Source organism: Mesorhizobium sp. M0615 (genome assembly GCF_040320805.1).
Classification (GTDB): Bacteria; Pseudomonadota; Alphaproteobacteria; order Rhizobiales; family Rhizobiaceae; genus Mesorhizobium.
The window spans coordinates 114107-169249 of record NZ_JAMYQI010000011.1 but is presented as its reverse complement, the minus strand read 5'-3'; the positions used below and the strand labels follow the sequence as shown (position 1 = coordinate 169249).

The window sequence follows — 55143 nt, the reverse complement described above, 5'->3', positions numbered from 1 at the left end:
GCGGCTCGATGCCGAAATCGATGGCCCGCGAGCGGACATAAGAGGCCGCCGCCGAGATCGATTCCTTCATCACGTCGCGCAGATTGCCGGTCACCGTCATGCGGCCCTTGCCGGGCATCATGACGCCTTCGACCGTCAGCAGCTCGCCGCCGACTTCCGTCCAGGCAAGACCGGTGACGACACCGACCTGATCGTCAGCCTCGACCTGGCCGAAGCGGAAGCGCGGAACACCGAGGTAATCGGCGAGGTTCGCCGCCGTGATGCTCACCGTCTTCTTCTTCGTCTTCAGGATCTCGGTCACCGCCTTGCGCCCGAGCTTCATCAGCTCGCGCTCCAGGCTTCTGACGCCCGCTTCACGGGTGTAGGTCTGGATGATGCCGCGGATCGCGTCCTCGCCGACGGAGAATTCCTTCGGCTGCAGGGCATGATCGCGGATCACCTTGGGCATCAGGTGACGCTTGGCGATCTCGATCTTCTCGTCCTCGGTGTAGCCGGCGATACGGATGATCTCCATGCGGTCCATCAGGGGCGCAGGGATGTTCAGTGTGTTCGCCGTCGTCACGAACATCACGCTCGATAGGTCGTATTCGACCTCGAGGTAATGGTCCATGAACGTCGAGTTCTGCTCGGGATCGAGCACCTCGAGCAAAGCCGATGACGGATCGCCACGGAAGTCCTGGCCCATCTTGTCGATCTCGTCGAGCAGGAAGAGCGGGTTGGACTTCTTGGCCTTCTTCATCGACTGGATGACCTTGCCGGGCATCGAGCCGATATAGGTGCGGCGGTGGCCACGGATCTCGGCCTCGTCACGCACGCCGCCAAGCGCCATGCGGATGAACTCGCGGCCGGTCGCCTTGGCGATCGACTTGCCGAGCGAGGTCTTGCCGACGCCGGGAGGGCCGACGAGGCACAGGATCGGCCCCTTCAGCTTCTTCTGGCGGCTTTGCACGGCGAGATACTCGACGATGCGGTCCTTGACCTTGTCGAGGCCGAAATGATCGGTGTCGAGCACGTTCTGCGCAAACGCCAGGTCCTGCTTGACCTTGGAGTTCTTGCCCCACGGGATCGACAGGATCCAGTCGAGGTAGTTGCGCACGACGGTCGATTCCGCCGACATCGGCGACATCGTCCGCAGCTTCTTCAACTCGGCTTCCGCCTTTTCGCGGGCCTCCTTGGAGAGCTTGGTCTTCTTGATGCGCGCCTCGATCTCGGCGGCCTCGTCGCGGCCGTCCTCGCCTTCGCCGAGCTCCTTCTGGATCGCCTTCATCTGCTCGTTGAGGTAATATTCGCGCTGCGTCTTCTCCATCTGGCGCTTGACGCGCGAGCGGATGCGCTTCTCCACCTGCAGGACGGAGATTTCGGCTTCCATGAAGCCCATCGCCTTTTCCAGCCGTTCCTTGACGGACAGCGTGGCCAGCATCTCCTGCTTCTCGGGGATCTTGATGGCGAGGTGCGAAGCAACCGTATCGGCGAGCTTGGAATAGTCGTCGATCTGGCTGGCGGCGCCCACCACTTCAGGCGAGATCTTCTTGTTCAGCTTGACGTAGTTTTCGAAGTCGGTGACGACCGAACGGGCGAGCGCCTCGACCTCGACCTCTTCCTCCTCCGGCTCGACCAGCGCCGTGGCGGTAGCTTCGTGGAAGTCCGGACGGTCGGTGAACGAGACGATCTTGGCACGCGACGCGCCTTCGACCAGCACCTTGACGGTGCCGTCGGGCAGCTTCAGCAATTGCAGCACATTGGCGAGCGTGCCGATGTCGAAGATCGCATCGGGCTCGGGATCGTCATCGGCGGCATTCATCTGGGTGGCAAGCAGGATCTGCTTTTCCTGACCCATAACCTCTTCCAGCGCCTTGATCGACTTTTCACGCCCGACAAAGAGCGGAACGATCATGTGCGGGAACACCACGATGTCGCGCAGTGGGAGGACTGCGAAGACGCCGTCGCTGGGAGCCTTGGATATTTTGGCCATTGTCCAACCTTTCATGTCGCGGCCGCTAATCGAGCCAACCGCGAATCTCATATTAACGACCGAGGATCGTTCCGCCTACCACCGTTTGTGACGGGAGTTTTACAGCACAGAATTCGGCACCACGGCCTTCCGATGTTAGTTGGATGCACGAGGGGCAAAGATCAAGGGTCGACACGTTCGTTCATCCACTCCGTCACAAGGATCGGTACCTCACCACAGCAAAACGGCGCCCCGCGGGCGCCGTTCCATAAAAAGGTTAGGCCAGATGCCAGATCAGGCGCTGACGTTGCCCTTCTTTTCCTTCTGCTCGGAATAGATGTAGAGCGGCCGGGCGCTGCCGGTCACCACTTCTTCCGAAATCACCACTTCGCGCACGCCTTCCAGGGCGGGCAGTTCGAACATGGTGTCGAGCAGGATCGCTTCCATGATCGAGCGGAGGCCACGGGCGCCGGTCTTGCGCTCGATGGCGCGCTTGGCGATCGCCGACAGCGCATTCTCATGGAAGGTCAGGTCGACACTCTCCATCTCGAACAGCCGCTGATACTGCTTGACCAGCGCGTTTTTCGGCTCGGTCAGGATCTGGATCAGCGCCGGCTCGTCGAGGTCTTCCAGCGTCGCCAGGACCGGCAGACGGCCGACAAACTCGGGGATGAGGCCGAACTTCAAGAGATCCTCGGGCTCGACCAGGCGGAACACGTCACCGGTGCGGCGATCCTCGGGCGAAGCGACGATGGCGCCGAAGCCGATGGAAGTCTTCCTGCCGCGATCCGAGATGATCTTGTCCAGCCCGGCGAAGGCGCCGCCGCAGATGAACAGGATGTTGGCGGTGTCGACCTGCAGGAACTCCTGCTGCGGATGCTTGCGGCCGCCCTGCGGCGGCACGGAGGCAACGGTGCCTTCCATGATCTTCAGAAGCGCCTGCTGCACACCCTCGCCCGACACGTCGCGGGTGATCGATGGGTTGTCGGACTTGCGCGAAATCTTGTCGATTTCATCGATGTAGACGATGCCGCGCTGGGCGCGCTCGACATTGTAGTCGGCCGACTGCAGCAGCTTCAGGATGATGTTTTCGACGTCCTCGCCGACGTAACCGGCTTCGGTCAGCGTCGTCGCGTCGGCCATGGTGAAGGGCACGTCGATGATGCGGGCCAGCGTCTGGGCAAGCAGCGTCTTGCCGCAGCCGGTCGGGCCGATCAGCAGGATGTTGGACTTCGCCAATTCGACGTCGTTGTTCTTGCCGGCATGCGCCAGGCGCTTGTAGTGGTTGTGGACAGCCACCGACAGCACGCGCTTGGCGTAGGGCTGGCCGATGACATAGTCGTCGAGAACCTTCAGGATCTCCTGCGGGGTCGGCACGCCCTCGCGCGACTTCACCATCGAGGTCTTGTTCTCCTCGCGGATGATGTCCATGCACAGCTCTACGCACTCGTCGCAGATGAACACCGTTGGGCCGGCGATCAGCTTGCGCACCTCGTGCTGGCTTTTGCCGCAAAACGAGCAATAAAGCGTGTTCTTCGAATCACCGCTGTTGTTGCCGACTTTGCTCATTTTCCTGTCCTTTCATGGCCGCCCGCCGATGGTCTGGCTGAAAGGGCGCATATTCTATCTATCGCGGGAATTCGCCGCCGCCAGTGTCCCGGCTCCCGCAACGCATTCCGTACGAAACACAAATCAGAAAACGTCGCAATGATTCGCGCCAACCCTGCACAAAGCTAAGCCGTCGAAAATCAACATAGCCTTAACGTAGGCAATCCCATCCACCGAGGGAACAGCCAATTGTGGCCGAAATGCCGCAAATCCCAGCAAAAGCGCGTTATCCACCCACGCAACTGCCATGCAGCGCTTATGCCGCAGCGCCTTCGACCGGCTCGCGCGACGAAATGACCTTGTCGATGAGGCCGAAATCCTTGGCTTCGTCGGCTGTCATGAAATGGTCGCGGTCAAGCGTCTTTTCAATGTCTTCGTAGCTCTTACCGGTGTGTTTGACGTAGACCTCGTTGAGGCGGCGCTTCAGCTTGATGATGTCCTGCGCGTGCCGCTCGATGTCGGAGGCCTGGCCCTGGAAACCGCCGGAAGGCTGGTGAACCATGATGCGGGCGTTCGGCGTGGCAAAACGCATGTCCTTGTGGCCGGCGGTCAGAAGCAGCGAGCCCATCGACGCCGCCTGGCCGATGCACAGCGTCGACACTGCCGGCTTGATGAACTGCATGGTGTCGTAGATCGCCATGCCCGAGGTCACCACGCCGCCCGGCGAGTTGATGTAGAGATTGATCTCTTTCTTCGGGTTCTCGGCCTCGAGGAACAAAAGCTGTGCACAAACCAGCGTCGCCATACCGTCTTCGACCGGGCCGGTGATGAAAATGATGCGCTCTTTCAGCAGGCGCGAGAAAATGTCGTAGGCCCGCTCGCCGCGATTGGTCTGCTCGACCACCATCGGAACGAGGTTCATGTAGGTTTCGACGGGGTTCTTCATGGACTACCCTTTTTGGAGATGGGGATTCCGGCGCCGGAACATCGGGCAGAATCGGTTCTTGACGGTTAGAATGTAAATAGGATGCCGGCTCACCCTAGCGCAAGGCCGCCTCCTCCTAGCCATCTGGTTAAGTCGAATCAAGGTTTCCGCGCAAGGGAAAGTCCGAACGCGGCCAGCGGCGTTTTTGCGGTGTAGCAATTCCTTAACCGCGTCGCTTAACGAAATGCGGCGAAACCGCTTTCCCCCGGAGAACCTTCCCCTACAATTCAACATTGAACCTCACGTTTCGGGTTCAAACAGGGGGAGTGCCATGATCAGGAAAACTGCTTGCCTCGCCATCTCCGGCCTTGCCGGTCTCGGCATGGTGTCCGATGCGGTTGCCGGCGGCCGGGCCGCCGAATGCTATGAGCCGGTGCACAGGCCGGCGCTCTATGACACCGTCTATGAAGACGTCATGGTCAGTCCCGGCGGGCAGTTGGTCGACTATGATCCGCCGATCTATGGCACCATGGAGCGCGTCGAGCAGATCGCGCCGCCCCGAGTCACCTATGACATCGTACCGGCGAGAACCCGCACCGTTTACCGCACGGTCCAGGTCGACGATGGCGGCTATGCCTGGGAATGGCGCGTCATCCACGGCCGCAAGGTGCTGTGCAAGGTGTGGCGCAAGGCCCGCTACGCGCGTGTGGCCGAAACAGTGGTGGTTGAACCGGAGCGCACCCGCCGGGTTGTGCTGCCGGCCGAATATGAGAGCGTCGCCCATGAAGTGCTGGTGCGGCCCGAGCGGCGGCACGTCACCCAGATAGCGCCGTCATACCAGAGGATGGCGCGCCGGGTGGTGGTGCAGGAAGGCTCGACCAGCTGGCGCCGCGTGCATATTGCCAGGCATTGCGAGGATTAGACTTCGGTACTTCGCCGAGGTCCGCCTCGGTTGGCTCAATCCATAGGGCCGTCGGGTGCCAACATCCGGTCTGGCACCAAGCCGGCAAGCCGCGGTAATGGTCTGGCATGACCACATCCATGCCGCCCTACCTCGCCTTTGATCCAGCCACGCGCCGCCTGCGGCTCGATCCGCACGAACCGGCGTTTTTCCAGAACCCCTACGACGCCTATGCCGTCCTGCATGGCGCATCGAATGCCTTCTTCTGGGAGGAATTCGGCTTTTGGTGCTTTGGCGGCTTCGACGACGTCAACCGGCTGTTGCGCGACCGCCGCTTCGGTCGCCAGAACCCGGCCGGCATTCCCGACAGCCGCGGCATCGGCGAGGATCGCTCGCATTTGGCCGCTTTCGACGGCATCGAGAGCAATTCGATGCTGGAGCTGGAGCCGCCGGTGCACACCAGGCTCAGAACCCTGGTCAACCGCGCCTTCGTCTCGCGCCAGGTCGAGCGGCTGCGGCCGCGCGTGGAGGCGCTGGCCAATGAGCTGATCGACCGTTTCGAACCGCGCCAGGTCGATCTATTGCCCAGCTTCGCCGCACCTTTGCCGATCACCATCATTGCCGAAATGCTCGGTGTGCCGGTCGAAATGGGGCCGCAACTGCTCGACTGGTCGCACCGGATGGTGGCCATGTACATGCATGGCCGGACGCGCGAGACCGAGGAAGCGGCCAATCGCGCCGCGCACGATTTTTCCGACTTTTTGCGCGGCTATGTCACCGAGCGGCGGAAGAAGCCTGGCGACGACCTGCTATCGCTGCTGATCGCGGCACAAGAGGATGGCCAGAAGCTGTCGGAAGACGAGTTGGTCTCGTCTGCCATCCTGTTGCTCAATGCAGGCCACGAGGCGACCGTCCATCAAACCGGCAACGCCGTGCGCACGTTGCTGGCGCAAGGCGGCGACCCCGGCCGTTTCTTCACCTCGCCGGAAGCAACCGCTGCAACGGTCGAGGAGTGCCTGCGCTTCGACGCGCCGCTGCACATGTTCACCCGCTACGCCTATCAGGAGGTCGAGGTGACATCGGGGGTTGTCGTACAACCGGGCGAGACGGTCGGCCTGCTGCTCGGCATGGCCAATCATGATCCGCTTGCCTTTGCCGAACCTGGCGCCTTCCGGCCCGGCCGACTAGACCAGAAGAATGTCTCGTTCGGCGCCGGTATCCATTTCTGTATTGGTGCGCCGCTGGCGCGGCTGGAATTGCAGGTGTCGCTGAAAACCCTGTTCGAGCGGCAGCCGCAACTCCATCTTGCGGAGCAGCCGCGCTTCCGCGACACCTATCATTTTCATGGGCTGGAAAAGCTCGCCGTCGGGTTCTGACGCGAGGATGGGGGTTCTACGCAGGCGGCAACCAGCCCCTTGGCTCAATCCTCGCCGGGAAGCTCAAGCGTACGCCCTGCGTAGAGAATCCGCAGTATGATCACCGTGTCACCGGTGACTTCAAATGCAATGGCAGCGCGACGGCGCCAGCCAACGGTGCGCAAGCCAGGAGCAATCTCGTCATGAGCCCGCTCGGGAAATGTCTCGAAGTTCAGGCAATAATCAACAATCCGTCCGACAAAGTTCAGCGCCGCATCGACGCCCGCCCTTGGCGCAACTCGGCAATGTCTTGCTGTGCCGCGGCGTGAAACCTCACCCGATATTTCATGCACCGGTGCGCGGCCTGGCAGTGACTTTTCGAGCGTAGTCCGAAAGGTTCTTGCGTACCTCTTCGGCCGTCAAAAGGCGCTCGGGATGCGCGCGAGCATCCTCAAGGGTCGGCACCACTTCCTCCAGTAGCCAACGCTGCATGGCCGAATCGCGCGCTACCAGGGTGCGCAAGCCATCGCGGATAACTTCGCTTTCGCTGGCGTATTTGCCTGGGAAACCTTATCCTTCACCATCTGCGCGAGGTCGTGCGGCAGGGTGATGGTCAGCGGTTGGGTCGTTCGCATGGTCGCATCCTTCCGATCCCCACACTATAGCATAGTGTATGACTTAGTCATACACTATGTCGAGATCGGATCGCTGGGCCAGAACCCTTGCACCGCGAAATCAGAGCTTGATCACATACTCCTTGCGGGTCGTTTCAAGCACTTCCCAGCTGCCCCTGAAGCCTGGCCTGAGCACGAAGCTGTCGCCGGCCCGGACCGTGCGCGCCTCGCCGCCATCCTCGGCAACCACCGAGACGCCGGACAGGATGTGGCAGAACTCCCATTCGTCATATTCGATGCGCCATTTGCCCGGCGTCGCTTCCCAGATGCCGGCATAGAGCCCGCCGTCGCGCTCCTCGACATTCCAGGTGCGGAACTTCGGATCGCCCGCAATCAGACGATCCGGCGCCGGGGCGCCAATCTCGGCGTCGACGCTGTCGGTCAATATGGCCAGGTAATGCGCGGACAGGATTTGCCTCCAACAGGTTAGTGAGTAGTGAGTAGTGCAGTGAGTAGTGACTAGTGAGTAGTGAGCGGAAAGCGCTCCCTCGAGCGGGTGGCTGATCACTAATCACCGCTAACTACTGAATACCGACTACTACTCACTACTCACTACTCACTACTCACTACTCACTACTCACTACTCACTCAAAAAATCAAACCTTGGCCAAAGCCTGTTCCAGATCGGCGACGATGTCGTTGACATCCTCGATGCCGACGGAAAGCCGGACCGTGTCCGGTCCCGCACCCGCCTTGACCTTCTGCTCGTCGGAAAGCTGGCGATGCGTGGTCGATGCCGGATGGATGACCAGCGACTTGGTGTCGCCGACATTGGCGAGGTGCGAGAACAGTTCGAGCGCCTCGACGAACTTGATGCCGGCCTCGTAGCCGCCCTTCAGGCCGAAGGTGAAGACAGCACCGGCGCCTTGCGGCGAGTATTTCTTCTGCAGCGCGTTGTTCTTGTCGCTGGGCAGGCCGGGATAGTTGACCCAGGCGACCTTGGGGTGGTTGGACAGCCAGCCGGCTACGGTGATCGCATTGTCGCAATGGCGTTGCATCCTGAGCGGCAAGGTCTCCAGCCCGGTCAGGATCAGGAAGGCATTGAACGGCGAAATCGCCGGGCCGATGTCACGCAGGCCAAGCACGCGCGCGGCGATGGCGAAGGCGAAATTGCCGAAGGTTTCGTGCAGGACAAGGCCGCCATATTCGGGGCGCGGCTCCGACAGCATCGGATATTTGCCGGATTTCGACCAGTCGAACGTGCCGCCATCGACGATGGCGCCGCCGATCGAATTGCCGTGGCCGCCGATGAACTTGGTCAGCGAATGGACGACGATGTCGGCGCCATGCTCGATCGGCCGCACCAGATAGGGCGAGGCCAGCGTGTTGTCGACGATGAGCGGCAAGCCGTGCTTGCGGGCGATGTCGCCGATTTTCTCTATGTCGACGAAGGTGCCGCCGGGATTGGCCAGGCTCTCGATGAAGATCGCCTTGGTCTTGTCGTCTATCTGGCTTTCGAAGGTGGAGACGTCGTTGGTGTCGGCCCAACGCACCTCCCAGCCGAAATTCTTGAAGGCATGGCCGAACTGATTGATCGAACCACCGTAAAGCCTCGTGGCGGCGACGAAATTATCGCCAGGCCGCATGAGATTGTGGAACACGATCACCTGTGCGGCATGGCCGGAAGCAACGGCAAGTGCAGCCGTGCCGCCTTCGAGCGCCGCGATCCGCTCTTCCAGCACCGCCTGGGTCGGGTTCATGATGCGGGTGTAGATGTTGCCGAAGGCCTTCAGCCCGAACAGCGAGGCGGCATGGTCGGCATCGTCGAACACAAAGGAGGTCGTCTGGTAGATCGGCGTGGCGCGTGCGCCCGTCGCCGGGTCGGGCTTGGCGCCGGCATGGACGGCGAGCGTGTTGAAACCGGGCGTGCGGGTCATCGAAAACCTCTCTGAGCGGTAAACGTGTGAATGATGAAATGGTCAATGGTGAGCGATGAATGGTGGTCGCAAAGTCGGCCAGTCCCACCTTGATTGCAAGCCGCTCATATGCGGCTTTACCCGGCTTCCAGGAAAATCCTTCTATTCACCATTCACCATTCACTGCCTTACTTCTGGCGCACACCGAAACTCTGGAATCCCGACCGCATCAGCGGCTTCTTCGACGAAAGCACACCGGAGTTGACGCCGGTCCAGCCGATCTCGCCCGACAGCTTGCCATATTCGATCTTCGGGCAGCGGTTCATCACCACCTTGATACCGGCCGCCTCGGCACGCGCGGCCGCCTCGTCGTCGCGCACGCCAAGCTGCATCCAGATCACCTTCGGCAAGGGGTCGAGCTTCAGCACCTCATCGACAATGCCGGGCACCGATGCAGAGGCGCGAAAGATGTCGACCATGTCGACCGGCTCCGGCAGATCGGCAAGGCTGGCATAGGTCATGCGGCCGAGGATTTCCTTGCCGGCCTGCCCAGGATTGATCGGAAACACCGAAAAGCCCTTGGCCAGCAGATATTTCAGCACGAAAAAGCTCGGCCTGACATCGTTGGCCGACGCGCCGACCATGGCGATGGTCTTCACAGAATTGAGGATGCCGCCGATATAGGCATTGTCGTAGCTATCGTGATTCACTCGTCGGTCTCCCTCAGTGCTTCCTCCATAAAGGACTGCGGGTCCGTGCAGAAGTCGCGCATCATGCGAAAATGATCGGTATCGGTGAAATCGGTCGGATCGAGGCCGAAACGGCTGATTCGGAAGAGCCGCGCGCCGGGACAAGCCATCAGCAGCGGCGAATGCGTCGCCATGATCACTTGCGCCGTGCCTGACTGGTCCATGCGCCGCAGCATCTTCAACAATTCGATCTGCCGCGACGGCGACAGCGCGCTTTCGGGCTCGTCGAGGATGTAGATGCCTTGCCGGCGGCAGCGCTCCTCGAAAAAGCGAATGAACCCTTCGCCATGCGACCACGATAGAAAGTCCGGCGGCGGCGGTCCGAACGGGTCTTCGAGTGCCGCCTGGTCGAGATAGCGCGCGACCGAGTAAAAAGATTCGGCACGAAAGAACCAGCCGGCGGTGACTTTTGGCAGCCAGTGGCCGCGGAATGTATTCGCCAGTGCCGCACCGCTCTTGTCGATGGCGATGGAATGATCGACCGGACGATAGCCCTTGCCGCCGCCGGCCTCGTCGTAACCGGCCAGCGCGCCGATGGCTTCCAGCAGTGTCGATTTGCCGGTGCCGTTTTCACCGACAATGATGGTGATCGGCGTGGTGAATTCGAGCTCGAATTCACGGCCGCGAAACAGCGGCAGGTTCCATGGATATTTTTCCCAATCTTCCACGCGCTCGGGGTCAATCAGGATGCGTTTGAGATAAGGCGCCTTAAGCCGGGTCAGTTGCTTGCGATAGCCCATGCGGACGCTCAGTCCGGCAGCGAGATGGTGCCGTCATCCGCGATCGGGAAGGCCGGATTGTGTGCGACTTCCCAGACATGGCCGTCGGCATCGGCGAAATATCCATACCAGCCGCCCCAGAAGGCGCGGCCTGCCGGCTTGACGATCCTGCCGCCGGCCTTCTCGGCGGCCGCCAGCACGTCGTCGACTTCGGCATCGGAGCGGGTGTTGTAGGCGAGGTAGACCGCCGACGGTGCTGCGGCGAAGGCAATGCCTGAATCCTCCTCGGCGCTTGGCCTCGGGAACAGGCCGAGAATGGCGCCGCCCATCTGGAAGAAGGCGACGCCATCGGTGATGCCGGCGTGGCGCTTCAAGCCCATGCCTTCGTAAAAGCGCACGGCGCGCTCGAGATCGTCGGTGGCGATGGTGATGATGGAGATGCGGGGTTCCATGGATCGAAAACCTATTCGTCCGTCCATTCCGGTTTGCGCTTGCCGATGAAGGCGCCGATGCCTTCCTCGGCGTCGCGGGCCAGCATGTTCTCGACCATGACGCGGCCGGTATAGGCATACGCGTCCGCCAACCCCATCTCGGCCTGCGTGTAAAAGGCTTCCTTGCCGGTCTTGACCACCAGAGATGATTTGGAGGCAATGGTTTGCGCGTATTTGGTGACGATCTGATTCAGGTATTCGCGCGGCACGACGCGGTTGACCAGGCCGAATTCCTTGGCGGTTGCGGCATCGATGGTCTCGCCGGTGAGCAGCATTTCCATGGCGTGCTTGTGAGACACGTTGCGTGACAGCGCCACCATCGGCGTCGAACAAAACAGGCCGATATTGACGCCCGGCGTGCAGAAGGTCGCTTCATGCGAGGCAATGGCGAGGTCGCAACTGCCAACCAGTTGCAGCCCCGCAGCGGTGGCTAGGCCATCGACTTCGGCGATGATCGGGAGCGGATGGCGCACGATCTGCTGCATCAACGCCGCGCAAGCCGAAAATGTCTGCTCGAAAAACCCCTTGCCCTTGTCGGCGTCGGCGCGGCGCGCGGTCATTTCCTTGAGATCGTGACCGGCGCAGAAGACTTTCCCGGCGGCCGCCAAGACGATGACGCGGACCGATTTGTTGGCCTTGGCACGGTCGAGCTCGGCGCTCAATGCCGCCATGACGGAAAGCGACAAGGCATTGGCGGGCGGATTGGCGAGCGTCAGGCGCAGCACGCCCTTGTCCAGCCCGGCGATGACCGGCCCGTCTATGGCAACAGGTTTGATCGAAAGGATTTCGGCCATGACAAGGGTCTCCGCGATTCCGCCGGGCGCCGCCAGACTATCTAATATCGGATCGAGTTTCATCAACACCCATCGCTTGCGCCAGAGGTGTTGCCAGAAGCGCATCATTGCGTTCATACAGGCCCGGCATAGAACGAGAGACCGACATGCCCGCCCAGGACAATCTCAAGCCGGTGCTGACGGCGGCTGAAGTCAATGCGCTGATGGCCAGCGTCTACCCGCAGCTCAACGACGAGTTCACGTCGTATGAGGCGCTCGATGTGTTTCCGGGCGGCTGCACGGTGCGGCTCAATGCCGACGAGCGGCATTTGCGGCCCGGCGGCACGGTGTCCGGGCCCTCGCTGTTCACGCTGGCCGACATTGGCGGCTATGTCTGCGTGCTCAGCCACGCAGGACCGGATGCGCTTTCGGTTACGGTCAACCTCAACATCAATTTCGTCCGCAAGGCCGAAGCCGGCCCGATCGACGGCCATTGCCGCATCCTGAAGCTGGGCAAGAGCCTGATGGTGTTCGATATCGACATCGTCGCCGGACCGAAGGGACACACGGTAGCGCATGCGACCGGCACCTATTCGATCCCGCCGAAGCGCGCCGCCGATGTGGTAAAATAATACCTTTTGATCAAACCTTTGTTTTTATTACACTTTACGAGCAGACGTGCTTTTCCCGCGCCTTGACGTGCACCACCCCCTCGCCTATAAGCCGTCACGAAGCAGCGGCCCGCAAAGGCCGCCGTTTTGTTATTGGCGGCGGGCAAGTGCCTTGTCGCCAATCCAAGCAACAAGAAACGCCTTCTTCGGAAGGTCAAAATCGAAAGCAGAAAATCCATGGCAACCTTTTCGCAGAAGCCTGCGGATGTGGTGAAGAAGTGGGTGCTGATCGACGCCGAGGGTCTCGTCGTCGGCCGTCTCGCCACTGTCATCGCCAATCATCTTCGCGGCAAGCACAAGCCCACCTTCACCCCGCATGTCGACGACGGCGATAACGTCATTGTCATCAATGCCGACAAGGTGGTGTTCACCGGCAAGAAGTTCACCGACAAGGTCTATTACTGGCACACCGGTCACCCCGGCGGCATCAAGGAGCGCACCGCGCGCCAGCTGCTCGAGGGCCGTTTCCCCGAGCGTGTCGTCGAGAAGGCCGTCGAACGCATGATCCCGCGCGGGCCGCTCGGCCGTCGTCAGATGAAGAACCTCCGCGTCTATGCAGGCACGGAACATCCGCATGTCGCCCAGCAGCCCGTCACCCTCGACGTCGGCGCGCTGAACGCCAAGAACAAGAAGGTTGCATAAGATGGCTGAGCTTTCCTCGCTCGCAGAATTGGGCGCCGCCACCGGCAACACCAACACCCAGCCGGCAGCACCCGTCCATGTCCAGAAGCTCGACAAGTCGGGCCGCGCCTATGCCACCGGCAAGCGCAAGAACGCCATCGCCCGCGTCTGGGTGAAGCCGGGTTCGGGCAAGATCGTCGTCAACGACAAGGAATTCGCGACCTATTTCGCGCGTCCGGTCCTGCAGATGATCCTCAACCAGCCGATCATCGCTTCCAACCGCGCCGGCCAGTACGACATCGTCGCCACCGTCATCGGCGGCGGCCTGTCCGGCCAGGCCGGTGCCGTTCGTCACGGCATCTCCAAGGCGCTGACCTACTATGAGCCGGCACTGCGCGCCGTGCTCAAGAAGGGCGGCTTCCTGACCCGCGACAGCCGCGTCGTCGAGCGCAAGAAGTACGGCAAGGCGAAGGCCCGTCGTTCCTTCCAGTTCTCGAAGCGCTAAGCGCTGCGACGTTCCAGACATCGAAAGGCCGCCTCCGGGCGGCCTTTTCTTTTGGGTCTCGGCAGTCACCCCACCCGGCGCTGCGCGCCGACCTCCCCATCGAGGGGAGGTAGGAGGTCGCGGCAGTTTTGCCGCCCGGACAATCCACGATGGTCCAGCGGCTAGCAAACCAGTTCGACCATAAAAACGCGGCACCCTACCTCCCCTCGATGGGGAGGTCGGCGCGAAGCGCCGGGTGGGGTGATGGCGCCGGCCTCGGTTCAAGTCTCAGAACTTGCCGGCCTTGATGTAATCGATAAACGCCCGTAGCGGCGCTGGAACCAGACGCCGTCCGGGATAGTACAGAAATGGTCCGGGAAAACTCTGCCACCACGGTTCGAGCACGGGCTCCAGGGCGCCGCTTTCGAAGTGAGGGCGAAGCCAGCCCTCGAAGAGAGCGACGATGCCGCTGCCGGCAATGGCCGCATGGACGGCAAGATCGCTCGCCCCGCCGATCCGCACGATCAACGGCCCCGTCGTGTCGACACGCACCACCTCGCCGTCGCGCTCGAATTCCCACGGCAGCATCGCACCGCTGGCAAAACGACCGCGCAGACAAGCATGGCCAAGCAGGTCGCTCGGGTGCTGCGGCCGCCCATGGCGCTCGAGATAGGCGGGGCTGGCGCCAGTGGCGAAGCGCTGGACGCGCGGTCCGATCGGCACCGCGATCATGTCCTGCTCCAGTCGCTCGTCATAGCGGATGCCGGCGTCGCAGCCCGCCGCCAGCACGTCGACGAAGTTCTCATCGGCGATGACCTCCAGCCGAATGCCGGGATAGGCGGCGAGGAAGCCCGGAACGATGTCGGGCAATATCAGCCGCGCGGCGCTGACCGGGACGTTGAGGCGCAGCGAACCAGCCGGCCTGTCGCGAAAGCCATTGACCACGTCGAGGGCCGCCTCCACCTCCGACAGCGCCGGGCCAAGCCGTCCGAGCAGGCTGAGACCTGCGTCGGTCGGAACGACGCTGCGTGTCGTGCGGTTGAACAGCCTGACGCCGAGCTGCGTCTCCAGGCGGCGCACCGCTTCGCTCAGGCCCGACGCGCTGCCGCCGCCGGCGCGAGCCCCTTCGCGAAAGCCGCCGGCACGCGCCACCGTCACGAAAGCGTTCAGGTCGCCAAGGTCCATCATTGTTCGCCATTCCGCACAAGCTGTACGGATTGTACCTTATTATCCCGAGGTTGAGCAGCGTCTATCTTCGCCTCCTCAAAGGAGACCGACCATGTCCACCATCCAAAAATCCGGCACATTCACCCTCGGCAGCCACACCGTGAAACGGCTCGGCTACGGCGCCATGCAACTTGCCGGCCCGCACGTTTTCGGTCCGCCGAAGAATCATGACGCGGCCATTGCAGTGCTGCGCGAAGCGGTGGCCTCCGGGGTCAACCACATCGACACCAGCGACTATTATGGCCCGCATGTCACCAACCAGCTGATCCGCGAAGCGCTGGCGCCCTATCCGCAAGACCTCGTCATCGTCACAAAGATCGGGGCGCGGCGCGGCAGCGACGGCTCATGGCTGCCTGCCTATTCCGCCAAGGAACTTGAGCAGGCCGTGCACGATAATCTCAGGAATCTCGGTCTTGAGGTGCTGGATGTCGTCAATCTGCGCATCATGTTCGGGGTGATGGGTCCCGCCGAGGGCTCGATCGAGACGCAGTTGACGGCGCTTGCCGAACTGCAGCGGAAGGGCCTGGTGCGCCATATCGGCCTGAGCAACGTCACCCCTGCGCAGGTCGAGGAAGGCCGTGGGATCGCCGAGATCGTCTGCGTGCAGAACCAGTACAATCTGGCGCATCGCGACGACGACGCGTTGATCGATGAACTGGCGCGCGCCGGCATCGCCTACACGCCGTTCTTCCCGCTCGGCGGCTTCAGCCCGCTGCAGTCGTCGACCTTGTCGGATGTGGCCACGCGGCTCGGCGCCACACCCTTGCAGGTTGCGCTCGCCTGGCTGCTGCGCCGCTCGCCGAACATCCTGCTGATCCCGGGGACGTCGTCGATCGGGCATTTGAGAGAGAACCTGGCGGCGGCGGAACTGGAGCTGTCGGCCGATGTGCTAAGGGAATTGGATGGGGTGGCGAAAGCGGCGTGAAGATTTTGCGGGCGGCGCTGTCACCCCACCCGCGCCTTCGGCGCGACCTCCCCATCGAGGGGAGGTAGGAGGTCGCGGCAGCTTTGCATGCCTCGCAATCGCTACGACTGTCGGAATCTAAAGCGCCAACGCCCTACCTCCCCTCGATGGGGAGGTCGGCGCGCAGCGCCGGGTGGGGTGATGGCGCCGACGTACGATTTCTAATTGATACTCGCCGTATTCGCGGCTCGGCCGGCTTCGCCTCATCCACATAAGGCACCCTAAACCCGTTGGCCCCCAGCCAGCCAATGGCAGCCTTCGGTTCGTCGGTCTGGATGATGGTGGCGCCGCGTTCGGCCCAGAAACCGTGGTCTCGGCCGGCATGCCGGCCCGCACCGCCAGTTCATCGCCGCGGCCGCCGGAGAGGATGCCGCCGGGCCTTGCACCTTGGCGATACAAGTCCTTCGCCAAGCTGTGACTGGCATCTTGCGTGCCGGTTCTGTAGTTGTGGCAGCCCGATGAACAAAGAAGGACCCGTAATGGCGAACCAGACCATCGATAACGCCTTCACCGCCCGCTCCAAGACGGGGCCTTCCTTCGAGCCGACCTATGCCGGCGCGCTGTCGTTCATGCGGCGCAAATACACCAAGGATGCAAAGGGCGCGGACGCCGTCGTGTGGGGCATTCCGTTCGATGCCGCCGTCACCAACCGGCCGGGCGCGCGCTTTGGGCCGCAGGCGATCCGCCGCGCCTCGGCGATCCTCGACAACGACCCGCAATATCCGTTCTCGCGCGACCTGTTCGAGCATCTCGCCGTCATCGACTATGGCGATTGCCTGCTCGATTCGGGCAATCACCAGAAGACGCCAGGCACGATCGAGCGCGAGGCGGCGAAAATCCTGAAATCGGGCGCCTTCCTGTTGTCGCTCGGCGGCGACCATTTCGTCACCTGGCCGCTGCTCAAGGCACATGCCGCCATCCACGGGCCGCTGGCGCTGGTGCAGTTCGATGCGCACCAGGACACCTGGCCTGACGATGGCAAGCGCATCGACCATGGTTCGTTCGTCGGCCGCGCCGTCAATGAAGGCATCATCGACCCTGACCGCTCGATCCAGATCGGCATCCGCACGCATGCCCCCGATACGTTCGGCATCAAGATCCTTTACGGTCACGAGATCGAGGAGATGCGGGCTTCCGACATCGCCTATGCGATCGTCGACCGCACCGGCGGCAGGAAGACCTATCTCACCTTCGACATCGACTGCCTCGACCCGGCCTTTGCGCCCGGCACCGGCACGCCGGTTGCCGGCGGACCGTCCTCGGCGAAAATCCTGTCGACGCTGCGCCAGCTCGGCCAGGTCGATATTGTCGGCGCCGACGTCGTCGAGGTTGCGCCGGCCTATGATCACGCCGATATAACGGCGATCGCCGGCTCGATGGTGGCCATGCACTATCTCGGCCTGGTGGCCGAGCGAAAAGCGCGGGCGGAAGAGCTGAACAGCGGCAACCATGGCGCGGCAAACCATGGCCAGGGCATATAGGCCTGAATTAGCAGGGAATTGACGAGCACATGAAACCGAAAATCTTCATCGATGGCGAACACGGCACCACCGGCCTGCAGATCCGGGCGCTGCTGGCCGAGCGCGGCGACCTCGAGATCATCTCGATCCCGGCCGAGCGCCGCAAGGAAACGGCGGCGCGCGCCGAGTTCCTCAATGCAGCCGATGTCGCCATCCTGTGCCTGCCGGATACGGCTGCCAAGGAAAGCGTATCGCTGATTGCCAACGACACCACCAAGGTGATCGACGCCTCCACGGCGCATCGCGTCGCCGAGGGCTGGGAATATGGCTTTGCCGAGATGGAAAAGGGCCAGGCCAAGATCATCGCCAATGCAAAACGCGTCGCCAATCCCGGCTGCTGGCCGCAAGGACCGATCGCGACACTGCGGCCGCTGGTCGCCGCCGGCCTGCTGCCGGCGGATTTCCCGATCACCGTCAATGGCATTTCGGGCTATTCGGGCGGCGGCCGGCCGATGATCGAGGACTATGTCGCCAAGGGCGAGGATGCCTCTGAATTCCAGGTCTATGGGCTGACCCTGCAGCACAAGCATGTGCCGGAGCTGCGCACCTATGCGAAGCTGTCGCACGATCCGATCATGCAGCCGGCGGTCGGCAATTTCGCCCAAGGCATGATCACGGTGGTGCCGCTGCAGCTCGGCGGGCTTGACCATGTGCCGGCCGGCGCCGAACTGCACGCGGCAATCGCCGACCATTTTGCCGCCATCAAGGGCGGCGTGGTCGAGGTAGCTCCTTACGAGCACGTGGAGCGCCTGCCCGAGATCAATCCCGAGGTCTATAACGGCACCAATCGGATGAAGGTCTATGTCTTTGCCAATGACGACAGGGCGCAGGCGCTGCTGATTGCGGTCTATGACAATCTCGGAAAGGGCGCCTCGGGTGCTGCCGTTCAGAACATGGATCTGATGCTCGGCCTTTAATTCAGTTGGAGAGAGCATGTTGCCCGAAAACCGCTTAACACTTTTCGGCATCACGCTCTGAATGGACGCGCCTGCATTTCCAAAGCGCTGGAAGATCAGCGCGCCCGAGCTCATTGCGGAGACGTTTTCGAGCCGCATCTGGAAGGTGCGGCGTGAGGACGGCTCGCCGGCCATCGTCAAGGCGCTCAAACCATTCGACGATGTCGAGGACGAGTTGCGCGGCGAGCACTATCTCGCATGGCGGCGCGGCGAAGGCGCGGTGCGGCTGCTTGGCCGGGACGGCCACCGCATGCTGCTCGAATATGCCGGCGACACCCTGCTTTCCGACGTTCTGGCCAAGGAAGGCGACAACCCCGCGACCGCAATCGCGGCCGAGTTGATGGGGAGACTGTTCTCGCCCACAAGACACCCTGACCCGCCGGACCTGCAGCCGCTGCGGACACGGTTTGCCAGCCTGTTCAAAAAGGCCGGAGCCGATCGCGACGCCGGAGAGCACAGCCTCTATATCGAGGCCGCCGAAATCGCGGACCGGCTGCTCGATGCCCCGCATGCGGTCAAGCCGCTGCATGGCGACCTGCATCACGACAACATTTTGCACGGTGCGCGCGGCTGGCTGGCGATCGACCCGAAGGGCGTGCTCGGCGATCCCGGCTTCGACGCCGCCAATCTGTTCTACAACCCACTGGGGCGCGACGACCTCTGCCTCGATCCCGAGCGCATCGCGCATATGGCCGAGATCTTCGCCAGGACACTCGGCCAGACGCCGGCTGCCACTCTCGACCATGCCATCGCCTATGGCTGCCTGTCGGCCGCATGGCATCATGAGGACGAGAATGCGGTCGACGAGAACCGCGAGCTGTCGGTTGCGGGAGTGATCCGAAAGGTGCGGCTCAGCTTCTGACCGGCGCAGCCTCGCGCGTTAGACGTAGCGAGGCAGTTCGTTCGCGAAATAGATTATTGCGACGGCCAAGACACCGTAGACGATGTACCTGCGTTCATGGGCGGCCGCGTTGGCAGTGGATAGGCGCCCTTGTTGCCGCGCCAGTGGGCGGCGGCAAATCCCAGCAGGACAAGCGCGAAGGCCTGATGGGTCAGCGCCATGTGCAGCGGCACCTGCATCAGCAGCGTGCCGATGCCGATCGAGGCCTGGACCAGCACCAGCAGAAACAGCAGCGTCGCGCGGCGTGCGTGTGTCGTGCCTGGTAAACGCCGGCGTGTCGCGATCATGTGCCAGAGCGCGACGGCAAAGACCGTGTAGGCGCCCAGTCGGTGGACGAACTGCACCGTCTTCGGGTTCTCGAACAAGTTGCGCCAGGCCGGCTCGAGCAGAAGCAAATCTGACGGGATCACCTTGCCGTCCATCAGCGGCCAGGTGTTGTAGCTCAGGCCGGCGTCGAGCCCTGCGACCAGGCCGCCGAGATAGATCTGGACCAGCACCAGCAGCACGATGAAGCCGGCCAGCCTTTGTGTCGGCCGGTCGGCGGCAGGCTCCGAATGCGGCGCCAGCCCGCGCGCGACCACCATGGTGGCGGTGAAGATCAGGGCGGCAAGCGTCAAATGCGTGGCCAGGCGGTACTGGCTGACGGAGATCCGGTCGATCAGGCCGGAGGCCACCATCCACCAGCCGATGGCGCCTTGAAGGCCACCAAGCAGCAGAATACCGACCAGCTTTGGCCCAAGGCCGCGCTCGATGCGGCGCGTCGCCCACAAGACCAGCAGCGGCAGGCCGAAGACCAGGCCGACACTGCGCGCCAGGATACGGTGCGCCCACTCCCACCAGAAGATCGATTTGAAGGCGTCCAGGCTCATGCCCTTGTTGAGCTCGGCATATTGCGGAATCTTCTGGTAGAGCTGGAACTCCTCCTGCCACTCGGCGTCGTTGAGCGGCGGTATCACGCCGTGGATCGGCTTCCACTGCGTGATCGACAGGCCGGAATTGGTGAGCCTGGTGGCGCCGCCGACCAGCACCAGCGCAAACAGCACCAGAAGCACGACATAAAGCCAGCCGCGCAGCAGAGCCCGGTTTTGCAGATCGCGATCGCGGTCAATGTAAGGCGCGGCGGCTGATATGGCGGCCATGGGTTGGTCCCGGCAGGTTGACGTGGCGGATTGGTGAACCATCGCAACCCGGCTGACAAGACCGGACGGCGCGGCACGCCGTCGCGCCGCAAGTCACGGGTTGCACGCGCCCCCGGTTGGGCCTAAGCGGAGGCGATCAACGAGAACGCTCATGCCCATCCGCCTGAAAAAGCTGATCGGAACCTTCCTGCTGGTGGCGCTGGTCATCATCTATGCGCTGGTCGCGTCGATCATAGCGGTCGCGCAGCTGTCGCAATCCAGCCCGCTGGTGCATTTCCTGTTCTTCCTGTTCAGCGGCCTGTTCTGGGTGCTGCCTGCGATGGGCATCATCAAATGGCTGATCCTGGAGCCGCCGCCGAAAGGCTGAAGCGCCCGACCCAGGTCAGATGGTGACGACCATTTTGCCGGCATTGGCCAGCGGCGTCGTCACGCCCGACAACATGGTGCGGATATGGGCGACACTCTGGTAGCGGCCGTTGATCGAAATGCGCGGCAGCGCGTGCAGGAAGCCGGCATGTTCGGCGTGCAGCACGCCGTGGCGAGTGGTCACCGCCGAGGCGTAGCCGGCGTCGCGGGCAAAGCCCACTTCGCGGCAGCCGACAGCGCTGGCGTAACCATAGGGGTAAGCGAGATGACGGGGGTCTTCGCCGAGCTGCGCCTGCAGCTGGCGCCTGACGTCGACGATTTCATGGCGCGCATCGGCTTCGTCGAGCCGCTTCAGATTGCGGTGGTTGACCGTATGCGCGCCGATCGTCACCAGCCTGTGCCCGGCCACGGCGCGGATATCGTCCCAAGTCATTAGCGTGCTTGGGCGCAAGCCATCGAGGTCGATGCCGTTCGAGCGCGCCAGATCGCGCAGCACAGCGCGCTGATCCTCCTCGCGCACCTCGAGCGTCAGATAGGCATGCAGACGCGCATTGGCGTGGAGTTTCTTGCCGTGGGTCGAGCAGTCGATGGTCACCGGCCCCTTCGGCGTCGCCAGCGTCAAACGCTCCCGCGCGTTGACGATATCCTCGACCACGTCCCACCATAAATCGGCGCTGCCGTCGATCAGACCCGGCGCGACATAGATGGTGATCGGCGCGTCGTGCTTTTCCAGCACTGGCAGCGCTTCGGTCATGTTGTCGCGATAGGCGTCGTCGGCGGTGATGGTGGCGAACTGGCCGTCCTTGCCGCCGGCCTTGATGCGCTCGATCGCCTCGTCGAGGGTGACGAAGGCATAGCCCCTCGCCTTCATGTCGGCGACGAGAGCGTCGAGGAATCGCGGGGCGATGTTGAGGTGGCGGTTGACGCCGTCCGGCTTCTCCGGCGTGGCGGTGACCCGATGCAACATGAGGATTGCGCCAATGCCGCCGACGAACGGCTTGGCCAGCGGTGCAAGGCCGGTAAAGCGGGCGATATTAAGCGCCAGTTTCCGAACTGCCTCACCACCGTCGATCATTCATTCACCTTTTGCGCCTAGGCTCGATCCAAGCACGGAACGCGCCGACGCGAACTCCTGATCGCGACGAATACGCCTTAAGGATTGAGGTATGGTTGACGCCACCGCGTCATTTGACGGCAATCGGCTCGCCGCAAGCAAGGCGTCTGCGCGTGCGCCGGCTGCCGACCAGACCAGTCTGTCGGTGTCGATCGCAGATGCTGCCGCGCTCGCCTCTTACGGCGAATTCTGCCGTTCGGCGCTGTTTGCGCCGGCGCAAAGCGCGGCCTGGGTTCATGCCTGGACGGCGCAGGCCAATCCCGATGCGGTCGTCGCCACGCTGACAATCGAGGACAGGCCGGTCTTTGCACTGGCACTGGAAATCACGCGAACTGGTCCATTCCGCGTCGCCCGCTTCATGGGCGGGCGCCATGCCAACGGCAATTTCGCCGCCGCCGATCCGGCATGGCTGGCAAAGGCCGATGCCGGGGGGATCCGCAGGCTGGTGACGGCGATCGGCAAGGCGCGCCCCGACATCGATCTCGTTGCCTTGGAAAGGCTGCTCCCCGACCTCGATGGCGTTGCCAATCCGCTGGCGGCGTTCTCCAACTTTCCGAGCCCAAACCTGTCGCTCGCCGTCAATCTCGACGGTGGTTTCGATGTGCTGCTGTCGCGTGTGGGCGGCAAGCGCAAGCGCAAGAAGCACCGTTCGCAGACACGCAAGTTCGAGGCGGTCGGCGTTCATCGCCGCATCGAGGCGCAGACACCGGAAGACGTGAACCGGCTGCTCGACGCTTTCTTCGAGATGAAGGAGTTCCGCTTCGCCAAGATGGGCATCGCCAATGTCTTCGGCGAGCCGGAGGTGCGGGCTTTCTTCCGTGCCCTCTTCGCCGGCGCGCTGGCCGAGGAGAAACCGGCCTTTGTGCTGCATGGGCTCGAAGTGGCCGGCAAGCTGCGCGCAATCACCGGCTCGAGCCGCTCGGGCAAACGCCTGATCTGCGAATTCGGCGCCATCGCCGAGGACGATCTCGGCCACACCAGCCCCGGCGATTTCCTTTTCTTCGACATCATCGAGGAAGCCTGCCAAACAGGCTTCGATGTCTATGATTTCTCGGTCGGCGACGAGCCCTACAAGCGGCTCTGGTGCGATATCGAGACCCAGCATTTCGAGGTGCTGGCGCCCCTGACGCTGAAGGGACGCGCCCTGGCGTCGGCGCTGCGGCAGGGCGCACGGGCGAAAGCCTTCATCAAGAACAACCCGACGGTCTGGAAACTGACCAAGATGCTGCGCCGCAAGGCCGCCGGACAGGCAGCGCCCGCTCCCACGGACGACGAAAACTAGCGTTCAGAAATTCAGCGCTTCGCGGAGCGCCGGGCCGGCCCTGACCCGCAGGTCGAGATCCGCCTCGATGTGGTCGATATGGTGCAGCATCAGCCGGCTCACCAACCCGCAATCGCCGCTCTCCAGCGCGCCGACCATTTCCGTGTGCTCACTGTGCCCGCAGGCCGACACCCCGGATCGTCCGTAAAGGGCGATCACCAGCGACGAACGCGCCACCAGCTCCTCCATGAAGCGCTGCAGGATGGCATTGCCGGCGACGGAGGCGAGCAGCAGATGGAAATCGCCCGACGCCTTGATTTCGGAGCGCCGCGCGGTTGGGCCGCGCTCGGCGATGAAGCGGCCTTCCTCGTCGAGCTGCGCGCGGAACGCAGCGATATCGGTGGCTGTGACCCGCCCACAGGCGGCAATGGCTATGCCCGGCTCGATCAGCCGGCGCGATGCGAACACCTGGCGCGCTTCCTCGGGCGAAGGGTTGGCGACGAAGGCGCCACGGTTGCGCTCGGTACGCACCAGCCCCTCGAAGGACAGCATCTGCAGCGCCGCGCGCGCGACGGTGCGCGAGACGTCGAACAGCGTGCCGACCTCGCCTTCCGACAGCTTGGTGCCGGGCGTCAGCCGACGGTCGACGATGGCGTCCCGCAGATTGTCGCGAATCGCCTGGGCGCGATCCTGGTTGGCGCTGTCGGCGGAATGGATCTGATCGGCAATGTTCATGGCGATGATGGTTCCCAGCCTCTTCTAGCGCAACTCGTCGCCTGCGCACGAGAGGCAAAGTGGACACGAAGCCAAAAAGATTGCATACGATTCTTGTGCAGATCGCGCACAATCGCCCATAATTTGTGCAATGCACAAGATAGCCTACCGGCTAGGCAGTGGGCAAGAACCCCGATTTTTCTGTCGATTCAAACGCTTGGGCCGGTTGCCGCCGATTGGCACGCATAATGCATTGGGTAATGCGACCAAACGGGGAAGCCTGAATGTCCAAAGCCGCCGAGATCGACATCGTGTCCGTTTCGAAAGTGTACGGAACGACGACTGCCGTCGAGGCCATCAGCCTGAAAATACCGGCAGGCACCTATTGCTGCTTGCTTGGCCCCTCCGGCTGCGGCAAGACCTCGACGCTGCGCATGATCGCCGGCCACGAAAGCATTTCGTCGGGCGATGTCCGCCTCGGCAACATTGTCGTCACCGACCTGCCGCCGGCAAAGCGTGGCACGGCGATGATGTTCCAGTCCTATGCGCTGTTTCCGCATCTCGACCTTGTCGACAATGTCGCCTTCAGCCTGAAGATGAAGGGCGTCGACAAGGAGCAGCGCCGTGCCAAGGCGCTCGACATGCTCAAGCTGATGCAGATGGAGGCCTATGCGACGCGCCGGCCGGCGCAGCTTTCCGGTGGCCAGCAGCAGCGTGTTGCACTCGCCCGCGCTCTGATCACCGATCCCGAGGCGCTGCTGCTCGACGAGCCGCTGTCGGCACTCGACCCGTTCCTGAAGATACGCATGCGCGCCGAGCTGAAGAAATTGCAGACCTCGCTCGGCATCACCTTTGTCCACGTCACCCACAGTCAGGAGGAGGCCATGGCATTGGCGGACCTGATCGTGGTGATGAATGACGGCCGCATCGAACAGGCTGCGCCGCCACGAGATGTGTTCGAAAGGCCGGCCACCGCCTTCGTCGCGCGCTTCATGGGCGACCACAATGTCATCTCCGGCCGGGTCACCGGCGCGCGCGACGGCATGGTCGTCTTCGACGTCAATGGTGGCGCCTCGCTCGCCGCCCGCGGGCAAGGCCGGGAGGCGGGCCAGGAGGTGGGCACGCCGATCGACATCGCCATCCGCACCGACCATGTGCGCATCGGCGAAGCACCCTCTCCCGGCCTCGGCTTCACCGGCATCGTCTCCAACATCGAGTATCGCGGCGCCACGGTGAAGCTGTCGGTCACCGATGCCGGCATCGACGATTTCACGGTCATCATCGACGATTCCGACTTCTTCGCCAAACCCGTCGCCCTTGGCGGCGCCGTACCGCTCGCCTGGGATTCCGAGGACGCCATCGTCCTCGGGCGCCTTCATTCATGAGTTCGCAAAACAAAACAGGGGAATAGGAATGACAAAAACAGTAGAAACAAAGACCGGAATTTCGCGCCGTTCGTTGCTCAAGACAGGTGCGGCCGCCGTCGGCCTCGCCGCAGGCTCGGGCGCCATTACAGGCTTCCCGACCATCTGGGCGCAGTCCAACATCACGCTGCGCCAGTTCGGCACCGGCGTGTCGAACCTGAACGCGATCGCCGACAAGTGCAAGGCCGACCTCGGCATCACGCTGGAAATGACGGCGACCGATTCGGACGCGGCCGCCCAGCGCGCCGTGACCCAGCCCGACAGCTATGACATCGCCGACATCGAATACTGGATCTGCAAGAAGGTGTTCCCGAGCGGCGTGCTGCAGCCGATGGATGTCAGTAAGCTGAAATACTACGACGAGCTGGTGCCGTTGTTCAAAACCGGCAAGCTGACGCCCGACAGCATCATTGCCCAGGGCACCGCGCCGCACACGGTCGGCTATGTCGAAGCGCAGGACTCAAAGACCTTCGCCAAGGCGCCGACCAAGTGGTTCACCATGGTGCCGACGATCTACAACGCCGATACGCTAGGCATCCGGCCCGACCTCGTCGGCCGCGACATCACCACCTGGGCCGACATCATGGACCCGGCCTTCAAGGGCAAGACCGCGATCCTCAACATCCCGTCCATCGGTATCATGGATGCGGCCATGATCATGGAGGCCACAGGCAGCATCAAATATGCCGACAAGGGCAACATGACCAAGGAAGAGATCGACAAGACGATCGACTTCCTCATCAAGGCCAAGCAGGCCGGCCAGTTCCGCGCCTTCTGGAAGTCGTTCGACGAGAGCGTCAACCTGATGGCATCGGGCGAAGTGGTCATCCAGTCGATGTGGTCGCCGGCCGTCGCCGCCGTCCGCTCCAAAGGCATCGCCTGCCGCTTCCAGCCGCTCAAGGAGGGCTACCGCTCATGGGGCGGCGGCCTTGGCCTTGCCGCCCATCTCAAGGGCGCCGAACTCGACGCGGCCTACGAATACATCAACTGGTATACGTCGGGCTGGGTCGGCGGCTATCTCAACCGCCAGGGCTACTATTCCGCCAATATGGTCTCGGCCAAGAAGTTCATGTCCGACGACGAATGGGGCTACTGGATCGAAGGCAAGCCGGCCAAGGGCGAGATCAAGGCGCCGGACGGCACCGTCATGGAAAAGGCCGGCGCCGTGCGCGACGGCGGCTCGTTCGAAGAGCGCATGGGCAAGGTCGCCTGCTGGAACTCGGTCATGGACGAGGACCGCTACATGGTGAAGCGCTGGAACGAGTTCATCGCGGCGTAGAGCGGACGCGTTCACTGTGATGTTGCGATCCTTCGCGCCCCCCTCTGTCCTGCCGGACATCTCCCCCACTTGGGGGGAGATTGGCAGCGTCATGGCCGGCTCTTCGTTAGCAACGTTGGAGTTTGGCGAAGGCCGTTATGAGAGTTCGATCTCCCCCCTCGTGGGGGAGATGTCCGGCAGGACAGAGGGGGGCGCGAAGGATCGCAAGTCATCGCGATCACGCGGAGGATTTTCCCAATGACAGTCGCGCTCGAACGCCCCGCCATCGCAGCAGCCAAGCCCGCCAGACGCCGGCGCTTCTCCATCAGTGCCGTCACGCCCTACCTCCAATCGGCGCCGCTGGCGCTCATCCTCGGTGCGTTCCTGCTCTTGCCAATCATCATGATCGTCGTCGTCTCCTTCTGGGATTATGACTTCGCCGCCATGTATCCGGATTTCCTGACGACGAACTATTTCGACGTGCTGGGATCATGGGTCACCTGGAAGACCTATCTCAACACCATCAAATTCGCTGCCATCGTCTGGGCCCTGACCTTGTTCATCGGCTTCTGGGTGGCCTATTTCCTCGCCTTCCATATCCGCACCACCGCCATGCAGATGGTGCTGTTCCTTGTCTGCACGGTGCCGTTCCTGACCTCCAACATCATCCGCATGATCTCGTGGATCCCGGTGCTTGGCCGCAACGGGTTGATCAACTCGGCGCTGGTGCAGTTGGGGCTGGTGCCAAAACCCATCGAATGGCTGCTCTATTCGGAATTCGCCGTGGTGCTGGCCATGGTGCATCTCTACACGCTGTTCATGGTAACGCCGATCTTCAACACGTTGATGCGCATCGACCGCTCGCTGGTCGAGGCCGCGCGCGATGCCGGCGCGTCCGGCTGGCAGGTCTTGTGGAACGTCGTCATCCCGCTGGCCAAGCCCGGCATGGCGATCGGCACCATCTTCGTCGTCACGCTGGTGATGGCCGATTTCTCCACTGTGCAGGTGATGTCGGGCGGCCAGAGCGCGTCGGTCGCACTGATGATGAAGAACCAGATGTCGCTGCTGCAGTATCCCGCAGCCGCCGCCAATGCCGTAGTGTTGCTGGTGTTGGTACTGTTGATGGTCGCGGGCATCCTGCGCATCGTCGACATCCGCAAGGAGCTTTGAGGTGAGCCACGAAAAACGCACCCTCGAATTCTATGTGCTTGCGGTCTTCTTCACTCTGTTCGTGCTGTTCCTCTACGGCCCGCTGTCGGCGATCCTGATCCTTTCTTTCCAAGGCGAGACCGGCGGCCTCACCTTCCCGCTCAATGGCGTGTCGCTGCACTGGTTCGCCAATCTGTTCGAGCGCCAGGCGGTCGGCGATTTCGGCGGCAGCTTCAAGCGCTCGCTCGTGCTCGGCCTTATGGTGATGATCGTCACCGTCGTCGTGGCGCTGCTGGCAGGGCTCGCTTTCCGGCAAAAATTTCGTGGCGCCACCGCTTTGTTCTACCTGGCGGTCGCCAGCCTCGTAGTACCCTCGATCATCATTTCGCTCGGCGTCGGCGTCGTCTTCCAGCAGGTCGGCTTCCGCCCAGCCTGGTACACATCGGCCTTCGGCGCGCACCTGACCTGGACCTTGCCCTTCGGCGTGCTCATCATGTTCGCCGTCTTCAACCGCTTCTCGCCCGCCTATGAGGAAGCCGCGCGTGACCTGGGCGCCAACTCCTGGCAGACCTTCGCCCATGTCGTGCTGCCGATGATCGCGCCGAGCCTGATCGGCGTCGGCCTGTTCGGCTTCACGCTGTCCTATGACGAGTTCGCCCGCACGCTGATGACGTCGGGCACCTTCAACACGCTGCCGCTCGAGATCTACGGCATGACCACCAATGTCACGACGCCGGTGCTCTACGCGCTGGGCACGGTGACCACCGTGTTCTCCTTCCTGGTGATCCTGGCCACACTGGGCGCCATCCTCTATGTTGGCCGCAGGCGGGCCAGGGTTTGATTGTGCAGATACTGGTGGTGAACCCCAACACGACGGCGAGCATGACCGAGACGATCGCGGCGGCGGCGCGCGGCGTTGCCGGCGCCGGGACCGAGGTGATCGCGGTCACCTCCTCGATGGGCCCGACCTCGATCGAGGGCTATTATGACGAGGCATTGGCCGTGCCCGGCCTTTTGATGGAGATCGCCGCCGGCGAACGTGCCGGGGCTCAGGCCGCCATCATCGCCTGCTTCGACGATACCGGCCTGGATGCGGCACGCGCCATGGCCTCCATTCCGGTCATCGGCATCTGCGAGGCCGCACTCGGTGTCGCCTCCTACATTGCCCAGCGATTCACAGTGGTGACGACCACCGAACGCTCGCGTGTCCCTGTCGAGGGGCTGGTGCAGCGCTATGGCATGGCCGGGCGTGCCCGCGTGCGCGCCGCCGACATTCCCGTACTCTCGCTTGAAGACGCTGCTTCCGGCGCTGTCGAGAAACTGCGCGCCGAGATCGCCCGCGCCATAGCGGAAGACCGCGCCGAGGCCATCGTGCTCGGCTGCGCCGGCATGGCCGACCTGGCACACCGGTTGCAGCAAGAGTTCGACCTGCCCGTCATCGACGGCGTCGGCGCCGCCCTCAAACAGGCCGAGGCGCTGATCGCATTGGGCCTGTCGACCTCGAAGCGCGGCTCCTATGCCAGTCCGCTGGCCAAGCCCTATCGCGGCGTGCTGAAATCCTTCTCGCCGGGGGTGGTCGCCGCGGAGTGAACGCTATGAAGCCTACCGTCCGCGCATTGTCTCCGCCGGAACTGACCGTTCTCATCGACTGGGCGGCGGCTGAAGGCTGGAACCCTGGCCTTGACGATGCCGCGGCGTTCCGGCCAACCGATCCTGAAGGGTTCATCGGCGCTTTTGTCGACAACGAGATGACCGCCGCCATCTCGGCTGTCGCCTATGGCGGCAACTTCGGTTTCATCGGTCTCTACATCTGCCGACCAGACATGCGCGGCAAAGGCCATGGCAAAGCAGTCTGGAATGCGGGCATGGCCAGGCTGGCCGGCCGAACGGTCGGCCTCGACGGGGTCGCCGCGCAGCTGGCGAATTATCGCCGCACGGGATTCAGCTCGGCGTACGAAACCATCCGCTTCAGCGGCCGTATCGCGACCCCGCCCGTCCGAAGCGAAGGGGTGCGCATGATAACCACGCAACTCGTGCCCGACATCATCGTCTATGACGCCCGCTGTTTCCCCGCGCCTCGACGAGCCTTCCTGCACCGCTGGGCGCAGCCGCCGCATTGCGGGTTCGCCGCGATCAGTTCACTCGGCACCATAGGCTACGCCGTGGCTCGTCCCTGCCGTTCGGGTTACAAGATCGGCCCGCTGTTTGCCGACGACACCGAGACGGCGATGCAGCTCATGGGCAGTCTGGCTGCCGCATGCGAAGGTGGCGACCTGCATATCGACGTTCCTGCCGAAAATTTCGATTTCACCACGGCGCTTTCAGCAATTGGTTTCAGGCCGACCTTCACCACCACGCGCATGTACAAGGGCCCGCCTCCGAAGGTCGACTCGCGCCGAATATTTGGCGTGACGACCCTGGAGTTGGGGTAGATCCCGGCGCCGACTGACAGGCTTGGTTTTTCGGGAGCCGGCGGGCGATGGACGAGCCGATCCGTAGTAGCGCCGCCTAAGTCGAATTGTCTGCTGTCTCAGGCGGCGCTACGTCGTCCCGGCACGGGGTTACCCGGCGTCTCGTGGCCGATCGGCGTCACCAGAGTGAGGTCGGGATAGCCGCTTTCGATCAGCTCGACGGCGGCCTGCGCCACCTCATCGTCCGCCTGCAGCATGGACATGAAGACCTCGGTGCTGTCGCCGACCAGTCGGCTGATGCCTTGCGCATCGGCCGGTCCGCATTCGACGATGACCAGATCATAGGCGGTGGTCAGCGACTGCATGATGATCGGCAGCCGGTCGGCGGCGCGCATGGCGCGAACCGGATCGGCGGTGCCGACGGGAACGACATGGCAGTCCGAATAGAGGTCGGCGTGGATGACGTCGCTGAACTGCGCTTCCGAAGCCAGCAGATTGGTGATGCCGGGGAAAAGTCCGCTGTCCAGCATCGGCCGCGAGGCGGCACCTGACGCCGTGAGATCGAGCAGCAGCACGCGCAGGCCAGCGTCGGAGACTTCGCGCGCTACCAGCACTGCCGATGCAGCCGCCTCATCGCCTTCGGGCGACACGAAGATGGCGCGCGCAGCACCGCTGGCGATCAGCTTTTCCGCCGCCTTCTCGACATCGATCTCGCCAAGGCTGGAGCGGACAGGTTCGGCTTGCGGTTCGGAACCGGCAGCCGCTGCTCCTTCCAGCACTGAAGGAGCCGGCTCGGGCTCTGGCACCAGTTCAGACTCCACGGTCGTCGGCTGATCGTCCACTTCCACGACCTCAGGAGCCGGTTCCGGGTGGACGACCGGCGCCGACATTGCCGACATCGCAACCTGCTCGATACGCTCGAAGCGCGCCCCTGGGGCCGGACGCATGGCGCGGCCGGAAAACAGCTCCTGCAGCAGCGTGATGACCGACATCAGCAGCAGCGAGCCGACTAAGGCGGCGCCGACGATCGGCACGAGCTTGGGGAAATAGGGTTCCGACGGCACGCGCGCCTCGGAAAACACGCTGGCATCGACCGGCAGGTAATTCTTGCGCGAGGACACTTCGCGGAAGCTCGCCATATAGGATTCAAGCTGCTGGCGCCGGACGTTCGCCTCGCGCTGCAGCGCATCCAGCTGGACCTGCTCCTCGCCGGCCCGCGACGACGCCGCTTTCAGCTTGTTGACGTCCGATATCAGCTGGTTTTCGCGCGCCTGGGCGGTCTGCGCCTGCGTCAGCAACCCGCGCATGATTTTTTGCGCTTCGTTGCGGATCTGGCCGTCGAGATCGGCAAGCTGCGACCTCATCGCCCGCAGGCGGGGATGGTTGTCGAGCAAGGTGGTGGAAAGATCGGCGATGTTGGTTCTGAGCTCGATCTGACGCTCACGCAGCCGCTGGATCAGATCGGAAGACAGCACTTCGGGTACAGCGTCCAGCGAACCGCCATTCTGCAAAGCCTGGCGCACCCTTTCGGCCGTCGCCTCGGCCGAAGCGCGGCTGGCGCGCACACGCGACAGTTCGGTCGATAGCTCGGACAATTGCTGTGTCGCCAGCACCGAATTGTTGCCGCCCATCAACAGGTCCGACTGGGCGGAACGGAAGGCCGCGACCTTGGCCTCTGCATCCCTGACCTGCTTCTGCAGATCGTCGATTTCCGGCCCGAGGAAGGCGGTCGCGGCGGCGTTCGACTTGGTCTTGGCGTCCGCCTGATAGGCCAGGTAGGCCTTGGCGATGGCGTTCGGAATGTCAGCGGCAAGCTGGGGATCTTCAGAGGAAAATTCGACGGCGATGACGCGGGTCTTTTCCACGCCATAAACATTGAGCTTGTCGCGCATCTTCGTCAGCACGCGCTCTTCGAGCGGAATTTCTTCCGGATCGCTCTTCAGCCCGGCAATGACCAGGAGCCGGGTGACCGGCGACATGCCGAGCGCATAGTTGAACTCGGGCTTGTCGCCCAGCTTAAGGTCGGCAGCCACCTGCTTGAGAATGTCGGACGAGGAAATGACCTGAACCTCGGTTGCTACACCTTCCGCATCGAGCACAGGTTTGTCGTCTTCATTGGTGCCGGCAGGCCGCGTATAGGCCGATTCGCTCAACTGGATTTTCAGCTGCGTCGTGGCCTTATAATGTGGCGTGGCAAGCCACGCGAACGCGAAGGCGAGACCAGTGACGAGAAGCGTGATCACAAGAACGCGCAGCCAGTTCCGCGCCAGGCTGGCGAAGAGCTGTCTCAGGTCGACATCGACATCTGCGGCCGCGGACTGGTCGGACATGCATTCCTGCTCCGGACATGAGGCTAGATGGTAGCGTAAACAACTATGGTAACTCAGCCGTTAAGATCGCGGTAAGCAGCTGTTAGGGTTTGCTGACATCCGGTAAACAAAGCCAGCAAAACTATACGGCTTTTTGTCGATTGCCGCCAAATCGGCCGCGTCCCTTTACCGGCCATTAACCCTAACAGGATGATAACGAACCCAGATCCTTAAGGTTTGCCGCCGTGTCCTGGCGGCCATAGCGACGAAGGTGTGTGTCCGATCATGAAAAGCGCTGCTGGTCTGTTTCGCGCTCTGCTGGCCGTGTCGATGCTCGCCGGCTGCTCCAGCTACCGGCCGACGCCGGCGGCCTTCCACGAGGTACTCGACCAGCCCTATCGGCTCGGCGCCGGCGACCGTGTCCGCGTCACCGTGTTCGAACAGGACGGTCTGACCAACACCTACAGTGTCGATCAGTCCGGCTACATGTCCTTCCCGCTGGTCGGCGCGGTGCCGGCGCGCGGCCACACGGCCCAGCAGCTGGAAAAAGCGCTCGCCGACAAACTGCGCCAAGGCTATCTGCGCGACCCCGACGTGTCGGTCGAGATCGATCGCTACCGGCCGATCTTCGTCATGGGCGAAGTGGGCGCCGCCGGCCAGTATTCCTACGTGCCGGGCCTCACCGTGCAGAAGGCCATCGCGATTGCCGGAGGTTTCTCGCCGCGCGCCAACCAGGAAAGCGTCGACATCACCCGCGACATCAACGGCAAGGTGATGACAGGCCGGGTGGTTACCTCCGATCCGCTGCTGCCGGGCGACACGGTCTACGTTCGCGAACGCCTGTTCTGACATCAACGTGGCGGACCAGCTCAGGATCGTCCACTGCTTTCGCTCACCCGTCGGCGGGATCTTCCGGCATGTGCGCGACCTGACGGAGGCCCAGCTCGCCGCCGGACATGTTGTCGGCATCGTCTGCGATTCGACCACCGGCGGCGAATACGAGGAACGCCTGTTCGACCAGATGAAGGACAGCCTGGCGCTCGGCATCCATCGCACGCCGATGCAGCGCCATGTCGGGCCGGGCGACTTCGCCTCGGCCTGGCGCACTTACAGGATCATCAAGGAATTGCAGCCGGACGTGTTGCACGGACATGGCGCCAAAGGTGGCGCCTATGCCCGTCTGTTCGGCTCATTGTTGCGGGTATCTAGGTCTCGCGTAGCCCGCCTCTATTCGCCGCATGGCGGCTCCCTCCACTATGATGAAACGACGACGACCGGGAAGCTGTTCTTCGCGCTCGAGCGCTTCATGGCGCGCTTCACCGACTGCCTGCTGTTCGTCTCCGACTATGAGCGGCGCACCTATCGCAGGAAGGTCGGCGAACCGCCTATCCCGAACACGCTGGTCTATAACGGCCTGCGCGCCGCCGAGTTCGAACCGGTGGTCGCACAGCCCGACGCGGCCGACCTGCTCTACATCGGCATGATGCGCGACCTCAAAGGGCCTGACATTTTCATCGACGCGCTGGTGCTGGCCGGGTCCCAGCTTGAGCGCCGCTTGACCGCGGTCATGGTCGGCGATGGCGACGACCTGCCGCGCTACCATGCGCAGGTGAAACGGCTGGGCCTCGGAAAACAGGTCCGCTTCTTGCCGCCGATGCCGGCCAGGGAGGCATTTTCGCTGGCCGATCTGGTCGTCGTCCCCTCCCGCGCGGAAGCCATGCCCTATATCGTGCTGGAGACGCTGGCGGCCGGCAGGCCGATGATCGCCACGGCCGTCGGCGGCATTCCCGAAATCTTCGGGGAGGGATCCCCTGCCCTGATCCGTCCCGATCCGCGCCAACTCGGCGACAAGATGGGTGAGGCGCTGCGCGATCTCGACGCCTACCGGCGCGCCATGCCCGATACGGCCAGCCTCAGGGCGCGATTCGGCGCCGATGTGATGGCCGCCGAAATCGAAAAGGCCTATTTCGCCGCGCTCAACAGATAGACGACCCTCCAAAACCACAAGTTGTCTCAAGGTTTTTTTAGCTCTCTTTCTGCTATCGTCACCGCGGAAGCTTGTGGGAAACCCGATGAACGAGACCGACCCCACGCGCCGCTTTTCGGCCGATGCGGTGCGCAAATTCGACAGTCCTGCCGAGAGCCCCACGCCCGGCGGCATGAACAGTGTTGCCCGCCAGGTCGCCTCGCAATACCGGCGCGATACGATGTCGCCGGTCATGGTCAGCGGCGTATTGCGCCTCGTCGAATTCGGCTTGCTGTTCCTGTCGGGGCTCGCGCTCTACTTCCACTTTGTCGGCTTCTTCAACTATCTCGCCTGGCAATATCCGCTGACCATTGCCGCGGCGTCATTCGTGGCCGTGGTGCTGCTCGACGTCAGCGATTGCTACCAGATCTCCGCCTTGATGCGACCGATCTCCAATCTCGGCCGCGTGCTGATGGTCTGGGCCGGCACCTTCGCGCTGATGGCGCTGACGGCCTTCATCATGAAAATGTCGGAGGATTATTCGCGTCTGCTGTTCGGCACCTGGTTTGTCGTCGGCCTGCTTCTGCTGTTCGGCCTCAGGCTGGTGATGTCGAAGCTGATCCGGCGCTGGGCGCGCAACGGCCGCATGGAACGCCGCGCCGTCATCGTCGGCGGCGGCAAGGCGGCCGAGATGCTGATCCGCTCGGTCGAGAAGCAGCCAGACAACGACATCCGCATCTGCGGCATCTTCGATGACCGCGGCGACAAGCGCTCGCCGCCGATCGTGGCCGGCTATCCCAAGCTCGGCACCATTTCGGAGCTGATGGAATTCGCTCGCATCGCGCGCATCGACATGCTGATCGTGTCGCTGCCGCTGACTGCCGAAACGCGCGTGCTGCAGCTGCTGAAGAAGCTCTGGGTGCTGCCGGTCGACATCCGGCTCTCGGCGCATTCGAACGCTTTGCAGTTTCGCCCGCGCGCCTATTCCTACATCGGCTCGGTGCCGATGCTCGATATCTTCGACAGGCCGATCAACGACTGGGATTCGGTCGCCAAGCGCGCCTTCGACATCGTCTTCTCGCTGATCGGCATCATCCTGTTCTCACCGGTGATGCTGGCGACTGCCATCGCCATCAAGCTCGACAGCAAGGGGCCGGTGCTATTCAAGCAGAAGCGGCACGGCTTCAACAACGAGATCGTCGAAGTCTACAAATTCCGCTCCATGTACACCGACCGCTCGGACCCGACCGCCAAGCAGACGGTGACCAAGAACGATCCGCGCGTCACCCGCGTCGGCCGCTTCATCCGCAAGAGCTCGATCGACGAGCTGCCGCAGTTCTTCAACTCGCTGTTCGGCACGCTGTCACTGGTTGGCCCGCGCCCGCATGCGATTGCCGCGCAGTCGCACAACCTTCTCTACAATGAGGTGGTCGACGGCTATTTCGCCCGCCACAAGGTCAAGCCCGGCGTTACCGGCTGGGCGCAGATCAATGGCTGGCGCGGCGAGATGGACACCAATGAGAAGATCCGCATGCGCACGGAATATGACCTCTATTACATCGAGAACTGGTCGATGCTGTTCGATCTGCGCATCCTGCTCATGACGCCGCTGCGGCTGCTCAATACGGAAAACGCCTATTGAGCGCGATTTCCCATGATTTGCCGCAGGCTGCGGTCAATGCCAAGCTGATCGCGCTGATATCGTCGGGGGCGGTGTTTTTTGGCGTCTTCCTGTCGGGCTTCGTCATCGACGAACCGGCGCCCTACGATCTTTTCATGCTCGGGCTGATCGGGGTGTGGGTGCTGTTTGGCCTGCGCATATCGCGCGCGGCCGTGCCGCTGCTCGTGCTGCTGATCACGATGAACATCGGCGGCATGATTGCCATGACGCAGATGGCCGTTCTCGCCAACACACCGCTCTATCTCGCCGTCTCGCTGTTTCTCGCGTTCACCGCGGTGTTCTTCTCGTCGGTGACGGCGGTGCAGCCCGGCCTCTACCGGCTGATCTTCATCGCCTATGTCGTCTCCGCGGTGGTGACCTCGCTGCTCGGCATTGCCGGCTATTTCCACGCTTTCCCGGGCGCTGAAATCTTCACCAGATACGACCGCGCCCAGGGCGCCTTCCAGGATCCGAACGTGTTCGGACCATTCCTGGTGCTGCCCGGCATCTATCTGCTCTATCTCCTGTTGACCGGCTCGATCGCGCGCATGCCGCTTCTGGCGGTGCCGCTGCTGATCATCACCGCCGGCATTTTCTTCTCCTTCTCGCGCGGCGCCTGGGGCATGTTCGCCGTCTCGGCCATCCTGCTCACCGGCGCCCTGTTCCTGCAAAGCAACAGCGGCAAGTTCCGGCTGCGCGTCATCATCATGAGCATTGCCGCCGTCACCCTGCTGGTGGTCGCCATGATCGTCATCCTGCAGCTGCCCGGCGTCGGCGAGATGTTTTCCAGCCGCGCCCAGCTCGAACAGAGCTACGACACGGCGCGCCTTGGCCGCTTTGCCCGCTACACGATCGGCTTCGAGATGGCGCTCGAATATCCGCTCGGCATCGGCCCGCTGGTGTTCGGCACCATTTTTGGCGAAGACACGCACGACATCTGGCTGAAGACGTTGATGGATTATGGCTGGCTCGGCTTCGTCTCGTTCCTGTCGCTGACGCTGTGGACGATCGCCGCCGGCTTCCGCATCCTTTTGCGCGACCGGCCATGGCAGCCCTATCTGCTCTGCGCCTACGTCGCTTTCATCGGCAATATCGGGCTCGGCACCTTCATCGACATCGACCACTGGCGCCATGTCTACCTGCTGCTCGGCCTGATCTGGGGCGCGATCGCGCTGGAATACAGGCATCAGCGCGGGTTGCGGGCGGTGGCGCAACCGAGGTAGCCGAGTAATCCTGAAGGACAGGAACAGCCGCGCACGCCAATACCGGGGTTGTGCAGGCCCTCGCAGGCTTTGATCTGCTTGCTCCAACCCCTGGTCGAATTGAGCACGGTTGCCGGCGGCGCATTTATGTTGTGATGGTGGGAAAACGTCGCTAAACGCGACTGACAAAATTCCAATTGAGTTGGCGTGCTTGCCGGGCTGGATAATATTCCGGGTTGGTGGGCGCCACTAATCTGACGGGCGTGGTTATGCTGAGGGAAAGCTATTTCGAATTCATGCTGCGCTGGTACGCGTATCGCCGGTGGCACAGGCCCCCGCGGCGCGTGCGGCAGGCCGAATACGACTTCCATCAGCTTATGAAAAAGCTTCCCGCCGATAGTCTGTTCATCGATCTCGGCGCCAATATTGGCGACGTCACGGGACATGTACTAGCCTATGGGATGCGGGTGATTGCTTTCGAGCCTGACCCTGTTGCTCGCCAGATTTTGACGACAAGGTTTGGCAACAACGACCGGGTGACGATCATTCCGAAGGCTGTTGGTGGATCAGCGCGAACGGCCACATTCCATCAGAGGCCGGACGTCAGTGATCTCCGCAGGACCGAATCGTCGTCCCTGATCCAGACACACGAACATACGAACGGGAAAAGCTTTGAAGTTGAGGTGGTTGACCTGGTGCAGTTCCTGCAAGGTCTCCATGAGCCGATCGTCATCATCAAGATGGACATAGAAGGGGCCGAAGCGGAATGCATCGAAGCCATCCTGGATGCCGGCATTCACCGTTCGATTGGACAAATCCTGGTCGAGACACATGAACGGTTCTCGCCAGACCTGGCCGACCGGATCGGCAAGCTGCGGGGCCGGATCGCACAGGAAGGCATCCGCAACATCAATCTGGATTGGAGCTAAGTATCGGCTCGGCCTTGAGCGTGCTAGCCGGAGGGCATCAACCAGCGAGGCAATAGACTTATCGAGGAAGATTGGCGGGAGGAACCGCGTCCGGCGGAGCGTCAAGTTCTATCTGGCTATGCCAGCGACCCGTTCGGGGTATTGCACGGCCAACATCGAATTGTCCGCATGGCTGGCAAAGATGGCGCTGACCTTTTCGGCGTCGAACCGCGCCCGTCGCTTGCGCTTCTCGTCGTTCAGCAAAATCCCGCTGATGGCGTCGAACTTGCGGCCGAGGTTTTTCAATATGCCTCTCTTGATCGGCCAGTTGCTGTTGAAACGGCCGGCCCAGGGCGTGCCTTTCGCCAGATCACGATAGATCGCCATGGCGCCGACCTCGACACCGATCGGCGGACGGTCCCAGGGCTTGCCCCAGGCGAAGTGGCGGGCGTAGCAGCGGCTGAAAGAAATCTGGCTGGTGTAGTTGGTCATCACGTTCCAGAACGGGTGCATCGTCTGCCACCTGCCCTCGAAAGCCACGTTCAATGCACCTTGATCCATCCCGTAAACCTGCTCGGAGGCCAACTGCCGGGTACGCTCCAGAAGCCCCTCCTGCCTGACCAGTGGCATGTTGAACACCAGCACGCCGGCATTGAACTTCGGCGCGCCTGGCTGCATCGGCAAATGCTGTCGATACTTTACGTCGAAATAGGTCTGCTCATCGTGTGCGGCCAGCAGCGGAGCGTTGAGCGGGACGTTGCAGAGGTCTTCTATCGATCTGTTGAAAAGCACATCGGCGTCGGAATAGGCGATGCGGTCATATGGTTCGAACTCCGGCAATTGATCGGCAAACAGCCTGATGTAGGTCGCAAGGGTTGGGTGCGTTCCGCGGTTGAAGTTTGTCGCTTCCATGAATTTCGTGACATCCAGGATGCGGATCTTCCCACCGAGCAGACGCTCTCCGATAGCTCGGTCTTCGTTGGAGATGACACCGGTGTGCAAAATAAAGCCGTCGAGGTGGTCCGACACATTCAGCACGCGGCGCGCCGCCAGGCTGGCATACGGGAAATACCTCTGGTCGGTGGCGAAAAAGAAACACGATTTTTGCGGCATGCTACAACCTGTTGCCTGACCCATTCGCGAGAGCTCCGTTGCGGGTCTCAGGCGAAACCACCGAGTACTTCCGGAAACTGCACAGCCATCGCCCCGGCGTCAGCATGCTCGGCATATATCTTATGCACCTTGCTGCCGTCGTACCGTGCGCGCCGCCGATACCGGTCCTTGTTCGGCAACATCCCCATGATACCGTCGAACCTTCGGGCGAACCGCCTCATGACGCCCCGCTCGAAGGGAATACGCTGCCGGAAGGGCTCAAGCCATGGCGTATCCTTTGCCAGATCGCGCCAGACGGCAAGCGCCTCGGGCTCCACGTCGACCTGGCTTCCCCAGGGCTTGCCGCCGGCGAAATGCCGCGCATAGGCTTGGGCGAACCGAAACTCCTTCGTATCGTTGGACATCAAATTCCAGTTCGGGTGCATCGTCTGCCACTTGCCCTCGAAGACGATGTTCAGCGCGTTCTGATCGTTCATTTGCCCGGCAACGGCAACATCTCTGGCGCGGTGCAAAAGTCCCTGTTGACGCACCGGCGGCATGTTGAAGACGATGATGCCGGCGTTGAAATAAGGCGCCCCCGGCTGCATCGACAGTTTGTTCCGATAGCCCGGGCGGAAATACATGTAATCGTCGTGAGCGGCCAACAACGGAGCATGAAGTGTCTGGCCCACCAGGTCGGCGATATCTCGATTGAACAGAACATCACAATCGACATGGGCGATGCGGTCATAGTCCGCGAACTGAGGCAGTTGGTCGGCGAAAAGCCGAACAAAAGTGCCGACATTGCTTGGCCGGAAAGTATGGCCAGCCTCCGCAAACAGCCCCGAAACGTCCACTATGCGAAGACGGTTCGTCAGCAGGCGTTCAGCAACACGCATATCGGCATCGCGTGCGCCGACATGCAGGATGAATCCCGGTGTTGCCTCTCCCGAAACATCCAGAATTCTGCGCGCCGCCAAGCATGCATACGGAAAATAATTGGCGTCGGCCGCCAGAAAAAAACAGGAATTTGCCACGCGCAATCCTTCGTATCGATACTGCGCGAGCCATATCGCCTTGGCATTGCGGCGACAAGGCCGCATGCTGGCGACTTTCAGGCCCGGCGCGCCGTTTTAGCGCTTGCACCATACCCCTTGAAAATATATGGCTTTGCGCGGTCCGGAGTGTAGCGCAGCCCGGTAGCGCACTTGACTGGGGGTCAAGGGGTCGTCGGTTCGAATCCGGCCACTCCGACCATTTTTAGACAGGACTTGCCCCCAAAGGTCCTGCTTCTCAAATCACCAACATTCATCCTTGGCAGACGTCGACCCATTCGGCGCCGACAATCTGTGCCATGCGCTCAGGGCTCAGCCGCACCGCGGCGTTGGTGGCGCCGGCCGCGGGCACGACTTCATCGAAGGCGCGCAGCGAGACGTCGCAATAGACCGGCAGCGGCGCCGGCAGGCCGAATGGGCAGACGCCGCCGACGGGATGGCTGGTAATCGCGACAACCTCGTCGGCGTCAAGCATGCGCGGCTTGCCGCCGAAACGGTCCTTGAATTTGCGGTTGTCGAGCCTCGACATGCCGCCGGCCACGATCAGCATGGTCTCACCGCCGACGCGCAGGCAGATGGTCTTGGCGATCTGCGCCGGCTCCACACCATGCGCCTCAGCCGCCAGCGCCACCGTCGCGGAACTCGCTTCGGTGACGAGCACTTCGACATCGGGCGCATGGGCAGCCAGGAAGGCGCGCACGGATTCAAGGCTCATCTCGGCATTGTCCCATTCGAAAACGGTTAGCGTTCACACTGGATAGCTTCACGCTCGGTCGGCGGCAACCTCCCCGCCCCTCGACGGCTGCAGCGATACCAGGCCAGGCGGGTCGCGCCGCATGTCAGCAACGCAAGGCGCATCCCCCGTGCGGGAGATGTGTTCGGGCTGCTGCCTTGGTAGGTCGCAATGGATCAGGGCCGGCGCTGATGCTGTGCTCCCACGACCAACCGGAGAGATCATCATGCTCAAGCTCGCCTCGGCTCTGGCGCTGCTGCTTGTCGGGACGGCGCCGCTGCTTGCCGACGACATGCCGATAAACGCGGACGCCATCAAATGGGGCCCTGCTCCTGCTGTCCTGCCCGCCGGCGCGGACATGACTGTCATCGCCGGGGACCCCTCGAAGGATGGCATCTACGTGCTGCGGTTGAAGCTGCCGGCCGGCTACAGGATTGCCGCGCACAACCATCCCACCTCGGAATATGTGACGGTGATTTCCGGCAATTTTCATATCGGCATGGGCGACAAGCTCGACGAGACCAAAGGCATCGAACTGACCGCCGGCGGCTTCGGCGTAGCCCCACAGGGAATGAACCATTACGCCTGGACGACAAGCGCTACGATCGTCCAGGTTCATGGCGAGGGGCCGTTCGCGATCACCTACGTCAACCCGGCGGACGATCCTAGCAAGAAGTGACATTCGCCATTGGGCGAATGCAACAAGCCCGCCAGGGCAAACCATGGCGGGCTTGTTGAACGACGCTTGGCCGTTGTTTATGAAACGGACCGGTTTTCCACAGGCGCCGTGGGCGCTGGGGCATCGATCAGGGCCGTTTCCGGCAATTGCAATGCTGCGGCGATCCGGCGAAGTTTCGTCGGATCGGTGTCCTTGCCGCTCTCTATATCGGCAATCTCGCTGGTCGACAGACCGCAGGTCAGGGAAAGCTCTTCAATACTGTATCCCTTTGTCTCCCGGATGGCTTTGAGGCCAGGGTGCTCAAGCGCTACATCGGCCGCCAGCCTGGAGAAGGGTTCGTGTTTTGCAGTTTGGGGCATTGGCAACTCCATGGGGCTAAAGAGTTTTGGATCAAATGATAGGGTGTTGCCTGAGAGCCGGGACAATGCCCGCTTGACGGCGATTTGCCAAGGCCCAAACCGACCGTCACAGCATCGTGAACCGGCGTCAAAACCGCAGGCGCCAGGGCACATATAGGATCTCCGCCCCGATCTCCCAATCAAGTTCTTTTGAAGGGCCGCACGCCGAAGTGTTCAGCGGTTTTGCGCCGCTCGGGCGTTATCCTGATGTTGCTGGCAGCCGCATCGGGCCAGCTTTCCCAAGAGGATCAGATCCATGACATTCAAGACATCAGCCATCGTGCTCGCCACGATTTCAGGCCTCGCCGGCGCGAGCATGGTCGCGGCGCAAGCCGCCGAGGCCGTGCGCATTCGCGGCACGGTGACCGCCTTTGCCGGAGCGACGCTGACGGTGAAGACCCGCGAAGGCGCTACCGACGCCATCGCGCTGGCTGAAGGGTGGAAGATTTCCGGCGTCGCCAAGGCGGATGCCGGGGATATCAAGCAAGGCGATTTCCTCGGCATTGCCTCTGTTTCGAAGGCCGATGGCGGCAGCGGCGCGCTCGAGGTGGTGATCTTCCCGGCCGCGCTCAAAGGCGCCGGCGAAGGCGACCGCCCGTGGGATCTCGAGCCCAACAGCCGGATGACCAACGGCACGGTCGCCGATGTCACCGAGATCGCAGGCCGCACGGTGACGCTGACCTATGACAATGGCCAGAAAAAGCAGATCGCCATTCCGCAGACGACGCCGGTGGTGACCTTCGCGCCGGTGACGCCCGCCGACCTCAAGCCTGGCGCTGTGGTGTTCGTCAACGCCGAGCGTGGCAGCGACGGCAAGCTGACCGCGGGCCGGGTCGTGGTCGGCACCAACGGCGTCGTTCCGCCGATGTAAGTTGCGATGAAGCCGCCAGACACAATCCAGAAACAAAATTCTACAGTCCGGAAAAACTGTCGAAAAGTTCGGAGGCGATAGTCATGACTGCGGGGTTCACCGGCACCGATCTTGCTCGGTGACGGTCAAATTCAGCCCGCAGAAAAGGAAACGAAGTCATGAAGAAGTCCCTCCTGTCGGCTCTCGGGCTGGCTTTTGCCCTGGCTGTCTCTCTGCCCCTCATCGGCGCCAGCAGCGCCGACGCAGCACCGCTGCACAAGAAGCATCGCCACCATCATCATCATCACAAGAAGCATCACCGCCATCACCGCCATCACCACCACCACCACCACCACAACAAGGTGGAGGCCAAGAAGGCCTGACAGGGCCGACTTGCCCAACGGGAAGGCTGGCCCTGGAGTCCTCGCCAAGGCCGCCTTCCCGTTGGTTTTTGCCAGGCGACACGTGGAACAGCTGAAGGCAGGATTCGATGGCGCCCATGCGTCAGAATGCGAGCAAACACAGGTTGCCAGCTGCAGGACACCACGGGTCTCTCAATGCCGTCGGAACCCGCTAGGACGGCGCCGCGAACGCGAGCACTATTGCGATCAAAATCAAAAGCGGTCCCATCCATTTGAAATGCTTCGCGACCTGCAGCCACCATGGCTGCTGACCTTGTTGGGCCTGAAAAGGACTTTGGAGCAGCCCAAAACCAACGCCTGTCATCCACAGCCCAGCGCAGAACATGATGAACTCGTCGATGTAATTTGCGACCACGCCCGTCTCCTCCGCCGGTACCTTTGGACTGGCGTTATAGTCGCAGCCGGGAGTGGCAGAAAGCGCGGTGCCAAGTGGCGGCAATGACTGCTGCCGCCACCTGACAAGAGCCGGGCGCGGACTCGGTCTTGGCTGGCCATTTGGGCACGCCACGGTGTGACCTTCGCATGGGATGCCGCGCCGCTACGTCAGCGGCCTTCACGCGAAATGCATGATCGATGCCCGCCCGGCCCCGCCAGGCGCCGTCAGTTGGCGAAGGCTAAAAATCGACGTCGCAAAAAAATGCGAAGAAAATTCGAACCACGCATGAACCTTTGCTTTGGAGGCCGCACTAACCCGGCATGGACGCCGATAAGGCGATCCCAACACAGAAGGACGCCATGGTGGCGATCCTCGATCCAGAGAAGGAAATGCTCAAATGACCAACTTCAAGCGCATCACGCTCGCCGCGGCTTTCGTCGTCTCGGCCTTCGGTTCGGCTTCCGTTCCGACCTCGGCTTTCGCCAACGGCACGCATCCCACGGGCGACGGCGGCGCGGTTTGCAAGGGCTCCGGTCATTGCCTGGTGCTCTCGATCGAGTGCAAAGGCACCTATACCGACGCCACGGACAAGAATGGCACTGTCTATGGCAAGTGCAGCCAGACCGCGCAGGTTTCGCCGCAGGCCAAGATCAAGCTCGCCAAGTAATCGGCCGCAGATCAGGGAAATGGCGGCCGTCCGCGGGACGGCCGCCATTTTCTTTTTGTTTTCGTGAATTGTTTTAGCGCCGGCTGAGCAACAGGCTGGCGAGAAGGCCGACCACGACCAACCCAACAGCAGCGGCTGTTGCCGGACGATCGCGCGCCGTCTTTTCGATCGCCCTGCCCTGCTTCCTGATCGCCGGCAGCGCATCGCTGACAAGGTCGGCAAGCTGCCCATAATAGTCCGAAGCGGCATCGCGCCCGTCCTCGTAGTAAGCACCGCCGCGTTTGGCCACGACTTTGCGCAACGCGGCGAGCTCTTTGGAAAGGGTCGCGACCTGCTTTTCGAGATCGAGATCGGAGAGGGTCGAAAGCGATACCATGATTGTTTTCCTTCTTTTTGAGAGAAGGCCAAACGCATGGCCGCAGAACCGGTTCCGGTCTGCTTGCCCGAGGCAGCGGAAAGGTTAGCGCACCTGGTCGAGCAGACGCTTGCACTCCAGGAGGTCAAACAGCGCCTCCTGCAGCAAGGCCCGGTTGTCGCGCGATAGTTTCGACGCGCCGGGCTGGACCGGACCTTCCTCCTCGGTCTTGCCCAGGCCGAAAAAGCGGCGGCTGGGTTTTACCTTGGGCTGGCCGACCAGCATCTCGTCATCCATGCCGCGAGGCTGGGCGGCCGGAGTCAGCGGCACCTGATCGGCCTGCCTGCGCTGCGAGATCGCTTCGACGGCAGCCATGTCGCCATTGCCGATCGCGACCAGGAAATGGTTGCCGTTCTCGCGCAGCAGTTTCTGCACGCCCTTGATCGTGTAACCTTGGTCGTAGAGCATGTGGCGGATGCCCTTGATCAGTTCGACATCCTGCGGCCGGTAGTAGCGGCGGCCGCCGCCGCGCTTCATCGGCTTGATCTGGTTGAAACGGGTTTCCCAGAAGCGCAGCACGTGCTGCGGCAGATCCAGATCCTCCGCGACCTCGCTGATGGTGCGGAAAGCGTCGGGGCTCTTGTCCATGGGCGAAATCCTCACGCTGGACGGCGATCCGGCCCAGTCTGCCGAATCGGGTATCATTTCAGCGGTTTATGAAACAATATTCAAGCCCGGCGTCAAAACGGCCCGGCGTTTTCAACCGAAGCCTGCGGCAGAACCTATTTGCCGCCCTTGGCCTTGCTGTTCTGGTGCGAGCGCAGGATACGGCTTTTCAGCACGTTCGACGACTTGAAGGTCATCACCCGGCGCGGCAGGATCGGCACTTCCTCGCCGGTCTTGGGATTGCGGCCGATGCGTTCGTTCTTGGAACGGACGTGGAAGGTGGCGAAGGACGACAGCTTCACCGTCTCGCCGCGTACGATGGCTTCACAGATTTCGTCCAGCACCGCTTCGACGAGTTCTGCCGATTCAGTGCGTGACAAGCCGACCTTACGGTAAACAGCTTCGGCAAGGTCGGCGCGCGTAAGTGTCTTTCCCCCCATGCGACCGCCCCATCAGTTCAAAAAACATAAATCGATACAGGTAAAGGCAGAGCCTAAGTAATTGATCCGGCAAGGTCAAGGACCGAAACCGGACCGTTCGGCACTTACCAGCGAACGAGAACCGCGCCCCAGGTGAAGCCGCCGCCCATCGCTTCCAGGAGCACGAGATCACCCTTCTTGATGCGACCGTCGGCGACAGCCACCGAAAGCGCCAGCGGCACGGAAGCAGCCGAGGTGTTACCGTGCAAATCGACGGTGACCACCACCTTTTGCTCAGCAATCCCGAGCTTCTTGGCCGAAGCGTCAATAATGCGTTTATTGGCCTGATGCGGCACGAACCAGTCGAGGTCGTCGGCGGTTATGCCGGCCTGCGAAAACGTCGCCTCGATGACGTCGGTGATCATGCCGACGGCGTGCTTGAACACCTCGCGGCCTTCCATCCTGAGATGGCCGACCGTGCCGGTGGTCGAGGGACCGCCATCGACGAAAAGCTTGTCCTTGTGGGCGCCGTCGGAGCGCAGGCTCATCGCCAGCACGCCACGGTCGGCAATGCCGCCGGTGCCCTCATCCGCTTCCAGCACCAGCGCGCCGGCGCCGTCGCCGAACAACACGCAGGTCGAGCGGTCGCTCCAGTCGAGGATGCGCGAAAAGGTCTCCGCGCCGATCACCAGCACGCGCTTGGCGAGGCCGCCTCTGATGTAGAGGTCGGCGGTGGTCACCGCATAGACGAAGCCCGAGCACACCGCCTGCAGGTCGAAGGCAAAGCCGTGATGCATGCCGAGCCGGTTCTGGATCTCGACGGCGGTCGCCGGAAAGGTGTTGTTGGGCGTCGAGGTCGCCAGCACGATCAGGTCGATGTCGGCAGGCGTAAGACCAGCATTGTCGAGTGCTGCGCGCGCCGCCGCCTCGCCCAGGGATGCCGTCGTCTCGTCATCGGCGGCGATATGGCGCTGGCGGATGCCGGTGCGCTGGGCGATCCACTCGTCCGAGGTCTCGACCATGCCTTCGAAATCGGCATTCTTCATGATGCGGCGGGGCAGCGCAGCACCGGTGCCGCGCACGACTGATCTGATCAAAGCTCTTTCCTATTCCTTTTCGTCGACGGTGGCGTCGGATTTTCTGCTTGCCTGGGCATGCGGGTTGCGCGCATGGAACAGGTCGAGATCGGCCTCGATGCGGTCGATCAGATTGTTGCGCACCATATCGTAGCCAAGCTCGATCGCTGCCGCGAAACCGTCCGAATCGGCGCCGCCATGGCTCTTTACCACGATGCCGTTCAGACCCAGGAAAACGCCGCCATTGGAGCGGCCCGGATCGAGCTTTTCGCGCAGGCGGTCAAAAGCGCCCTTGGCGAAGACATAGCCGATCCTGGCCATCAGCGTGCGGTTCATCGCGGCGCGCAGATAGCCTGAGATCTGGCGCACAGTGCCTTCTGCCGTCTTGAGCGCGATGTTGCCGGCAAATCCTTCGGTGACGACCACGTCGACCGTGCCCTTGCCGATGTCGTCACCCTCGACGAAGCCATGATAATTCATCGAGGCCATGTTGGCCTCGCGCAGCATGCGCCCGGCTTCCTTGACCTCTTCCTGTCCCTTGATCTCCTCGACGCCGACATTGAGCAGGCCGACTTTCGGCCGGTCGATGCCGAACACCGAGCGCGCCATGCCGGTGCCGAGAATGGCAAAGTCGATCAGCTGGTGCGCATCGGCGCCGATGGTGGCGCCGACATCCAGCACCACGCTCTCGCCGCGCATCGTGGGCCAGATCGCCGCGATCGCCGGACGGTCGATGGTCGCCATCGTGCGCAGGCAGAATTTCGACATCGCCATCAGCGCGCCGGTATTGCCGGCCGAAATGCAGGCCTGCGCGCTGCCACTCTTGACTGCTTCGACAGCCTTCCACATCGACGACTTCCAGCGGCCGTGGCGCAGCGCCTGGCTCGGCTTGTCGTCCATCCTGACCGCGACTTCGCAATGGTGGAACTCGCTGACCTCGGCCAGTTTGGGGAATTTGGCGAGTTCGGGGCGCACCAATTCCTCGCGCCCATATATGACGAAGCGGATGTCGGGACGCCTGACGGCGACCGTCATGAGTGCCGGGATGACCACGTTTGGCCCGTGATCGCCACCCATGGCATCGATGGAAATCCTGATCACGCGGTCTTTATCTCACTAGCTTGGGCCAGGGCACATGGCCCGCGAAAGAAATACTAAACTCGCGAAATTCGGGGGCTCGCGAAGGTTCGGCGAAAATAGCGGTTTTGGGCTGCCGCACAACCGGCTTTTCTCCGATCGCTTCGTGTTTTAGGATTTTCCAAGCAAGGATCGCAGCTTTTGCTGGAATTCATTCTCGACGGGCTCGTTCGGGCCGGCGGCATCGAGCGAGGCGCCTGCCTTGCGCGGATAAGGATCGATCGCCAGCCCGAAGAACTGTTCGGCGAGCGCGCCGACGTCGATCGTGTCGCCGGAGAATGTTTCCGGGCCGTCTGGCCCGTCGGCGTCGAGCAGGATCTCGCCGCCGCCTTCGAACCCTTGCCGTCCGAGCTTGGATTGCTCCGGCAGGAACAGCGCCTCGACCTCTTCGTCGATATGGGCCGCGACCGGCTCAAGGGTGACGATGCAGGCCTGGGTGATATCAGCCTCGACGCGGCCGCTGACCTTGACGCCATTGCGCTTCCACGGCGCCACCAAAAGCTCAGCACGGTAGTTTTCGACAGAAAGCAGCTCGTGCTCGCGCGCAAGCATTGCGCGCTGCGCGGCGTCGGCGTCGATCACCACCTGCAAACCTTTGTGGGGCAGGCGGCCGACATTGGCCGCGAATGAGACCGGGCTAGGCGTGTCCACATGTTTCATCTTGGTCTCCCCTCCTCACTCCGCTTTCGCGACGGGAAACGCCACGGCACCGGAAACGATCGATTCGGACGGCTGTGCTTCAAGCTGCCTTGCGGCATCGATTACATAGGACGCCAGCGGCAAGGCTTGCGGCCAGGCGCCGGCATCGGGTCTGACATTGCGCGCCAGGGCGGCAGCAAGCGCGTCGCGATCGCTGCGTTCCAGCGCGTCGTCATAGGCGGCGGTACGGCCGTAGAACATTTTGGCCAGCCTCTTCATGCGCTTGGGCACGCCGACATCGCCAACGCCCAGTTCCCGCAGCGAATGCTCCACATCGAGAAAGAACTCGTCGATCAGCACCTGCGCGACCTCATGCGCGACGCCCTCTTCGCCGCGGAGCCGGTGCTGAAACAGGAACATGTGCAGCGACAGCATCTCGAAACGGCCGAGCGGCGTATCCGGCACATTCCAGTGGGAATAAAACACGGTCTGCCGCGCCGCCGCCACGATTTGTGCGTAAAGCGCCTCGGTGATAGCGCGGTTGGCGTTGCGTTCGCGGCCAAAAAGGCGCTGGAACATTGAGGGTGGTCTCCTGGGGACCGATTGTTTGAATGGGCCTTGTTGCATCGGCAAGCAAGCTGGTTTACCGGTTTTGCCGCCCAGCGCAAGTTGCGGTCAGCTAATGGAGTTGTTGTTGCGCGCGCTGAAATTCAATTCGACTTTTCTGCCCGGGGCCACCGCCGCGGTTTCGCTGGTGCTGGTGGCTTCCGCGCTGTCGGGCTGCAATTCGTCCAAGATGTTCGGCGACCTTAACCCTAGCGAGACGCTGACGCAGGGCTATGTTATCGACCAGCAGGCGGTCGATTCAGTGCCGGTGGGCTCCAGCCGCGAACAGGTGCTTCTGGCGCTCGGCACGCCGTCGACGAAAGCCACCTTCGACAATGAGGCGTTCTATTACATTTCGCAGACGCGCAAGCGCTATGTCGCTTTCGACAAGCCGCGCCTGGTCGACCAGAAAGTGCTCGCGGTCTATTTTGGCGAGGACGGGCGCGTCACCCAGATTGCCAATTACGGTCTGAAGGACGGCAAGATTTTCGACTTCATCTCGCGCACCACGCCGACCGGCGGCAAGGACCAGAACTTCCTCAGCCAGATCATCAAAGGCGCCAGCAAGCTGGCGCCCCCCATTCCTGGCGGCGGCGCCTAAGAAGCGACCGCCTTCCTTAGATTTTTGCTTCCCCCGAAGCGACACCATCTCAGGCGACCAAAAGCCCGCGGGAGCGATCCTGCGGGCTTTTGTTTTGAGGTCATGCGGCCGCAACACCCGTCGCGCTTTGCCGCGCGTGGCCTGTTCGGCCGCCGGGCTCCAGCGAGGCGCGGTGCACAGCCGCACTCTGCCGCGCTTCCGAAGGCGTCATGCCGAAATGCCGGCGGAAGGCGTGGTTGAAGGTCGAGAGATCGCCGAAGCCGGCGTCGAAGGCGATGGCGCCGATGGTGCGGTGTGCCAGGCGCAGGTCGGATAGCTTGCTGCAAACCAGCGCCAGCCGCCGGCCAAGCACGAACTGCGACAGCGAGGTACCCTCACCCTCGAACAGCTTTCTGATATAGCGCGCGCTGACGCGGTGGCGCCCGGCCAGGGCGTCCGACCCGACATCGCCGGAAGCCAGATTGCTTTCGATATCGGCTTTGATGGCGCGCAGCCGCGCGGCGCGTATGCCGCGGCCTGCGGCGACCTCGGTGGCGTCCTGCGTTGCCCCGACCACGACCGCGACAAGGTCCTGTATGTGCTTGGCGGCAAGCCAGCGCAATTCGGACGCGGCCAGGTTCGGCTCCTGCATCAGCAGACGGACATAGCTGGTCAGCAGCAAGAACTTTTCGCCCACGCATGACATCGGCGTCATCAGGGCGGCGTCCGCATTCGCAGCCATGGGCCCGAGCGCTGCCTTGGGGATGGTGATGAAGAGATGATGCGACATCGCCCGCTCGATCACATGCGGATCAGAGGAGGACAGAAGGATTGCCTGGCCGGCCTCGATGCTGGCCTCGCGGCCGAGATGCGAGAAGGTGGCAGCGCCCTCCAGACACATGAAGAAAATGTAATCATCGGTCCCCTTGGCCATGGCGCGGGAACGGATGGTGCGGAAGGCGGTGGTCCTCGAATCGGCAATGCCGACGCCCGGCAGCCGCAGGATGGTCGCGTCGACGGAGAGCTTTTCCTCCGTGACGTTAAAATCCATGTCGGTCACCATCCGGCGCAAGGTCGCAATAGACGTTTCTCCATTCGGCTCGGGGCCACATGGCGGTCGAAAAGCGCGCATGCGCAAACTCGGGGGGTCGAATAGTCATGGGGTACTCCCAAGCGATTGTCTTCATTTCACTGTCGTTCGTAGTCGAGGCTCGTTCCATGAACGGCCTCTCATTCCGACGGCGGCAATCGGGGGGCAGTGGATGGCTACAATGATTTGCGCACTTGGACAAAAGACTATTTACGAAGCTATGGATGAGCTTAGTTCATTCATGCTAAGGAACCCAGGGGCAGGATAGGGTAACGGCAAATGACAAGACGGCTTCCACAACTGGAATCCATTCGGGCTTTCGAGGTCATTGCCCGGCTGGGCAGCTTCAAGCGCGCCGGCGATGAGCTGAATGTTACGCCAAGCGCGCTCAGCCACCGCATCGCCGATCTCGAAGCCGATCTCGGCGTGCTTCTGTTCACCCGCCATGTCCGCCGCGTCGAACTCACGCTTGAAGGCGAAAGATTGTCCGCAGGCGTGCGACGCGCATTGCTGGAAATCCAGAGCACGATCGCGAGTGTCGCGCGCAACGAGCGCACGAGGCTGAGGGTCACCGCCATTCCTTCGCATGCCGTACGCTGGCTGGCCCCGCGCCTGCACAGGTTTCGCAAAAAGCATCCCGAAACAGAGATCGACATCAATGCGGATCTTGCAGTCGTCGACCTTTCGCAGCGAACAGTCGACATCGCATTGCGCTTCGGCGGCGGACACTATCCGGCCGTCGAGACCGAATGGCTGATGGCAGATGCGATCTTTCCTGTCGTCAGTCCCGACTATCTCGCCGCCAACGGCCCGGTCAGAGACCAGCACGATGTGCTGCGACTGTTTCGCATCCTCGACACGACGGCCGAAAATGACGAGAGCGGCGCCAATTGGCGCCACTGGTTCGAGAGAAACAATCTGCCGCTGGATACGGTTGGCGACGGCATGAATCTGAACGGCACCTTGCTGGCGGTCGAAGCGGCGGCGAGCGGTCTGGGCGTCGCCATCGCGAGGAAGTCGCTGGTCGAGAGCGATTTGCGCACCGGCAGGCTCGTCCGCCTCCTGACAACGGACATACCGACGAACTGGAACCACTACGTCGTCGTCCACCCGTCCATCTCCGCCTGGGAGCCTGCCAGATCGTTCATCAACTGGCTGAAGGCGGAAGCCGGCGACAGCGCCGGCGCCGGTTGACCTCGGCGGCCGTTTGGGAACTCTCCTCGGGAGGTCAGCAGAAGGCGCCCCCCGGTGCTCACGGACTCATTGCACCGGCCGGTTGGTCATCCTTGCGGCCCGACTGGTTCGCGGCCTTGGCGGCAAGCGCTGCCGCCATCCGGCTCTCCAGCTCGCGCAGCTTGGCGTCGAGTGTCGCCATGCCGCCCCAGCCGAATGTCGCGCGGTACAGCGGTGCGATCTCGGGCGTCAGGAATTCGACGAGGGTTTCGTCCTCGACCCAGACCTTGAGCACCTTGAACAGGCGCGCATCGATCAGCTCGCTATGCCAGCCCATGCGGGCGGCAATGCCCTGGATGGTTTCGGTCGAATTGGGCGTGCTGAGCAGCACATGCGAGCCGGAGCGCAGGCGCATGTTCGGGTCGAAGCCGATGCCGAGCGGCGCTTGCTGGTCCAGAACCGTGCCGCACGGCAGGATTTCGATCAGCGAGCCGAAATCGTCGCCGAGGCAGACGGACCATGCTCCCTCAGGAAATGGCGGCGACGGCGCACGAACCGCGGTGGCGACAAGCATTTCGGCAAGGACGCTGGCGACGGCCTGCGGATCGCGGGCGTTGAATGAAGCGTGGTGCAGCATGGCAATACTCCTGTTTTCAACGGCGGCGGCCGGCAGAAGTGCCGACCCATGCCGCGGCGTTCCGCGAAAACTGAATCACCGGCTGAGCGTCAGGATGACCGCGGCAAACAGGCAGGCGTATTCGGCCAGTCCAAGCACAAGGCGCAGATTGTGGTTGGCCGCCCAGCTGTCGCGCGTCTGCGCCCAATCATCGGGGATGGTCACCGGCGTCCAGCTCTGCACCTGTTTGTTGAGCGGCACCTGACGGCTGACGGTGAAGCCAATGTCGATCACCACCAGCGCCGCGGCGACGATCGTCAGGATGCGCGGCAGGCCGGCATCGACCGCAAACATCGCCGTCGCCGCGATCAGCACCAGCGTCGTCAGCCTGACGACCGGCATCACCCGGGTAAACGTCCGGTCGCGCATCTGATGCATGGCCATGTACTGGCCGGCGGTAAGATCATCGATGCGAAAATCGTGGATTACGCCCGAGACGTAGATGCCGGCAATAATTCCAGCCAGCGCAAGCGAAGCCGTCATCAAAAACATGTCCATGTCTTTTCCTGCCGAAATGCCTTTCCCTGCCCGAAATCGCCGCGAGGGCGAGCAGACACCGCGTCGATCGCAATGTCCTGGCCATGGCCGGGGTATTAAAGCAGGCGAACGGTCCGGGCTTGGGCAGAACGGAACGATGTTTTGGGCAATGCGGCCCTCCGATTGCATCAAAACATCAAGTGCCGTGAGATCGAAACCCATCAGCAAACCTTGACGCGTACTTGCCAGCGACCGGTCAAATTCGTATCAGACCGTGCTGGCCAATGGCGCATCACGCTGAATTGGGAGGAGCATCCGTGCCGGAAAAAACCCGGACAAAACCGACAGGCTGGATGGCGACCGGAACGGCTGACGGCCAGGTGGTCACGCCTGACTGGATGCCCATCGAGCCGGTGGCGATCGATGGCGTGAGGGTCAAGGAGATAAGGCCGGTCGCAACCTCCACCGGCTATCTGACCGAGATCTTTCGCGAGGAGTGGGAGCTCGATTCGGAGCCGGTCGGCCAGGTCTTCCAACGCACCTTGTATCCCGGCGCGGTGACGGGCTGGCATGCCCATGCGGTGACGACCGACCGGCTGTTCTGCTGCGTCGGCAGCGTTCGCATTTCGCTGTTTGACGGACGCAAGGCCTCGCCGACCTTCGGCGCCGTCTGGCACAAGATTATCGGCCCGCTGCGCCCGGCGGTCGTCATCATTCCGCCCGGCATATGGCATGGTGTTGTCTCGCTCGGAGCGGAGACGGCGGTGCTGCTCAATCTCGTCGACAAGGCCTATGCCTACGATCAGCCCGACCATTGGCGCCTGCCGCCAGACACCGACCACATTCCCTACAGACTGGTGTAGCGTGGAAGCATCGGCGCAGCGCGACCAGGCCGGCGGCGAACCGCTGGTCTCGATCGTGATCGCGACGCACAACCGGCCGGCAGCGCTGCGGCAGGCATTGACCAGCGTCATGCGCCAGACGTTGCAAGACTGGGAAGCCTTGGTCATCGGCGACGATTGCAGGCCGGATACGGCGGCCGTTGTCGCTGAATTTGACGATGCCCGCATCGTCTACATCGATCTTCCCGTCAATTTCGGCGAACAGTCCGGTCCCAACAATATCGGCTTTGCCAGGGCGCGTGGCCGCTTCGTCGCCTTGCTCAACCACGACGATCTGTGGTTTCCCGACCATTTGGCGGCGACGACCGGCTGGATCGACGCCACAGGCGCCGACGTGGTGCTGGCGCGCGGCGCCGTCATTGGGCCGCCATCGGCGGCAGGCGATCTCGTCAATTCGATCTTCGGGTCGGGCAAGGACGGTTTTTACGATCCGGTAACGACGGAAGGATTTGGCTCGGCACACATGTTTCGCCGCGCTTCGTTCAGCCTGCTCGGACCTTGGCGACCCGCCAGCCAGTGCTTTTGCGAAAGCTCGCAGGACTGGCTGTTTCGGGCATGGCGAAAAGGCGCGGTGATCGCGACGATGCCGCACCTCACGGTGATCAAGCTGCATTCCGGCATACGCAAGGGTTCCTATCTCGGCGACAATGCGCAGGAACAGAAGGATCTTCTGGACGCCATGCAGACGCCGGACGCCTTGCGCGTGAAAATCCTTGGCTGCGCGGGCGAACCCATTCGCCTGGCGGCATCGAGTTATCTCAGGCGCAGGCTGATGGCGGCTCTTGGCATCCATCCCCGCGCCCGCGCCTTCCGCCGCAAGTATAAGCGAGGCGCCTTCCTTGCCAAGCTGCGGCGCCTGCGTGGCCTGGCGCCGATGCCTGAGCGCGAGCCCGGCGTGAGCGAATTGC

The 55143-nt window shown here is 62.5% G+C and carries 60 protein-coding genes, 1 tRNA gene and 2 pseudogenes (2 of these 63 only partly in view); 31 read left to right on the top strand and 32 right to left on the bottom strand.

The features are described 5' to 3' along the window. From lon to clpP, 3 genes are all read right to left on the bottom strand, one after another. Window positions 1–1972 carry the 5' portion of an endopeptidase La gene (lon, locus tag NKI46_RS20955; protein ID WP_023682304.1) on the bottom strand. The gene continues 440 nt to the left of window position 1, outside the view, so 1972 of the gene's 2412 nt are visible here — the first part of the coding sequence; its start codon is at window positions 1970–1972; its stop codon lies beyond the left edge, outside the window. Window positions 1973–2245: 273 nt separating this feature from the next. Then, a complete protein-coding gene (gene clpX, locus NKI46_RS20950) occupies window positions 2246–3520 on the bottom strand; it encodes an ATP-dependent Clp protease ATP-binding subunit ClpX (RefSeq protein ID WP_023682305.1) in 1275 nt (424 codons plus the stop codon). A gap of 295 nt (window positions 3521–3815) precedes the next feature. Continuing rightward, a complete protein-coding gene (clpP, locus tag NKI46_RS20945; RefSeq protein ID WP_023682306.1) occupies window positions 3816–4445 on the bottom strand; it encodes an ATP-dependent Clp endopeptidase proteolytic subunit ClpP in 630 nt (209 codons plus the stop codon). 310 nt (window positions 4446–4755) lie between these two features. Between clpP and NKI46_RS20940 the strand changes: the two genes are divergently transcribed. Both NKI46_RS20940 and NKI46_RS20935 read left to right on the top strand, forming a co-directional pair. Next, window positions 4756–5346, top strand: coding sequence for a hypothetical protein (locus NKI46_RS20940; RefSeq protein ID WP_023689466.1), 591 nt, complete (start codon window positions 4756–4758; stop codon window positions 5344–5346). A 107-nt stretch (window positions 5347–5453) separates the two neighbouring features. After that, entirely contained in the window at window positions 5454–6701 is a 1248-nt protein-coding gene (locus NKI46_RS20935) for a cytochrome P450 (protein WP_352747743.1), read from the top strand. 44 nt (window positions 6702–6745) lie between these two features. On the opposite strand, the gene NKI46_RS20930 is transcribed toward NKI46_RS20935, so the two are convergent. The 8 genes and pseudogenes from NKI46_RS20930 to NKI46_RS20895 all read right to left on the bottom strand — a co-directional run bounded on the left by NKI46_RS20930 (window position 6746) and on the right by NKI46_RS20895 (window position 11963). Further along, window positions 6746–7033 carry a type II toxin-antitoxin system RelE/ParE family toxin gene (locus tag NKI46_RS20930; protein WP_352747740.1) on the bottom strand — a complete coding sequence of 96 codons (288 nt, stop codon included), beginning with the start codon at window positions 7031–7033 and terminating at the stop codon, window positions 6746–6748. Further along, window positions 7026–7315 (bottom strand): annotated as a pseudogene (locus NKI46_RS20925) (ribbon-helix-helix domain-containing protein). Before NKI46_RS20925 ends, NKI46_RS20930 begins: the two are co-directional and overlap by 8 nt. 100 nt (window positions 7316–7415) lie before the next feature. Then, window positions 7416–7742 carry a cupin domain-containing protein gene (locus NKI46_RS20920; RefSeq protein WP_502882008.1) on the bottom strand — a complete coding sequence of 109 codons (327 nt, stop codon included), beginning with the start codon at window positions 7740–7742 and terminating at the stop codon, window positions 7416–7418. Window positions 7743–7950: 208 nt separating this feature from the next. Continuing rightward, complete coding sequence (locus NKI46_RS20915; RefSeq protein ID WP_023682310.1) at window positions 7951–9231, bottom strand: O-acetylhomoserine aminocarboxypropyltransferase; 1281 nt, start codon at window positions 9229–9231, stop codon at window positions 7951–7953. A gap of 167 nt (window positions 9232–9398) precedes the next feature. After that, the gene (locus tag NKI46_RS20910) at window positions 9399–9920 is read right to left on the bottom strand and encodes a CoA-binding protein (RefSeq protein WP_023711525.1); all 522 of its coding nucleotides are present in this window, start codon (window positions 9918–9920) and stop codon (window positions 9399–9401) included. Further along, window positions 9917–10699 carry an AAA family ATPase gene (locus NKI46_RS20905; protein ID WP_023736498.1) on the bottom strand — a complete coding sequence of 261 codons (783 nt, stop codon included), beginning with the start codon at window positions 10697–10699 and terminating at the stop codon, window positions 9917–9919. Before NKI46_RS20905 ends, NKI46_RS20910 begins: the two co-directional genes overlap by 4 nt. A gap of 8 nt (window positions 10700–10707) precedes the next feature. Then, window positions 10708–11130, bottom strand: a complete 423-nt coding sequence (locus NKI46_RS20900) for a VOC family protein (RefSeq protein WP_023689472.1) — start codon at window positions 11128–11130, stop codon at window positions 10708–10710. 11 nt (window positions 11131–11141) lie between these two features. Further along, window positions 11142–11963, bottom strand: coding sequence for an enoyl-CoA hydratase (locus tag NKI46_RS20895; RefSeq protein ID WP_352747736.1), 822 nt, complete (start codon window positions 11961–11963; stop codon window positions 11142–11144). Window positions 11964–12109: 146 nt separating this feature from the next. Here NKI46_RS20895 and NKI46_RS20890 point away from each other — a divergent pair, with 146 nt between their 5' ends. The 3 genes from NKI46_RS20890 to rpsI all read left to right on the top strand — a co-directional run bounded on the left by NKI46_RS20890 (window position 12110) and on the right by rpsI (window position 13739). Then, window positions 12110–12574, top strand: coding sequence for a PaaI family thioesterase (locus NKI46_RS20890; RefSeq protein ID WP_023831021.1), 465 nt, complete (start codon window positions 12110–12112; stop codon window positions 12572–12574). A 216-nt stretch (window positions 12575–12790) separates the two neighbouring features. Beyond that, complete coding sequence (gene rplM, locus NKI46_RS20885) at window positions 12791–13255, top strand: 50S ribosomal protein L13 (protein ID WP_023669409.1); 465 nt, start codon at window positions 12791–12793, stop codon at window positions 13253–13255. A gap of 1 nt (window position 13256) precedes the next feature. Then, on the top strand, window positions 13257–13739 hold the full coding sequence (rpsI, locus tag NKI46_RS20880) for a 30S ribosomal protein S9 (RefSeq protein ID WP_023669408.1): 483 nt from the start codon (window positions 13257–13259) through the stop codon (window positions 13737–13739). A 267-nt stretch (window positions 13740–14006) separates the two neighbouring features. Here rpsI and NKI46_RS20875 read toward each other — a convergent pair whose 3' ends face one another. After that, on the bottom strand, window positions 14007–14906 hold the full coding sequence (locus tag NKI46_RS20875) for a LysR family transcriptional regulator (RefSeq protein ID WP_023693291.1): 900 nt from the start codon (window positions 14904–14906) through the stop codon (window positions 14007–14009). Window positions 14907–14997: 91 nt separating this feature from the next. On the opposite strand from NKI46_RS20875, the gene NKI46_RS20870 reads away from it, so the two are divergent. After that, on the top strand, window positions 14998–15870 hold the full coding sequence (locus NKI46_RS20870) for an aldo/keto reductase family oxidoreductase (RefSeq protein ID WP_352747733.1): 873 nt from the start codon (window positions 14998–15000) through the stop codon (window positions 15868–15870). A 200-nt stretch (window positions 15871–16070) separates the two neighbouring features. Here NKI46_RS20870 and NKI46_RS20865 read toward each other — a convergent pair. After that, a pseudogene (locus tag NKI46_RS20865) lies at window positions 16071–16290 on the bottom strand (glycerophosphodiester phosphodiesterase family protein); the annotation flags it as partial. Between the two features lie 98 nt (window positions 16291–16388). Here NKI46_RS20865 and speB point away from each other — a divergent pair. The 3 genes from speB to NKI46_RS20850 all read left to right on the top strand — a co-directional run bounded on the left by speB (window position 16389) and on the right by NKI46_RS20850 (window position 19247). Further along, on the top strand, window positions 16389–17390 hold the full coding sequence (speB, locus tag NKI46_RS20860) for an agmatinase (RefSeq protein WP_023669405.1): 1002 nt from the start codon (window positions 16389–16391) through the stop codon (window positions 17388–17390). A 29-nt stretch (window positions 17391–17419) separates the two neighbouring features. Next, window positions 17420–18346 (top strand): N-acetyl-gamma-glutamyl-phosphate reductase, encoded by a 927-nt coding sequence (gene argC, locus NKI46_RS20855; protein WP_023752924.1) that lies wholly within the window; start codon window positions 17420–17422, stop codon window positions 18344–18346. Between the two features lie 61 nt (window positions 18347–18407). Further along, window positions 18408–19247: an aminoglycoside phosphotransferase family protein gene (locus tag NKI46_RS20850; RefSeq protein ID WP_023752923.1), complete on the top strand. Its 840-nt coding sequence runs from the start codon at window positions 18408–18410 to the stop codon at window positions 19245–19247. A 53-nt stretch (window positions 19248–19300) separates the two neighbouring features. On the opposite strand, the gene NKI46_RS20845 is transcribed toward NKI46_RS20850, so the two are convergent. Next, a complete protein-coding gene (locus NKI46_RS20845) occupies window positions 19301–20425 on the bottom strand; it encodes a COX15/CtaA family protein (protein ID WP_023815642.1) in 1125 nt (374 codons plus the stop codon). Between the two features lie 151 nt (window positions 20426–20576). Here NKI46_RS20845 and NKI46_RS20840 point away from each other — a divergent pair, with 151 nt between their 5' ends. After that, window positions 20577–20792, top strand: coding sequence for a DUF2842 domain-containing protein (locus NKI46_RS20840; protein WP_023669401.1), 216 nt, complete (start codon window positions 20577–20579; stop codon window positions 20790–20792). A 15-nt stretch (window positions 20793–20807) separates the two neighbouring features. On the opposite strand, the gene NKI46_RS20835 is transcribed toward NKI46_RS20840, so the two are convergent. Continuing rightward, the gene (locus tag NKI46_RS20835) at window positions 20808–21866 is read right to left on the bottom strand and encodes a polysaccharide deacetylase family protein (RefSeq protein ID WP_023682321.1); all 1059 of its coding nucleotides are present in this window, start codon (window positions 21864–21866) and stop codon (window positions 20808–20810) included. 91 nt (window positions 21867–21957) lie between these two features. Here NKI46_RS20835 and NKI46_RS20830 point away from each other — a divergent pair, with 91 nt between their 5' ends. Beyond that, complete coding sequence (locus NKI46_RS20830; protein ID WP_023682322.1) at window positions 21958–23187, top strand: GNAT family N-acetyltransferase; 1230 nt, start codon at window positions 21958–21960, stop codon at window positions 23185–23187. A 3-nt stretch (window positions 23188–23190) separates the two neighbouring features. Here the strand turns inward: NKI46_RS20830 and NKI46_RS20825 are convergent, their stop codons facing one another. Further along, a complete protein-coding gene (locus NKI46_RS20825; RefSeq protein ID WP_023669398.1) occupies window positions 23191–23901 on the bottom strand; it encodes a GntR family transcriptional regulator in 711 nt (236 codons plus the stop codon). A 263-nt stretch (window positions 23902–24164) separates the two neighbouring features. On the opposite strand from NKI46_RS20825, the gene NKI46_RS20820 reads away from it, so the two are divergent. From NKI46_RS20820 to NKI46_RS20795, 6 genes are all read left to right on the top strand, one after another. Beyond that, window positions 24165–25265, top strand: a complete 1101-nt coding sequence (locus NKI46_RS20820) for an ABC transporter ATP-binding protein (protein ID WP_023752918.1) — start codon at window positions 24165–24167, stop codon at window positions 25263–25265. A 28-nt stretch (window positions 25266–25293) separates the two neighbouring features. After that, window positions 25294–26583, top strand: a complete 1290-nt coding sequence (locus tag NKI46_RS20815; RefSeq protein ID WP_023715413.1) for an ABC transporter substrate-binding protein — start codon at window positions 25294–25296, stop codon at window positions 26581–26583. Window positions 26584–26820: 237 nt separating this feature from the next. Next, window positions 26821–27732 (top strand): ABC transporter permease, encoded by a 912-nt coding sequence (locus NKI46_RS20810; RefSeq protein ID WP_023705046.1) that lies wholly within the window; start codon window positions 26821–26823, stop codon window positions 27730–27732. Window position 27733: 1 nt separating this feature from the next. Then, on the top strand, window positions 27734–28552 hold the full coding sequence (locus tag NKI46_RS20805; RefSeq protein WP_352747726.1) for an ABC transporter permease: 819 nt from the start codon (window positions 27734–27736) through the stop codon (window positions 28550–28552). A 2-nt stretch (window positions 28553–28554) separates the two neighbouring features. Further along, entirely contained in the window at window positions 28555–29301 is a 747-nt protein-coding gene (locus tag NKI46_RS20800) for an aspartate/glutamate racemase family protein (protein ID WP_023715411.1), read from the top strand. 5 nt (window positions 29302–29306) lie between these two features. Continuing rightward, the gene (locus tag NKI46_RS20795) at window positions 29307–30143 is read left to right on the top strand and encodes a GNAT family N-acetyltransferase (protein WP_023669392.1); all 837 of its coding nucleotides are present in this window, start codon (window positions 29307–29309) and stop codon (window positions 30141–30143) included. Window positions 30144–30241: 98 nt separating this feature from the next. On the opposite strand, the gene NKI46_RS20790 is transcribed toward NKI46_RS20795, so the two are convergent. Continuing rightward, window positions 30242–32452, bottom strand: a complete 2211-nt coding sequence (locus NKI46_RS20790; protein WP_352747723.1) for a GumC family protein — start codon at window positions 32450–32452, stop codon at window positions 30242–30244. Window positions 32453–32716: 264 nt separating this feature from the next. Between NKI46_RS20790 and NKI46_RS20785 the strand changes: the two genes are divergently transcribed. From NKI46_RS20785 to NKI46_RS20765, 5 genes are all read left to right on the top strand, one after another. Further along, entirely contained in the window at window positions 32717–33280 is a 564-nt protein-coding gene (locus NKI46_RS20785; protein WP_023669390.1) for a polysaccharide biosynthesis/export family protein, read from the top strand. A 7-nt stretch (window positions 33281–33287) separates the two neighbouring features. Continuing rightward, window positions 33288–34418: a glycosyltransferase gene (locus tag NKI46_RS20780; RefSeq protein WP_023715409.1), complete on the top strand. Its 1131-nt coding sequence runs from the start codon at window positions 33288–33290 to the stop codon at window positions 34416–34418. Window positions 34419–34503: 85 nt separating this feature from the next. Then, window positions 34504–36039 (top strand): undecaprenyl-phosphate glucose phosphotransferase, encoded by a 1536-nt coding sequence (locus NKI46_RS20775; RefSeq protein ID WP_023739326.1) that lies wholly within the window; start codon window positions 34504–34506, stop codon window positions 36037–36039. Beyond that, the gene (locus NKI46_RS20770; protein WP_352747719.1) at window positions 36036–37280 is read left to right on the top strand and encodes an O-antigen ligase family protein; all 1245 of its coding nucleotides are present in this window, start codon (window positions 36036–36038) and stop codon (window positions 37278–37280) included. Before NKI46_RS20775 ends, NKI46_RS20770 begins: the two co-directional genes overlap by 4 nt. A 218-nt stretch (window positions 37281–37498) precedes the next feature. Further along, window positions 37499–38188 (top strand): FkbM family methyltransferase, encoded by a 690-nt coding sequence (locus NKI46_RS20765; protein WP_245260452.1) that lies wholly within the window; start codon window positions 37499–37501, stop codon window positions 38186–38188. Between the two features lie 108 nt (window positions 38189–38296). Here NKI46_RS20765 and NKI46_RS20760 read toward each other — a convergent pair whose 3' ends face one another. Beyond that, window positions 38297–39280 (bottom strand): glycosyltransferase family 8 protein, encoded by a 984-nt coding sequence (locus NKI46_RS20760; protein WP_352460120.1) that lies wholly within the window; start codon window positions 39278–39280, stop codon window positions 38297–38299. A gap of 47 nt (window positions 39281–39327) precedes the next feature. Next, window positions 39328–40296, bottom strand: coding sequence for a glycosyltransferase family 8 protein (locus tag NKI46_RS20755; RefSeq protein ID WP_352460119.1), 969 nt, complete (start codon window positions 40294–40296; stop codon window positions 39328–39330). Between the two features lie 143 nt (window positions 40297–40439). Here NKI46_RS20755 and NKI46_RS20750 point away from each other — a divergent pair. After that, a tRNA-Pro gene (locus NKI46_RS20750) sits at window positions 40440–40516 on the top strand. 51 nt (window positions 40517–40567) lie between these two features. Here the strand turns inward: NKI46_RS20750 and NKI46_RS20745 are convergent. Continuing rightward, entirely contained in the window at window positions 40568–41029 is a 462-nt protein-coding gene (locus tag NKI46_RS20745; RefSeq protein WP_023739322.1) for a YbaK/EbsC family protein, read from the bottom strand. 244 nt (window positions 41030–41273) lie between these two features. Here NKI46_RS20745 and NKI46_RS20740 point away from each other — a divergent pair, with 244 nt between their 5' ends. Beyond that, window positions 41274–41726, top strand: coding sequence for a cupin domain-containing protein (locus NKI46_RS20740; protein WP_352747714.1), 453 nt, complete (start codon window positions 41274–41276; stop codon window positions 41724–41726). A 77-nt stretch (window positions 41727–41803) separates the two neighbouring features. Here the strand turns inward: NKI46_RS20740 and NKI46_RS20735 are convergent, their stop codons facing one another. Further along, the gene (locus NKI46_RS20735) at window positions 41804–42085 is read right to left on the bottom strand and encodes a helix-turn-helix domain-containing protein (RefSeq protein WP_023689492.1); all 282 of its coding nucleotides are present in this window, start codon (window positions 42083–42085) and stop codon (window positions 41804–41806) included. 295 nt (window positions 42086–42380) lie between these two features. Between NKI46_RS20735 and NKI46_RS20730 the strand changes: the two genes are divergently transcribed. Both NKI46_RS20730 and NKI46_RS20725 read left to right on the top strand, forming a co-directional pair. Continuing rightward, window positions 42381–42995 (top strand): hypothetical protein, encoded by a 615-nt coding sequence (locus NKI46_RS20730; RefSeq protein WP_352747712.1) that lies wholly within the window; start codon window positions 42381–42383, stop codon window positions 42993–42995. Window positions 42996–43153: 158 nt separating this feature from the next. After that, window positions 43154–43357, top strand: a complete 204-nt coding sequence (locus tag NKI46_RS20725) for a hypothetical protein (protein ID WP_352747709.1) — start codon at window positions 43154–43156, stop codon at window positions 43355–43357. 190 nt (window positions 43358–43547) lie between these two features. On the opposite strand, the gene NKI46_RS20720 is transcribed toward NKI46_RS20725, so the two are convergent. Further along, on the bottom strand, window positions 43548–43751 hold the full coding sequence (locus tag NKI46_RS20720; protein ID WP_023697438.1) for a hypothetical protein: 204 nt from the start codon (window positions 43749–43751) through the stop codon (window positions 43548–43550). Between the two features lie 418 nt (window positions 43752–44169). On the opposite strand from NKI46_RS20720, the gene NKI46_RS20715 reads away from it, so the two are divergent. Beyond that, window positions 44170–44439: a hypothetical protein gene (locus NKI46_RS20715; RefSeq protein WP_023715401.1), complete on the top strand. Its 270-nt coding sequence runs from the start codon at window positions 44170–44172 to the stop codon at window positions 44437–44439. Window positions 44440–44512: 73 nt separating this feature from the next. On the opposite strand, the gene NKI46_RS20710 is transcribed toward NKI46_RS20715, so the two are convergent. The 7 genes from NKI46_RS20710 to NKI46_RS20680 all read right to left on the bottom strand — a co-directional run bounded on the left by NKI46_RS20710 (window position 44513) and on the right by NKI46_RS20680 (window position 49310). Beyond that, a complete protein-coding gene (locus NKI46_RS20710) occupies window positions 44513–44815 on the bottom strand; it encodes a hypothetical protein (protein WP_023669375.1) in 303 nt (100 codons plus the stop codon). Between the two features lie 84 nt (window positions 44816–44899). After that, window positions 44900–45442, bottom strand: a complete 543-nt coding sequence (locus tag NKI46_RS20705; RefSeq protein WP_023669374.1) for a MerR family transcriptional regulator — start codon at window positions 45440–45442, stop codon at window positions 44900–44902. A 134-nt stretch (window positions 45443–45576) separates the two neighbouring features. After that, window positions 45577–45900 carry an integration host factor subunit alpha gene (locus NKI46_RS20700; protein WP_006201891.1) on the bottom strand — a complete coding sequence of 108 codons (324 nt, stop codon included), beginning with the start codon at window positions 45898–45900 and terminating at the stop codon, window positions 45577–45579. 104 nt (window positions 45901–46004) lie between these two features. Next, complete coding sequence (locus tag NKI46_RS20695; RefSeq protein ID WP_023689495.1) at window positions 46005–46976, bottom strand: beta-ketoacyl-ACP synthase III; 972 nt, start codon at window positions 46974–46976, stop codon at window positions 46005–46007. A gap of 9 nt (window positions 46977–46985) precedes the next feature. Beyond that, complete coding sequence (plsX, locus tag NKI46_RS20690) at window positions 46986–48056, bottom strand: phosphate acyltransferase PlsX (RefSeq protein ID WP_023700539.1); 1071 nt, start codon at window positions 48054–48056, stop codon at window positions 46986–46988. Window positions 48057–48203: 147 nt separating this feature from the next. After that, the gene (locus NKI46_RS20685) at window positions 48204–48752 is read right to left on the bottom strand and encodes a YceD family protein (protein WP_352650166.1); all 549 of its coding nucleotides are present in this window, start codon (window positions 48750–48752) and stop codon (window positions 48204–48206) included. Window positions 48753–48767: 15 nt separating this feature from the next. Next, window positions 48768–49310: a ubiquinol-cytochrome C chaperone family protein gene (locus NKI46_RS20680; protein ID WP_023669369.1), complete on the bottom strand. Its 543-nt coding sequence runs from the start codon at window positions 49308–49310 to the stop codon at window positions 48768–48770. A gap of 115 nt (window positions 49311–49425) precedes the next feature. Between NKI46_RS20680 and NKI46_RS20675 the strand changes: the two genes are divergently transcribed. Beyond that, complete coding sequence (locus tag NKI46_RS20675) at window positions 49426–49938, top strand: outer membrane protein assembly factor BamE (RefSeq protein WP_502896511.1); 513 nt, start codon at window positions 49426–49428, stop codon at window positions 49936–49938. A gap of 100 nt (window positions 49939–50038) precedes the next feature. Here the strand turns inward: NKI46_RS20675 and NKI46_RS20670 are convergent, their stop codons facing one another. After that, window positions 50039–50968: a helix-turn-helix domain-containing protein gene (locus NKI46_RS20670; RefSeq protein ID WP_196813872.1), complete on the bottom strand. Its 930-nt coding sequence runs from the start codon at window positions 50966–50968 to the stop codon at window positions 50039–50041. A gap of 318 nt (window positions 50969–51286) precedes the next feature. Here NKI46_RS20670 and NKI46_RS20665 point away from each other — a divergent pair, with 318 nt between their 5' ends. Next, on the top strand, window positions 51287–52201 hold the full coding sequence (locus NKI46_RS20665; protein ID WP_023669366.1) for a LysR substrate-binding domain-containing protein: 915 nt from the start codon (window positions 51287–51289) through the stop codon (window positions 52199–52201). Between the two features lie 58 nt (window positions 52202–52259). Here the strand turns inward: NKI46_RS20665 and NKI46_RS20660 are convergent, their stop codons facing one another. Continuing rightward, entirely contained in the window at window positions 52260–52817 is a 558-nt protein-coding gene (locus NKI46_RS20660; RefSeq protein WP_352747705.1) for a hypothetical protein, read from the bottom strand. Window positions 52818–52892: 75 nt separating this feature from the next. Then, complete coding sequence (locus tag NKI46_RS20655) at window positions 52893–53354, bottom strand: anthrone oxygenase family protein (protein ID WP_023727523.1); 462 nt, start codon at window positions 53352–53354, stop codon at window positions 52893–52895. Window positions 53355–53650: 296 nt separating this feature from the next. On the opposite strand from NKI46_RS20655, the gene NKI46_RS20650 reads away from it, so the two are divergent. Next, window positions 53651–54196: a dTDP-4-dehydrorhamnose 3,5-epimerase family protein gene (locus NKI46_RS20650; protein WP_245263480.1), complete on the top strand. Its 546-nt coding sequence runs from the start codon at window positions 53651–53653 to the stop codon at window positions 54194–54196. 1 nt (window position 54197) lies between these two features. Further along, window positions 54198–55143 carry the 5' portion of a glycosyltransferase family 2 protein gene (locus NKI46_RS20645; RefSeq protein WP_352747702.1) on the top strand. The gene runs 53 nt beyond the window's last position, so the window shows 946 of its 999 coding nt (coding positions 1–946); its start codon is at window positions 54198–54200; its stop codon lies off the right edge, out of view.

Coding starts and splice junctions, on each gene's coding strand:
- NKI46_RS20740 (WP_352747714.1), top strand. CDS start 41,274: ATGCTCAAGCTCGCCTCGGCTCTGGCGCTGCTGCTTGTCGGGACGGCG.
- NKI46_RS20705 (WP_023669374.1), bottom strand. CDS start 45,442: ATGGACAAGAGCCCCGACGCTTTCCGCACCATCAGCGAGGTCGCGGAG.
- NKI46_RS20850 (WP_023752923.1), top strand. CDS start 18,408: ATGGACGCGCCTGCATTTCCAAAGCGCTGGAAGATCAGCGCGCCCGAG.
- NKI46_RS20845 (WP_023815642.1), bottom strand. CDS start 20,425: ATGGCCGCCATATCAGCCGCCGCGCCTTACATTGACCGCGATCGCGAT.
- NKI46_RS20795 (WP_023669392.1), top strand. CDS start 29,307: ATGAAGCCTACCGTCCGCGCATTGTCTCCGCCGGAACTGACCGTTCTC.
- NKI46_RS20685 (WP_352650166.1), bottom strand. CDS start 48,752: ATGAAACATGTGGACACGCCTAGCCCGGTCTCATTCGCGGCCAATGTC.
- NKI46_RS20775 (WP_023739326.1), top strand. CDS start 34,504: ATGAACGAGACCGACCCCACGCGCCGCTTTTCGGCCGATGCGGTGCGC.
- NKI46_RS20745 (WP_023739322.1), bottom strand. CDS start 41,029: ATGAGCCTTGAATCCGTGCGCGCCTTCCTGGCTGCCCATGCGCCCGAT.
- NKI46_RS20760 (WP_352460120.1), bottom strand. CDS start 39,280: ATGCCGCAAAAATCGTGTTTCTTTTTCGCCACCGACCAGAGGTATTTC.
- NKI46_RS20710 (WP_023669375.1), bottom strand. CDS start 44,815: ATGGTATCGCTTTCGACCCTCTCCGATCTCGATCTCGAAAAGCAGGTC.
- NKI46_RS20660 (WP_352747705.1), bottom strand. CDS start 52,817: ATGCTGCACCACGCTTCATTCAACGCCCGCGATCCGCAGGCCGTCGCC.
- NKI46_RS20670 (WP_196813872.1), bottom strand. CDS start 50,968: ATGGATTTTAACGTCACGGAGGAAAAGCTCTCCGTCGACGCGACCATC.
- NKI46_RS20820 (WP_023752918.1), top strand. CDS start 24,165: ATGTCCAAAGCCGCCGAGATCGACATCGTGTCCGTTTCGAAAGTGTAC.
- NKI46_RS20680 (WP_023669369.1), bottom strand. CDS start 49,310: ATGTTCCAGCGCCTTTTTGGCCGCGAACGCAACGCCAACCGCGCTATC.
- NKI46_RS20815 (WP_023715413.1), top strand. CDS start 25,294: ATGACAAAAACAGTAGAAACAAAGACCGGAATTTCGCGCCGTTCGTTG.
- NKI46_RS20655 (WP_023727523.1), bottom strand. CDS start 53,354: ATGGACATGTTTTTGATGACGGCTTCGCTTGCGCTGGCTGGAATTATT.
- NKI46_RS20835 (WP_023682321.1), bottom strand. CDS start 21,866: ATGATCGACGGTGGTGAGGCAGTTCGGAAACTGGCGCTTAATATCGCC.
- NKI46_RS20935 (WP_352747743.1), top strand. CDS start 5,454: ATGACCACATCCATGCCGCCCTACCTCGCCTTTGATCCAGCCACGCGC.
- NKI46_RS20730 (WP_352747712.1), top strand. CDS start 42,381: ATGACATTCAAGACATCAGCCATCGTGCTCGCCACGATTTCAGGCCTC.
- NKI46_RS20905 (WP_023736498.1), bottom strand. CDS start 10,699: ATGGGCTATCGCAAGCAACTGACCCGGCTTAAGGCGCCTTATCTCAAA.
- NKI46_RS20940 (WP_023689466.1), top strand. CDS start 4,756: ATGATCAGGAAAACTGCTTGCCTCGCCATCTCCGGCCTTGCCGGTCTC.
- NKI46_RS20665 (WP_023669366.1), top strand. CDS start 51,287: ATGACAAGACGGCTTCCACAACTGGAATCCATTCGGGCTTTCGAGGTC.
- NKI46_RS20895 (WP_352747736.1), bottom strand. CDS start 11,963: ATGGCCGAAATCCTTTCGATCAAACCTGTTGCCATAGACGGGCCGGTC.
- rpsI (WP_023669408.1), top strand. CDS start 13,257: ATGGCTGAGCTTTCCTCGCTCGCAGAATTGGGCGCCGCCACCGGCAAC.
- NKI46_RS20915 (WP_023682310.1), bottom strand. CDS start 9,231: ATGACCCGCACGCCCGGTTTCAACACGCTCGCCGTCCATGCCGGCGCC.
- NKI46_RS20725 (WP_352747709.1), top strand. CDS start 43,154: ATGAAGAAGTCCCTCCTGTCGGCTCTCGGGCTGGCTTTTGCCCTGGCT.
- NKI46_RS20715 (WP_023715401.1), top strand. CDS start 44,170: ATGACCAACTTCAAGCGCATCACGCTCGCCGCGGCTTTCGTCGTCTCG.
- NKI46_RS20830 (WP_023682322.1), top strand. CDS start 21,958: ATGGTTGACGCCACCGCGTCATTTGACGGCAATCGGCTCGCCGCAAGC.
- NKI46_RS20700 (WP_006201891.1), bottom strand. CDS start 45,900: ATGGGGGGAAAGACACTTACGCGCGCCGACCTTGCCGAAGCTGTTTAC.
- rplM (WP_023669409.1), top strand. CDS start 12,791: ATGGCAACCTTTTCGCAGAAGCCTGCGGATGTGGTGAAGAAGTGGGTG.
- NKI46_RS20900 (WP_023689472.1), bottom strand. CDS start 11,130: ATGGAACCCCGCATCTCCATCATCACCATCGCCACCGACGATCTCGAG.
- NKI46_RS20875 (WP_023693291.1), bottom strand. CDS start 14,906: ATGATGGACCTTGGCGACCTGAACGCTTTCGTGACGGTGGCGCGTGCC.
- speB (WP_023669405.1), top strand. CDS start 16,389: ATGGCGAACCAGACCATCGATAACGCCTTCACCGCCCGCTCCAAGACG.
- NKI46_RS20825 (WP_023669398.1), bottom strand. CDS start 23,901: ATGAACATTGCCGATCAGATCCATTCCGCCGACAGCGCCAACCAGGAT.
- NKI46_RS20790 (WP_352747723.1), bottom strand. CDS start 32,452: ATGTCCGACCAGTCCGCGGCCGCAGATGTCGATGTCGACCTGAGACAG.
- NKI46_RS20870 (WP_352747733.1), top strand. CDS start 14,998: ATGTCCACCATCCAAAAATCCGGCACATTCACCCTCGGCAGCCACACC.
- argC (WP_023752924.1), top strand. CDS start 17,420: ATGAAACCGAAAATCTTCATCGATGGCGAACACGGCACCACCGGCCTG.
- clpP (WP_023682306.1), bottom strand. CDS start 4,445: ATGAAGAACCCCGTCGAAACCTACATGAACCTCGTTCCGATGGTGGTC.
- clpX (WP_023682305.1), bottom strand. CDS start 3,520: ATGAGCAAAGTCGGCAACAACAGCGGTGATTCGAAGAACACGCTTTAT.
- NKI46_RS20890 (WP_023831021.1), top strand. CDS start 12,110: ATGCCCGCCCAGGACAATCTCAAGCCGGTGCTGACGGCGGCTGAAGTC.
- NKI46_RS20735 (WP_023689492.1), bottom strand. CDS start 42,085: ATGCCCCAAACTGCAAAACACGAACCCTTCTCCAGGCTGGCGGCCGAT.
- NKI46_RS20840 (WP_023669401.1), top strand. CDS start 20,577: ATGCCCATCCGCCTGAAAAAGCTGATCGGAACCTTCCTGCTGGTGGCG.
- NKI46_RS20785 (WP_023669390.1), top strand. CDS start 32,717: ATGAAAAGCGCTGCTGGTCTGTTTCGCGCTCTGCTGGCCGTGTCGATG.
- NKI46_RS20810 (WP_023705046.1), top strand. CDS start 26,821: ATGACAGTCGCGCTCGAACGCCCCGCCATCGCAGCAGCCAAGCCCGCC.